The sequence below is a fragment of the Enteroscipio rubneri genome (genome assembly GCF_002899715.1).
Classification (GTDB): Bacteria; Actinomycetota; Coriobacteriia; order Coriobacteriales; family Eggerthellaceae; genus Enteroscipio; species Enteroscipio rubneri.
This window is the reverse complement of the sequence record NZ_PPEK01000010.1, coordinates 56,816-107,450: the sequence shown is the minus strand read 5'-3', so window position 1 is coordinate 107,450 and position 50,635 is coordinate 56,816. Positions and strand designations below refer to the sequence as shown.

The 50,635-nt window shown below is 64.9% G+C and carries 39 protein-coding genes, 1 tRNA gene and 2 pseudogenes; 28 read left to right on the top strand and 14 right to left on the bottom strand.

From position 1 onward, the window contains the following. The 7 genes from C2L71_RS08865 to C2L71_RS08835 form a co-directional block, all read left to right on the top strand. On the top strand, window positions 1-2,230 hold a 2,230-nt coding region (locus tag C2L71_RS08865; protein ID WP_147585039.1), incomplete at its 5' end, for an InlB B-repeat-containing protein. 107 nt (window positions 2,231-2,337) lie between these two features. After that, window positions 2,338-2,940, top strand: coding sequence for a hypothetical protein (locus C2L71_RS08860; RefSeq protein ID WP_103265411.1), 603 nt, complete (start codon window positions 2,338-2,340; stop codon window positions 2,938-2,940). Window positions 2,941-3,046: 106 nt separating this feature from the next. Beyond that, entirely contained in the window at window positions 3,047-3,664 is a 618-nt protein-coding gene (locus C2L71_RS08855; protein ID WP_103265410.1) for a hypothetical protein, read from the top strand. Window positions 3,665-3,789: 125 nt separating this feature from the next. Continuing rightward, entirely contained in the window at window positions 3,790-4,446 is a 657-nt protein-coding gene (locus tag C2L71_RS08850; RefSeq protein ID WP_103265409.1) for a hypothetical protein, read from the top strand. Window positions 4,447-4,462: 16 nt separating this feature from the next. Next, window positions 4,463-10,501, top strand: a complete 6,039-nt coding sequence (locus C2L71_RS08845; protein ID WP_103265408.1) for an InlB B-repeat-containing protein — start codon at window positions 4,463-4,465, stop codon at window positions 10,499-10,501. Further along, window positions 10,498-11,124, top strand: coding sequence for a hypothetical protein (locus C2L71_RS08840; RefSeq protein ID WP_103265407.1), 627 nt, complete (start codon window positions 10,498-10,500; stop codon window positions 11,122-11,124). The genes C2L71_RS08845 and C2L71_RS08840 overlap by 4 nt, the downstream gene beginning before the upstream one ends. A 29-nt stretch (window positions 11,125-11,153) precedes the next feature. Further along, on the top strand, window positions 11,154-12,923 hold the full coding sequence (locus tag C2L71_RS08835) for a hypothetical protein (RefSeq protein ID WP_103265406.1): 1,770 nt from the start codon (window positions 11,154-11,156) through the stop codon (window positions 12,921-12,923). Between the two features lie 288 nt (window positions 12,924-13,211). Here the strand turns inward: C2L71_RS08835 and C2L71_RS08830 are convergent, their stop codons facing one another. Further along, on the bottom strand, window positions 13,212-13,442 hold the full coding sequence (locus C2L71_RS08830) for a hypothetical protein (RefSeq protein ID WP_103265405.1): 231 nt from the start codon (window positions 13,440-13,442) through the stop codon (window positions 13,212-13,214). A 208-nt stretch (window positions 13,443-13,650) separates the two neighbouring features. On the opposite strand from C2L71_RS08830, the gene C2L71_RS08825 reads away from it, so the two are divergent. Further along, a complete protein-coding gene (locus tag C2L71_RS08825; protein ID WP_103265404.1) occupies window positions 13,651-13,935 on the top strand; it encodes a MarR family winged helix-turn-helix transcriptional regulator in 285 nt (94 codons plus the stop codon). Here C2L71_RS08825 and C2L71_RS12035 read toward each other — a convergent pair. After that, window positions 13,932-14,150, bottom strand: coding sequence for a helix-turn-helix domain-containing protein (locus C2L71_RS12035; protein WP_157938957.1), 219 nt, complete (start codon window positions 14,148-14,150; stop codon window positions 13,932-13,934). The two genes, C2L71_RS08825 and C2L71_RS12035, sit on opposite strands and share 4 nt — an antisense overlap. A 547-nt stretch (window positions 14,151-14,697) precedes the next feature. Here C2L71_RS12035 and C2L71_RS08815 point away from each other — a divergent pair. Together C2L71_RS08815 and crcB are read left to right on the top strand one after the other, a co-directional pair. Continuing rightward, window positions 14,698-15,111: a hypothetical protein gene (locus tag C2L71_RS08815; protein WP_103265402.1), complete on the top strand. Its 414-nt coding sequence runs from the start codon at window positions 14,698-14,700 to the stop codon at window positions 15,109-15,111. A gap of 487 nt (window positions 15,112-15,598) precedes the next feature. After that, window positions 15,599-15,994, top strand: coding sequence for a fluoride efflux transporter CrcB (crcB, locus tag C2L71_RS08810; RefSeq protein WP_103265401.1), 396 nt, complete (start codon window positions 15,599-15,601; stop codon window positions 15,992-15,994). 62 nt (window positions 15,995-16,056) lie between these two features. On the opposite strand, the gene C2L71_RS08805 is transcribed toward crcB, so the two are convergent. Both C2L71_RS08805 and C2L71_RS08800 read right to left on the bottom strand, forming a co-directional pair. Beyond that, window positions 16,057-17,289: a putative ABC transporter permease gene (locus tag C2L71_RS08805; RefSeq protein ID WP_239926550.1), complete on the bottom strand. Its 1,233-nt coding sequence runs from the start codon at window positions 17,287-17,289 to the stop codon at window positions 16,057-16,059. A 363-nt stretch (window positions 17,290-17,652) separates the two neighbouring features. Beyond that, a complete protein-coding gene (locus C2L71_RS08800) occupies window positions 17,653-17,913 on the bottom strand; it encodes a hypothetical protein (protein ID WP_103265400.1) in 261 nt (86 codons plus the stop codon). A gap of 275 nt (window positions 17,914-18,188) precedes the next feature. Here C2L71_RS08800 and C2L71_RS08795 point away from each other — a divergent pair. The 12 genes and pseudogenes from C2L71_RS08795 (at window position 18,189) to C2L71_RS08745 (ending at window position 29,987) form a co-directional block, all read left to right on the top strand. Beyond that, a tRNA-Thr gene (locus tag C2L71_RS08795) sits at window positions 18,189-18,263 on the top strand. A 354-nt stretch (window positions 18,264-18,617) separates the two neighbouring features. Continuing rightward, on the top strand, window positions 18,618-19,550 hold the full coding sequence (locus C2L71_RS08790) for a LysR family transcriptional regulator (protein ID WP_103265399.1): 933 nt from the start codon (window positions 18,618-18,620) through the stop codon (window positions 19,548-19,550). A gap of 438 nt (window positions 19,551-19,988) precedes the next feature. Then, the gene (locus tag C2L71_RS08785) at window positions 19,989-20,783 is read left to right on the top strand and encodes an SDR family NAD(P)-dependent oxidoreductase (RefSeq protein ID WP_103265398.1); all 795 of its coding nucleotides are present in this window, start codon (window positions 19,989-19,991) and stop codon (window positions 20,781-20,783) included. An 85-nt stretch (window positions 20,784-20,868) separates the two neighbouring features. Then, the gene (locus tag C2L71_RS08780) at window positions 20,869-21,924 is read left to right on the top strand and encodes a zinc-dependent alcohol dehydrogenase (protein WP_103265397.1); all 1,056 of its coding nucleotides are present in this window, start codon (window positions 20,869-20,871) and stop codon (window positions 21,922-21,924) included. 126 nt (window positions 21,925-22,050) lie between these two features. Then, window positions 22,051-23,367, top strand: coding sequence for a CaiB/BaiF CoA transferase family protein (locus tag C2L71_RS08775; RefSeq protein WP_103265396.1), 1,317 nt, complete (start codon window positions 22,051-22,053; stop codon window positions 23,365-23,367). Window positions 23,368-23,379: 12 nt separating this feature from the next. After that, complete coding sequence (locus C2L71_RS08770; protein WP_103265415.1) at window positions 23,380-24,603, top strand: CaiB/BaiF CoA transferase family protein; 1,224 nt, start codon at window positions 23,380-23,382, stop codon at window positions 24,601-24,603. A gap of 296 nt (window positions 24,604-24,899) precedes the next feature. Beyond that, window positions 24,900-26,192 (top strand): DNA polymerase Y family protein, encoded by a 1,293-nt coding sequence (locus tag C2L71_RS08765; RefSeq protein WP_103265395.1) that lies wholly within the window; start codon window positions 24,900-24,902, stop codon window positions 26,190-26,192. A gap of 551 nt (window positions 26,193-26,743) precedes the next feature. Further along, entirely contained in the window at window positions 26,744-27,031 is a 288-nt protein-coding gene (locus C2L71_RS08760; RefSeq protein WP_103265394.1) for an outer dense fiber protein 1, read from the top strand. Next, window positions 26,943-27,689: pseudogene (locus tag C2L71_RS12500) on the top strand (GNAT family N-acetyltransferase); the annotation flags it as partial. The gene C2L71_RS08760 and the pseudogene C2L71_RS12500, both read left to right, overlap by 89 nt. Before the next feature lie 258 nt (window positions 27,690-27,947). Continuing rightward, window positions 27,948-28,085 (top strand): annotated as a pseudogene (locus C2L71_RS12495) (sugar O-acetyltransferase); the annotation flags it as partial. Window positions 28,086-28,192: 107 nt separating this feature from the next. Further along, complete coding sequence (locus C2L71_RS08750; protein ID WP_239926548.1) at window positions 28,193-28,918, top strand: pentapeptide repeat-containing protein; 726 nt, start codon at window positions 28,193-28,195, stop codon at window positions 28,916-28,918. Between the two features lie 97 nt (window positions 28,919-29,015). Beyond that, window positions 29,016-29,987 (top strand): DUF3737 family protein, encoded by a 972-nt coding sequence (locus C2L71_RS08745; RefSeq protein WP_103265392.1) that lies wholly within the window; start codon window positions 29,016-29,018, stop codon window positions 29,985-29,987. A gap of 560 nt (window positions 29,988-30,547) precedes the next feature. Here the strand turns inward: C2L71_RS08745 and C2L71_RS08740 are convergent. The 4 genes from C2L71_RS08740 to C2L71_RS08725 are packed head-to-tail and all read right to left on the bottom strand — an operon-like array spanning window position 30,548 to window position 35,249. Further along, window positions 30,548-31,096: a hypothetical protein gene (locus C2L71_RS08740; RefSeq protein WP_103265391.1), complete on the bottom strand. Its 549-nt coding sequence runs from the start codon at window positions 31,094-31,096 to the stop codon at window positions 30,548-30,550. Then, the gene (locus tag C2L71_RS08735) at window positions 31,093-31,917 is read right to left on the bottom strand and encodes a TorD/DmsD family molecular chaperone (RefSeq protein ID WP_103265390.1); all 825 of its coding nucleotides are present in this window, start codon (window positions 31,915-31,917) and stop codon (window positions 31,093-31,095) included. Before C2L71_RS08735 ends, C2L71_RS08740 begins: the two co-directional genes overlap by 4 nt. Window positions 31,918-31,931: 14 nt before the next feature. Continuing rightward, the gene (locus C2L71_RS08730) at window positions 31,932-32,507 is read right to left on the bottom strand and encodes a 4Fe-4S dicluster domain-containing protein (protein WP_103265389.1); all 576 of its coding nucleotides are present in this window, start codon (window positions 32,505-32,507) and stop codon (window positions 31,932-31,934) included. A 12-nt stretch (window positions 32,508-32,519) separates the two neighbouring features. Next, complete coding sequence (locus C2L71_RS08725) at window positions 32,520-35,249, bottom strand: molybdopterin-dependent oxidoreductase (RefSeq protein ID WP_103265388.1); 2,730 nt, start codon at window positions 35,247-35,249, stop codon at window positions 32,520-32,522. Between the two features lie 265 nt (window positions 35,250-35,514). On the opposite strand from C2L71_RS08725, the gene C2L71_RS08720 reads away from it, so the two are divergent. Both C2L71_RS08720 and C2L71_RS08715 read left to right on the top strand, forming a co-directional pair. After that, the gene (locus C2L71_RS08720; protein ID WP_103265387.1) at window positions 35,515-36,459 is read left to right on the top strand and encodes a LysR family transcriptional regulator; all 945 of its coding nucleotides are present in this window, start codon (window positions 35,515-35,517) and stop codon (window positions 36,457-36,459) included. Window positions 36,460-36,637: 178 nt separating this feature from the next. Continuing rightward, window positions 36,638-38,491 carry a YgiQ family radical SAM protein gene (locus tag C2L71_RS08715; protein WP_103265386.1) on the top strand — a complete coding sequence of 618 codons (1,854 nt, stop codon included), beginning with the start codon at window positions 36,638-36,640 and terminating at the stop codon, window positions 38,489-38,491. A gap of 197 nt (window positions 38,492-38,688) precedes the next feature. Here the strand turns inward: C2L71_RS08715 and C2L71_RS08710 are convergent, their stop codons facing one another. The 4 genes from C2L71_RS08710 to C2L71_RS08695 form a co-directional block, all read right to left on the bottom strand. Further along, window positions 38,689-40,050, bottom strand: coding sequence for a UDP-glucose--hexose-1-phosphate uridylyltransferase (locus C2L71_RS08710; RefSeq protein WP_103265385.1), 1,362 nt, complete (start codon window positions 40,048-40,050; stop codon window positions 38,689-38,691). Then, the gene (locus tag C2L71_RS08705; protein WP_103265384.1) at window positions 40,047-41,285 is read right to left on the bottom strand and encodes a galactokinase; all 1,239 of its coding nucleotides are present in this window, start codon (window positions 41,283-41,285) and stop codon (window positions 40,047-40,049) included. Before C2L71_RS08705 ends, C2L71_RS08710 begins: the two co-directional genes overlap by 4 nt. Then, window positions 41,282-43,111 carry a glycoside hydrolase family 2 protein gene (locus C2L71_RS08700; RefSeq protein ID WP_103265383.1) on the bottom strand — a complete coding sequence of 610 codons (1,830 nt, stop codon included), beginning with the start codon at window positions 43,109-43,111 and terminating at the stop codon, window positions 41,282-41,284. Before C2L71_RS08700 ends, C2L71_RS08705 begins: the two co-directional genes overlap by 4 nt. Window positions 43,112-43,286: 175 nt before the next feature. Next, window positions 43,287-44,546, bottom strand: coding sequence for an MFS transporter (locus C2L71_RS08695; protein WP_103265382.1), 1,260 nt, complete (start codon window positions 44,544-44,546; stop codon window positions 43,287-43,289). A gap of 122 nt (window positions 44,547-44,668) precedes the next feature. On the opposite strand from C2L71_RS08695, the gene C2L71_RS08690 reads away from it, so the two are divergent. Then, complete coding sequence (locus tag C2L71_RS08690; RefSeq protein WP_103265381.1) at window positions 44,669-45,547, top strand: LysR family transcriptional regulator; 879 nt, start codon at window positions 44,669-44,671, stop codon at window positions 45,545-45,547. Between the two features lie 270 nt (window positions 45,548-45,817). Here C2L71_RS08690 and C2L71_RS12335 read toward each other — a convergent pair whose 3' ends face one another. Next, window positions 45,818-46,054, bottom strand: coding sequence for a MerR family transcriptional regulator (locus C2L71_RS12335; RefSeq protein ID WP_239926546.1), 237 nt, complete (start codon window positions 46,052-46,054; stop codon window positions 45,818-45,820). Window positions 46,055-46,372: 318 nt separating this feature from the next. Between C2L71_RS12335 and C2L71_RS08680 the strand changes: the two genes are divergently transcribed. The 3 genes from C2L71_RS08680 (at window position 46,373) to rsgA (ending at window position 49,367) form a co-directional block, all read left to right on the top strand. Further along, window positions 46,373-46,864: a flavodoxin gene (locus tag C2L71_RS08680; protein WP_103265380.1), complete on the top strand. Its 492-nt coding sequence runs from the start codon at window positions 46,373-46,375 to the stop codon at window positions 46,862-46,864. A gap of 1,016 nt (window positions 46,865-47,880) precedes the next feature. Beyond that, on the top strand, window positions 47,881-48,297 hold the full coding sequence (locus C2L71_RS08675) for an RNHCP domain-containing protein (RefSeq protein ID WP_204600472.1): 417 nt from the start codon (window positions 47,881-47,883) through the stop codon (window positions 48,295-48,297). Next, window positions 48,297-49,367, top strand: a complete 1,071-nt coding sequence (rsgA, locus tag C2L71_RS08670; protein ID WP_103265379.1) for a ribosome small subunit-dependent GTPase A — start codon at window positions 48,297-48,299, stop codon at window positions 49,365-49,367. The genes C2L71_RS08675 and rsgA overlap by 1 nt, the downstream gene beginning before the upstream one ends. Window positions 49,368-49,448: 81 nt before the next feature. Here the strand turns inward: rsgA and C2L71_RS08665 are convergent, their stop codons facing one another. Continuing rightward, complete coding sequence (locus C2L71_RS08665) at window positions 49,449-50,615, bottom strand: iron-containing alcohol dehydrogenase (protein ID WP_103265378.1); 1,167 nt, start codon at window positions 50,613-50,615, stop codon at window positions 49,449-49,451. Window positions 50,616-50,635 lie beyond the last annotated feature (20 nt).

Below are 50,635 nucleotides of genomic sequence, written 5' to 3'. Positions count from 1 at the left end.
GAACCTCACCTCGAACGGCTTCACCAAGACCGGCCACACGTTCGCCGGCTGGGCCGAATCCGCCACGGGCGCCGTCAAGTACGCCAACGGCGCCTCCGTGAAGGACCTCACGTCGACGCCGAACGGCACGGTCACCCTCTACGCCAAGTGGACCCCCAACCCCTACTCCATCATCTTCAACGGCAACGGGAACACGGGCGGCTCCATGTCGAACCAGTCCATGACCTACGGGACGGCCAAGAACCTCACCTCGAACGGCTTCACCAAGACCGGCCATACGTTCGCCGGCTGGGCCGAATCCGCCACGGGCGCCGTCAAGTACGCCAACGGCGCCTCCGTGAAGGACCTCACGTCGACGCCGAACGGCACGGTCACCCTCTACGCCAAGTGGACCCCCATAACTTATCAGGTCACGTTCAATGCAAACAACGGCGATGGCACCATGCAGGCGCAGACCATAACCTACGGCACGTCCACGCCACTTTCGCACTTCACGTTTACGCGGCTGGGCTACACGTTCGCCGGCTGGGCCGAGTCGGCAACGGCGACGAAGGCCCAGTACACAGACCAGCAGTCCGTCCTCAACCTGCGGGATACGCAAGGTGCCACGGTGGCCCTCTATGCCGTATGGGAGCCGAATTCCTACCAGGTGGTGTTCCACGCCAACTATCCCGGCAACGCCAACACGACGACCCAGGACTTCAAATACAACGAGACAAACAGGAAGCTGAACATGAACCCGTTCGCGCACACGGGCTGGACGTTCGAGAAGTGGACGACGAACGAGGACGGCTCCGGCACGAGCTACGCGAATCAGGCAGCCGTCACCACGCCACTCGCCACGCAGGGCTCGTACCACCTCTATGCTCAGTGGACGCGCAACAACTATGACGTCACCTTCAACTCGAACGGAGGTTCGTACGTCGACAGCCAATCGGTCGGTTACGGCAATCCCATCCCCGAGCCCCAGGCGCCCAAGCTCGAAGGCTACACGTTCGACGGCTGGTACGCCGATGCCGCGTTCGGCGGAAGCCCGTGGAACTTCACGACCGGCATCATGCCCGAAGGCGGCCTGACGCTCTATGCCAAGTGGACGGCCAACACGTTTACGGTAACGCTCCATCCGGGCACGGGCGCAGGCGTCCAGAAGGACTACCCCTTCACCTACGCAGGCCGAAATCAGAACCTGCCTGCGTTCGATACGCTCCAGTTCTCGAAGACCGGATATGTATTCAAGGGCTGGACGCAGAATCAGAACGGGTCGGGCACGGTGTACGCCGATAAGGCCGACGTGGCAACAGGGTTGTCGACGGGTACCCCCGTCACGCTCTACGCGCAATGGGAAGCGATCTCCTATTCCGTTGTCTTCGACGGCAAAGACGCCGACGCCGGAACCATGCAGGCGCAGAACCTCACCTTCGACCACCAGCTTACCCCGCTTTCGCCCAACGAGTTCTCCAAGACTGGCTACGCCTTCGCCGGTTGGGACACCGATCCTGCAGGCGCGACGGTTGTCTATAAGGACCAAGCGGAGGTTCGGAACCTGCGCGACACGGCGGGGCAGGTAAAGCTGTATGCGGTGTGGGATCCCATCGCCTACACGCTCTCCTTCGATTCGCAGGGAGGCTCCCAGGTGGCGCCTCAACAGGTGGACTTCGGCGCGTTGGCAACCGCCGTGGAAAACCCCAAGTATGAAGGCTACACGTTCCATGGTTGGTATACCGAGAAGGATGGCGCTGGTGCGAAGTGGGATTTCACCTCATCTACCATGCCTGCGGCCGATACGACGCTGTATGCCAAGTGGGCGCTCGTCATCGATGCTTCGGTGCCGGTGGAGGTGGGTTTCGACCTCAAAACCACCGGCGCGTTGGAAGAGGTGGCCGCTTCCATTGAGTCACGCACGGTCGAGGATTTGGCCATGACGTCGCTCTCGACGGAGGAGGAAGCGGGCGCGGTTGCCGTGTTCCCGAAAGATGAGGAACGCAAGCAGGTGGCAGTGACGCTTACTCTCACGGGTGCGGCCACGAAGCCGGTGTTCTCGATGCCGCTTGGCGGCGAGCTCGTTACCGGTCAGCTGGAAGGCTTCGTCATTCCGGCTAAGAGCTCTTTGCGGGTCACCTACGGCCTGAGCATACCCAAAGGAGCGACCATCACGGCCAACGAACAGGCTGCGAACAAAGGCCTTGCGAAGCTGAAATACGTCGTAGGACGCGTTCCAAAAACATCGTAATTCTCACGCGTGTAAGACCGGGCATATCGTTCCTGCGGTCGCGGATGAAGGTGGCCGCAGAACAGGCCGCACCATTCTACGAGCGATACAAGGATAAGGATCAAACCATGCACAACGACAAGCACTCTTTTAACGACGACGGAGCTCCCCGTACTGCATCCAGGGCTGCTGCGTCCGTGCGGCGGGGCGGCGGGGTGGCTGGCTTCCTGCAAACAAGGCGCAACCGCGTTCTTGCGGGTGCGGCCGTTCTGGTGGTGGTGGCCGTCCTTGTGGGCGTCGGCGTCTGGTGGTTCATCTCGTCGCAGGACGATTTCTACGACGGCAACTCCATTCTGGGGCAGGCGCCCTACAAGACGCCCGAGGAGGTGCAGGCCGAGCTCGACCGCATCGTGGAGGAGGGGATGCTCAACATCTCCATCGCCAGCGTCATCGAGTTCGCCGACGGCACCGCCCCCGGCACCGCCTACATCGAGAACGTCCCCGGCAATCACTACGCCATGAAGGTGCGGATCGTTCTCGACGACACGGGCGACGTCGTGTACGAGTCGGGCGGCCTCAAGCCCGGCACCTACATTGAAACCATCACGCTCTCTCAGGATTTGGAGCCCGGCTCCTATCCCGCCACCGCTACGTTCACGGCGTACAACATGGATACGCTCGAAGAAGTGGGCCAGGCTGGAGCAAATATCAACCTCGAAGTACTGGGGTGATAGGCCGTGTCGATATCTAGAGGAAGGGATCGAGGTGGTTGATGACAAGACGACGATCCTGAATGTACGAACGCACGATAGAACAACAGAAAAAGGAGGAACTACCATGAAGAAGACGAAGAAGATGGCCGCCGCTTTGGCTCTTTCGGCTGCTCTCGCGATGGGCGCCGTACCGGCGTTCGCCGCGGACGCAAGCGTGGGCAAGACGGGCTCGTTCGCCGATGGCAACGACAATACCGGATCCGCTTCTACGGCGCTGAACGTGTACGCCACCGCTTCGCAGATCCAGGCCACCATCCCGGTCGACATCACCATCGTCACGCCTATCGAGGGCGGCACCATCACGGCGCCTTCCGCCGATGCCTATAAGATCGTCAACAACAACGCCACGAAGGCCCTGAAGGTGACGAAGGTCCAGGGCGTCGACAATGCGGGCTGGAAGGCTGTGACTGAGCTGACGAACCCGAAGAACAACATGTCCGCCACGACGGGCGAGATGAAGCTGACGGTGAAGGCGGGCTCGTCTGCTGCTATGTCCATCGAGTCCGAGAACGCCACGAGCATCCCGACTGAGGCGCAGTCGTACTTCACCGCCCCTGCGAACGGCGAGCTCGGCCTGGAGCTGGCCGGCACCACCTCGGTTAAGAGCAACCTCACCGCAAACACCACCTATCCTGCCGTGAAGATCACCTACACGGTGGCCGTGGACACGCCGGCTGCTTAATCGGCTTTCATGCGCTTGTGGGACGTGCGCAGCGCGCATCCAAAGCGCGCGCATCTTATGAAACGAAGGCGGCCTCCCCATCGGCGGGAGGCCGCCCTGAAGGAACGATCCGAGGAAAGAAGACCATGCACGCACCCGACCGCCAACCTAAAAAGCGCTCCGCGCACATCGACGATGCCGCGAACGAGGCCTCCAAAAGGAGCGCCGCCCGTCGCCCCGCGACCGATGACCGCGCCGACGCCGCCTCTGCAGCCAGGGGTTCCGCTTCCACCGCTTCGCGCGCTGCGAAGCCGCCCGCGTTCTACGTGGCGGTGGGCGTCGCCGTCGTGGCCATCGTGGTGGCCTGCGTGCTGGGCTTCATGGCCTTTTCCAACACGAGCCAAGGTCGCGACCCGAACGCCGCGCTCGGCCAGCTGGAGGGCAAGACGCCCGAGGAGATCCAAAAGGAGCTCGACCGCATCGTCGAAGAGGGCATGTTCAACATCTCTATCGCCTCGAGCGTGGAGTTCGCCGACGGAACGTCGGAGGGCGAGCTGCGCATCGAGAACGTCCCGAACAATCCCTACCTCATGAAGGTGGAGATCACCCGCGACGACACGGGCGAGGCGGTGTACACGTCCGGCATGATCGAGCCGAACCACCATATCCAGAAGGCGCGGCTCGACGTGGATCTGGATGCGGGGGACTACCCGTGCACGGCCGTGTTCTACGCCTACGGCAAAGACGATGAGCAGCTGGTGGGGCAGGCCGCCGCGAAGATGACCGTTTCGGTGCTCGGCTAGGAAGAGGGAAGCAGCTATGCAGGCTACGAGAAGGTACGTCCACACGATATTGGCGGCGCTGCTGTGCATGTGCCTGCTCGTATCGTACATGCCGCTTCCCGCTTCAGCCGCGGAGGCCCCCCGGCCCTCGGTGTCCGACGAGGTGGGCCAGGCGCTCCCGACCGGCGACGAACAGGCGCAGCTGGGCACGACGGTGAACGTGCTGGCCGTGGCCAGCCCCGCCATCGTGGAGCACACGGAGAGCTTCGCGGCTTCCGTCGCGCAGATCAGCGGGAACAGCTCGTTCGACCTCAAGGTGGTCGCCACGGGCAAGGGCGAGCTCGCGTACTCCTGGACGCGCACGGCCGACGGGCAGCCGGACGATTCGTTCGCATTCGACGAAGGCCCCGTCTACAAGCTTTCGGAGCACGCCGACACGCTGCAGGACGGCACGGTGTACGTGTACACCGTAGTCGTGCGCGACGAGACGGGCTCCACGGCCACCGCGTCCATCCAGGTGGTGGTGAAGGCGGGCTACGAGTACCGCACCATCGATTCGACCGAGGTGGAGGGCGTGTCAGCGAGCGCGTGGATGCACGTGGGCGCGCTGCTGTACGCCGCGGCCGTCGATTCCGCGCAGCCGACGTTCGGCATGCTGCAGGCTGCCGCCGGCGCGCCGCTGGCCTCGGCGTACCACATCGACCTCGCGGCCGAGGGCGAGACGGCCTACGTGGGCGAGGTGCAGGTGGCCCTGCCGGCGCCCGGCGTGCCCGACGGCGACGCCGCGGTGGTGGGCATCGGCGCAGACGGCAGCTCGATGACGCTTTCGGCGCAGGTCGAGGGCGGCATCGCGCGCTTCTCCACCGAGGTGCTGGGCGCGTTCGCGGTGGTCGCGGACGAAGCGGAGGCCGCCGTGCACACGGTGGAGGCCTCGGCCGGCGAGGGCGGCCAGATACTGCCCGCCGGCACGGTGAAGGTGGCCGAGGGCGCCTCCGTCACGTTCACGGCGCTGCCCGATGCCGGCTTCGCCCTCGATGCGATGCTGGTGGACGGCGTGCCCGTAGACGCGCCGGGCGGCGTGTGCACCATCGCGGACGTGCGGGGCGACCGCACGGTGAAGGCGCTCTTCCGCGCCGTCGAGCCCGATCCCGCCCGGCAGCATGCGGTTTCCGCCGTGGTGGCGGGCGGCAACGGAGCGGTGTCCGTGAACAACGGCGCGGCCGGCGCGAGCGCCCAAGCGCAGGTGGCGCACGGGGAGCGCGCAGTGGCGGCGCTGTTCCCGGAAGAGGGCTGGACGGTGGACGCGGTCACGGCCGACGACGGCTCGGGCGCGGTGGTGGTGCCGGCGCTCAACGGCACGTGCACGATAGCCGCGGTGGAGTCCGACGTGAACGTGCAGGTTACGTTCGTGCGTGGCGTGGCGCCGCCCGTTCCCATGTTCACGGTGACGGCCACGTCCAACGGCGGCGGCAGCATCGCTCCTGCGGAGGCTCAGGTGCCCCTGGGCGGCTCGGCCGAGTTCAAGGTGGAGGCCGATGAAGGCTGCGTCCTGAAATCGCTCACCGTGGACGGCGCGGACGCGATGGGCCGGCTGTCCGGCACGGTGCTCTCGGTGCAGAACGTGGTGTCCGACCGCGCCGTCGAGGCCGTGTTCGAGCGCGAGGCCGTCGAGGAGACGCATACCGTCACCGCAGCGGCGGGCGAGGGCGGCTCCATCTCGCCGTCCGGGGCCGTGGAGGTTCCCGACGGCGGCGCGCGCACGTTCTACCTGTACCCCGACGAGGGCTTCCGCCTGGCCTCGGTCGTGCTCGAGCGCGCGGGCCGGACGGCGGACGTGACCGGCGATGTCGCAGGCGGCGTGTTCGTGCTGGCCGACGTGCGCGAGGACTGTGCGCTTGCGGCCTCGTTCGAGCCGTCGGGCGTGGTGGTGCCGGACGATACGTACTACACGGTGACGGCCACGGCCGGCGAGGGCGGCATCGTGTCGCCGGCGGGCGATGTGCGCGTGAAAGCGGGCGGATCGGCCACGTTCGTCTTCGTGCCCGACGAGGGCCATGCGCGCGAGACGGTCACGGTGAACGGCGAGCCGGTGGAGGTGCGGGGGTCCTCGCTCACGCTTTCGGACGTGGCGGCGAACGCTTCCGTACACGCGACGTTCCGCGCCCTCGGCGGCGGCGAGCCGAAGCCCGAGCAGCCTGTTCTGCATGAGATCCGGGCCGAGGCGGGGCCGGGCGGCGTGGTGTCGCCGGCGGGCGCGGTGCAGGTGCCGGAGGGCGGCTCGATGCCGTTCTCGTTCGTCCCGCTTGCCGGGTACGCGCTCGACCGGGTGCTGGTGGACGGGCAGCCCGTGGACGCGGCGGAGGTCGCCGCCGGCGCGTACCGGTTCGACGACGTGCGGGAGCCCCACAGCCTGCGCGCGGAGTTCGAGCCGGCCTCGGGCGACGCGCCCCGGATCGACCCGGTGATCACCGCCACGGCGGGGGAGCACGGCTCCATATCGCCCGCGGGCGCGGTCTCCGTGGCCTACGACGGCTCGCAGACGTTCTCGTTCGTTCCCGAGGCGGGCTACAAGGTGGCCTCGGTGACGGTGAACGATCAGCCGGTGCCGGAGGACGAGCTGACGGCCGGCGCGTACACGCTGTTCAACGTGCGGCAGGATGCGGCCGTGCACGTGGAGTTCGCTGCGGATGCGGGCGCGGTGCCGCCGACTGTGCATACCGTGCACGCTTCGGCCACGGCGGGCGGCTTCGTCTCGCCCGCGGGCGACGTGGCGGTGGTCGAGGGGCAGAGCCTCACGCTGCGCTTCGGCGCGCTCGCGGGCTACGAGCTGTACCGCGTGACCGTGGACGACGCGGACGTTCCCGAGGCCGCGGCCGCGGGCTTCTACCGCATCGATAGCGTGACCTCCGAGGCGAGCGTGCGCGCCTTCTTCAAGCGGGCGGGCGCGGATCCGGCGGATCCCGACGACCCCGACAAGCCGACGGGCTACGCGGTGATCCAGGCCAGCGCCAGCGACGGCGGCTCCATCGAGCCCTCGGGCAACGTTGAGGTGGGCCTGGGCGCGAGCAAGCGCTTCACGTTCCAGCCGAACGATGGGTACGAGCTGGACCAGGTGCTCGTGGACGGAGCGGCGGTGGATCCTGCGAAGGTGGCCGACGGCTCCTACACATTCGAGAACGTGCGCACGGGCGCGACCATCCACGCCGCCTTCAAGAAGGGCGCCGAGCCGCCGGCCCGCTTTCACGCCGTCACGGCTTCGGCCTCGTCGGGCGGCTCGGTCGCGCCCAGCGGCCGGACGGACGTGAAGGAGGGCGAGAGCGCCACGTTCGAGTTCCGTGCCGATGCGGGCTACAAGCTGGTGCGCGTGCTCCTGGACGGCGCGCCGGTGGACGCCGCGGAGATCGCGGACGGCCGCTATACGGTGAGCGACGTGCGGGCCGACCACGCCGTGCGCGGCGAGTTCGCGCCCGAGGACGCGCCGGAGCCGGCCTATGCGGTGGTGCACGTGTCGGCGGGCGCGGGCGGATCGGCCTCGCCCACGGGCGACGTGCGCGTCGTGCGGGGCGGCTCGTGCTCCGTCCTGCTGCTGCCCGCGGATGGCTACGCGCTCGACGCGGTGCAGGTGAACGGCCGGGACGCGACCCGCCAGGTGGAGGACGGCCGCCTCGTGCTGCCTGCCGTGACGGGCGAGACGTGGGTGGAGGCGACGTTCCGCGCGCTCGATCAGGGCGAGCCGCAGCCCGACGTGCCCGAGGTGCACGAGGTGACCGCCTCTTCCACGAGCGGCGGAACGATATCGCCGCGCGGCCGCGTGCTCGTGGCGCACGGCGACGGCGCGACGTTCGCCGTAACAGCGAACGAGGGCTACCGCTTGGCGTCGGTGCTCGTGGACGGCGTCGAGCTGGGAGCGGCCCAGGTCGAGGAGGCGGCGCGCACCGGCGTGTTGGCGCTTGCCGCGGTAGAAGGCGATCGCAGCGTGCGCGCGGTGTTCGAGCGCATCCCCGACGGGCCGGCGCCCGAGGAACCGCCCACGGTGAACGTGGACGTGGAAGTGAAGGTGAGCGTGACGTCCGTGCGCGGCTCCGAAGGGGGCACGGTGCAGCCCGAGTCGCTCACCGTGCCGCGGGGCGCGCGCGACATCGCGTTCTACATCTACCCCGAAGAGGGCTACGTGCCCCAGAGCGTGGCCGTGAACGGCGAGCCCACGGAGTTCCATCCGGTCGAGGCTGCGGCACCCGCTTCGGTGTTCGGCTTCCGAGCGGCCGTGTTCTCGGCCGCCGGCGGGCAGGCGGGGGCCTACTGGTTCGCCATCGCCGAGGCGCAGGAGGACGCCGTGGTGGACGTCGTGTTCCGCGAGCGCACCGCCGACGACCCCGACCCCGCGCCCGTGACGACGTACCGGGTGGAGACGGAGGCCTCGGCCGGCGGAACCATCACGCCCTCGATGACGGTGCCCGAGGGCCGCGACGCGCAGCTGGCCGTGGTGCCCGATGCGGGCTTCAAGCTGGCTTCGCTCACCGTGGAGGAGAACGGCGCGACGCGCGATGCGCTGGGCGAGGTGGCGGACGGCATGCTCGTGCTTTCCGCGGTGTCCGCCGATGCGAAGGTGACCGCCGCCTTCGCGCCCGACGTGGAGCCGCCGCGCTACGCCACCCTGCATGTGGCGGCGGGCGATCACGGCTCCGTCTCGCCGGACGGGGACGTGCGCGTGCTGCGCGGCGCCGACCAGCTGTTCGCCGTCGTTCCCGACGACGGCTACGCGGTTGATCAGGTCACGGTGGGCGGCGTCCCGGTGGCGGTCGACGGGTTCTCGTTCGCCGTCCCGAACGTGCAGGTCGACGCCGAGGTGGTCGTGACGTTCCGCGAGGCCGCCCCGACCGATCCCCCGAAGCCCGCGTTCCACACGGTCACGCCTTCGGCAACGACCGGCGGGGCGGTGCATCCCGCAGATCCGGTGAAGGTGGCGCACGGGGGCTCGGCGTCGTTCAGCCTCCTGCCCGACGAGGGCTACGAGCTGGCGAACGTCACGTTGGATGGCGCGGACCTGCCCGCCTACCGGTGGCGCGACGGCGTGCTGCGCCTGGACGACGTGCAGGTTGACCATGCGGTGCGGGCCGAGTTCCGAAAGACGGTGCCGCCGGCGCCCGGACAAGTGCGCGTGACCACCGAGGCGGGCGAAGGCGGGCGGATCGATCCCGCAGGTCCTCTCGACGTGGACAAGGGCACCAACCTGATCTTCGGCTTCATTCCCGAAGAGGGCTTTGAGCTGGACACCGCGAAGGTGAACGGAGTGGTCGTGCCGGTGGCGGGCAACCAGTACGAGCTCATGGGCGTGAGCGTTGATACCGTGGTGAGCGCCACGTTCAAGGCGTCTTCCGTGCCTCCCGTGGAGACGCACGTGGTGACGGTGTCGGTGGCTGGCGACGTGGGCGGCGAGATCGTGCCCCAGGGCCCCGTCGAGGTGCCGCACGACGGCGCGCAGCTGTTCACGTTCAAGCCCGCCGAAGGCTACGAGCTGGACGCAGTGCTGGTGGACGGCGAGCGGGTCGAGCCCGTGCGGCCGGAGGGCGCGCTGCCGTACTACCTAATGAAGAACGTGACGGCCGACCGCTCGATCGTCGCCATGTTCCGCGCCGAAGGCGGGGACGAGCCTATCGCGCCGACGGAGTTCATGCTAACGGCGGGTGTCGCGGGGGGCCACGGGAGCATCCGCCCTTCGGGCGAGGTGAAGGTGAGCGCGGGCGGAACGCGGACGTTCCAGTTCGAGGCCGATCCGGGCTACCGGGTGCGTGCGCTCATCATCGACGGGGTGCGGAGCAGCTTCGACGGAACGAGCTATCCGTTCGTGGACGTGCGGGCCGACCACTCCATCCTGGTGGAGTTCGGGCTTGCCGCGCCGGTGGCGCCCAGCGGGCCGATCGATGCGGCGGGGCGCGGGGCGCAGACCGCTCTCGGGTACGTGAAGACAGGCGATGCAACCGGGTCCATCGCCTGCGCGGCTGCGGTGCTGGCGCTGGCGGCCGCGGGCGTCGCCGCGGCGTCGCGGAGGCGGGCTGCGAAGGCCGGCCGCCCATGACGAGGGTCCGCTCCGCCCGCTCGCGGGCATGGGACGTGCCGGCCGCGGCGGCCGGCATGCTGCTGGCGGGCGCGGTGTGGCTCGCGTGCTGGGGCGCGGGGGCGGCCCAGGCCTCGGCGTTCGATGCGGGCGCGGAGGCGGGCGGCGATCCGCCTGCAGCGGCGGACGATGCGGCGGCCGGCGTGGTTGGCAGCGGGGCCGCTGGTGACGCTGCGGCTTCTGGCGATGGCGCTTCTGGGGCCGCCGACGATGCTGCGGCGGGTTCCGATCCGGTTGCTGGAAACGGCGGCGGGGGAGGCGACGCCGTGGACGCGCAATCCGCCGGCGACGGCGCGGGCGTGTCTTCCGCGCACGTCGATGGGGCCGCATCCAATCTGGCCGCGGGTCCGTGGCTCGCCGCGTTCGGGGATGCGGCGCTCGACCGGGCGCGCCAGGCGGCCGACGCCACGCTGGCCGCCCGCGCGCAGATGGCGGCGAGCCTGACGGCGGGCACGTTGGCCGCTCTCGCAGTCGCGCTTGCGGCTGCGGGGGCCGCTTGCTTCGCCGTGGTGAACGTCCGCAGGCCGCGCATTGCGGGAAGCGCCGGACGCGCGCGGGCGGTCCCGCGAAGCCGCGTTAGATAACAGGTCGAGACGAGACGTAAGGAAACTTGATGGCAGAACCCCAACCAACTTCCGATACCCTGTCCTTGGACGAGCTGCTCTCGCTCGTGGAGGATCCGGGCGCAGACGCCCGCGACGACGGCACCAACGAGTACGGCCCGGCGTCCCGCGCGGACGACGACCTGCTGCGGCTGCTCTTGGGTTCGGATGAACCGCAGGTTGTACGCGACGCGGGCGGCGTATCCGCGTCGCGGTCGGCACACGGCGAGTATGCCGCGTTCGCGTTGCGGGTCGCAGGCGATGTAAGCGATAGGCTACCGCCGGGTCCTTCGTATGATGCGGCCGGCGAACGCGCCACGGTGTCGCTTGCGTCCCTGCTTGGCATCCAGGAGGAGCCGGCCCCGGCGCCGGGAGGCTCCGCGCCGAAAGATGAGGAGGCCGCATTCTTCGACCTGTTCGCCGCCTTCGGTGTCGATGGTTCCGTGGAAGCGGACGATGCGCACGACGCCGATGCCGCTGGCGTCGCTGTGGCTGCTGCTATCGACACAGCGTCTGCGAGGCCACCGACCCGGCCGCGCGCGGCCGGGTCGGTGGAGAGCAAGTCCTCCTCCGGCGCTGCGAAGCTGGTAAAACCCGTCGCGCGCAATGTTGTGCCGAAGCCAGGTAAATTCGCATCGCATCCGATAGCGACGGCAGTCGTTGCCGCCCAGGTTGCTGCAGCTACATCGTCTGCTGTGTCGGCCAAGCGCGCTGCAGGAAAGCCCGCGGCATCTGCCGTTCAAGTCGCGGCAATGAGCGGAAAGCCGGAGGAGTCTGCCGGGAAGTCTGCGGCATCTGTCGGGAAGCCTGCGCCTGATGAGAAGCCTGCCGTGAAGTCCGGGTCGCCGACCGAAAAGCCTGCTTCGCTATCTGAGAAGCCCGCAGCATTGACTGGGAAGCCCGTCGCGCCTGTTAAGAATCTTGCGGCGTCCTCTTCGGCAGGTATCAAACCGCAGACAGCGCTCGCAGTCGTCACCAATTCGGCCGGTTCGATCGCTTCTCCTTCGAGCCCATCCAATCCAACGACCGCTCCCGCGAACTCGTCGGATTCGATCGCGACAGCCTCGGTCGTTGCGATCTCCGCACGCGAGTCCGCAGCGCGCGACGATTCAAATGCTGCATACGCCTCGAATCAGCCTGCGGGAAAGCCGGAAATTCCAAGCTCCAACGCCACCGAGGAGTCCTATGCTCCCCTTATTCCTGCGAAGCAGCCTGCGCCCATCGCATCGGACGGTCTGGTCGTCGAGCCGACAATAGCGCATCCTCCTCTCGCATCCGAGGCTGTCGATGCCGGCGGTGCCGCTTCGGGCCGTAAACTCGTTTTCGTCGGCATGACGTTCGTGGCGGCGGCTGCCTTGTTGGGGGCGGCGGCGCTCGCCGTCGCGCTCGACGGGGGGAAGTCCATTGCCCAGGGCGAGCCGTCTCCGCTGGCTGCCCTTGTAGCGGGCTACGACCAACACTGCGCGGCCGAGGCCGAATACGCCTACAAGGTGCGCGCTGCGGATGGCAGTGTCGGCCAGGTTGCCGAGAAAGCCGTGTTTGGCGAAGACGGCTTCCTCATGAAAAGCGAGCTGTCGGTTCGGTTCGACACTGAGGAACAGGCGAACGCCTTCCTCGAAGAGGCGCGCGGCGGGTTCGGTGCATCGTTGCTAGACGGCCGTGTCGACGGGTCTTTGGCCTTCATCGCCGTGGACGCCGAAGGGGAGCCGGTCGATCGAGCGGCCTACACGGAGCTTTTACTGGCGGGCACCATCGACTGCGAGGTGGTTTCAGAGGGGTGACGACGCTCTCGCCCGTACGCGGCTCCTGTCGTGTTCAGCCTTCCGTGCGCCTGTTGTCTGTCGCCTTGTGTTCGCAGCCGTCTGTCCGCGAGGCTCGCTTGTTTTCTCAGCTCACAGCATCCCTCTTGCCTTCCGCTTGCAGAACAAACGACCGCCCTGGCGCTTCAGCCGTGACGGTCGTTTCCGTTTCAGATGGTTGCAGCGGGTTTCGCCCGTGCCGCGCGAAAGGTCGCGCGCAGGCTTCGCATGGGTTGTGCGCAACGTTGCGCAGACTCCGGGAGGTGCTACCTACTGCGCGGCGGCGCTCGCCTTCACCACGCGTTCGGCGGCTTCGCGCAGTGCGTTGTACACTTCTGGCGCGAGCATCACGCAGGAGATCTGGTTGTCGGATACGAGCATTTTCACCTTGTCGCTCCTGATGCTGCGGACGAATTCCGCCTCCTTCACGCTTCCCAGGTCGGCGGAGGTGATCAGCAGGTTAGTAAGGTTGTCTAGGCTTGGCAGGTTGTCGGTTGCCATAAAAGCTCCTTCTCTCGTGCAGAATCGGTAACATTGTTGGGATTATATGCGACCGACCGGTAAGGGCACGGGGGTCTCAAGAAATGATGAATATATTCCACATATCGCAAGTAATCTGCTAGTATACGTGTCAAAAAGGAGAGAATAATCACGTTGAACGAGATTTTGGGGGATGGGCGAAATGCCGAGAACGAGCAGAGAAGTCGCCATGAACGTCCGATGCAACGTGCTCGGGTACATTGTGCAGCGCGTGAAAGGTAAGCCTCATGGCGCTCGGGTGTCATACCGCGAGATGGAGCGGGCGCTGGGGTACTCGCCTTCGCGCGTGCGCAGGGCATGCCGCGTGCTGGAGCAGGAGGGATGCGTGCAGCGCGTCCCGTGCTTCGACGAGGACGGCGGCCAGCGGGCGAACGTGTACATGGTCACCCGAAAAGGGACGAAGCTGATCCGAGAGGGCGAGAGGGCGTCTGTTCAGACAGCCGGAGCGGTCTAGCGAGGCTCGATGACGTCTTCGTCGACCTGCTCGTCGTCGACTTCGGCCAGCAGTTCGGCTAAAGTTATGTCGAATCCGTCGGCTATGGCGCAGAGCTTGTCGAAGGTCGCGTTGTACTTGCCCGATTCGATTCCCGCAAGATAGCCGCGATCCATGCCGATCATGAGTGCGAACTGCTTGCGGTTGATCTGATGCTCGTAGCGAAGCCGCCTCACGCGGCTTCCTAGACGCTTCCTTTTCGTTGTCGTATCCATGGGAGCATCATATGGGAGTCGTTTCGAGACGAGCTGAATATATTCCTCATCTATTAATAATACGTTCAAGACGCGTATAGAGTATGTTGCTCGGGGGGGGGTCGCATCGGCGCACCGTGGGCCTCGTTCGGCGGCTGAAGCGAGGATGCGGCAACGTTCAACGCACTTTTTCGAGTCGCACCGAAGTACTCGCGGAACGCAGCCGGGAATCATTCGAAACCGCCGAAACCATTGGGAACCGCCGGAATCGCCTGAGCTCATTGGAGCCATCGAGACTCGCTGAAAACCGGAAACATCTGAAAATCTTTGATTAAACGCATGGTTGAATCGACGATGGGTCGGGTCATTGACCGCAGGTGCAGGCTATACTCTCTCACGCGCGACGAGGGTTCGCGTGGCGCGCGATAAGCGTGTGCCTGGGGAGGCGGAATCGCGTCGCGTCGCCGCATCGTCACTGCTGCGGGGACGCGTCGGGCTTCGCGCCGTCTACAACGGAAGGGGAAGGCCGATGTCCGGTTCCCAAAGAGCGTTGAAGATTATCTGTATCCTGCTGATCGCATGGGCGGTCATCCTGATCGCCTTCGGCGCGTTCCTCACGTTCGGTTCGGGATTCGCCACGGGTAATATTGTAGATTCCCAGGGCGCGACGGTGGATGCTGCCGCCATGAGCATCGCGCTGGGCATAGGGACCGTCGTGGGCGGGGTTGTAAACCTCATCATCGCGCTGCTCGGCCTGCGCGGTGCGAAGAACCCGCGCAAAATCGGCGCGTTCTTCGTGCTATGCATCATCGGCGTTGTGTTGGGGCTGATCAGCCTGGGCATGAGCATTGCGCAGGGCTCGTTCCAGTGGTCTTCGATTGTGAGCCTTGCGCTCGTCATCGTGTGCACGGTGCTGGCCAGCAGCATCAAGAAGCAGGCGTAGCTGCGAGGTGTCCCGAGGGAAGCGGCGCGCGCACCCTCTGCGCGAGGACGCCCTCCATGCGCAGCAGGGCGTCTCTGAATCCGACGTCAGCCCAGCGGCTCCAAGTTCGAATTCTGCTTGAAAAACGAGGTATGGGAGGCCTCGATGCCGGTCTCGGGGCCTTTCGGAGGGGAAGCGCGTTTTCGCGATCGCGTTTGCGCAGGCCGCGAAAAGGCAGCGCGGGCTCGTGGTTTGCCGATCCCTCCCATACCTCGTTTTTCTTACGGAAAACGGGATTTTTCCCGCACTTGTTCTGTTCAGCGCAGCGCGGCATCCGGATCGCGTGATCAAGGGGGGCAAACGCACCTTGCTTCCCAACGCCAGGCCTCGTTGCGCAGCTCCCCCCAAGCTGATTGGGTCTCGTTGTGCGGCGCTGCGTGTCGAGAGGCGTGCGGCTTCGGCAGGGGTATACTGATGTCTTCCTGATTCTGATGCGAGGGAGGACGTTGTGTTTTCGTTGCTGTGCGTGGGCGCAGGTGGGTTCGTCGGGGCCGTTGCGCGCTATCTGATGGTCGAGTTCATCCCCTATGGAGGGGATTTCCCGCTCATGACGCTGCTCGTGAACTTCCTCGGGGCCGTCGCCATCGGCGCGGTCATGGAAGCCGTTGCCGCATGGCCGGGATTCCCGGCCAATGCAGTGCTGTTCCTGAAAACAGGCGTGTGCGGCGGCTTCACCACGTTCTCGTCGTTCTCTCTCGAGACGGTGAATCTGATCGACCGCGGACGCTACGCCATGGCGGGCGCTTATGCGGGCGGCAGCGTGATCGCGTGCTTGATCGGCGTCGTGTTGGGCCAGATGCTCATGCGTGCGGCGCTGTCAGCGGTGCGGGGCGTTGAAGCCTGATCGCCGCAGGTAGATGCCATGCCTTGGGCGGGCCGATAGGCGGCCCAAGGCTGCGATCGCTCCTAACGCGTGCGAGTCGCGTTCGAGGGGTCGATAGACATGCTCTGGAAGCGGTCCTCCATGAACTGGTTGTCGAAGTGGTCTGCGCAGAACTCCTCGATGGCCGATTCGGGCGCGTTGCCTGCCATGCGCTGGTACCAGCAGTCGAGCGAGACGAGCGTCAGGCCGCCATCGGCGATCATGAGCGCTGCGCATACCGACGTGACCGTGTAGCGCCAGTTCCAAGGGATGATGTTTACCAGCTTGAGCATCCAAGGTAGGAGAAGCTTGATCCATACCACGCCGAGTACGCCCCACATAGCCATGAACATGCCGTTCGTGCGCCCGTCGATGGACAGGAATGTGCCCGTGTAATCCCAGGCGACAATGCCAAAGGCGAACTGCATGAACCAGCTTGTAAGGTACTCGAACGCGCCTCCGATGACGGCGCTGACCAGGAAAATGAGGACGACGTTCTTATCGTGGAAGCGGTTGAGCGCCACGGTCATGAGCACCGCGCCGAATCCGTAAATTGGCGAGAATGGCCCGAAGAGGAGCCCGGCTCGATTCTCGTAGTGGCCCGGGACCACGACAGCGAAGTGGTAGACGGTCTCGATGACGAGGCCCAGCACGCAACAGACGACGAAGATCCAAAAGAGGTTGAAGAAGTTGAGCGCGATGAAACCCTTGCCCGTCTCGTCGCGACCGAGCGTGCCGTCCTCGGCGTCTTCGCGCAGCTCCATGTCGCGCAGCTTGCGCTGCAGCTCGCGCTCTTCGGCGAGGGTCGGATCCACGTAGGAGGCCAGGGCGATGAGCAATACGAGCGTGATGCCCAGCTGGACGAGATCAGGCGACAGGCCGTTCAGCATCATGTCGCAGAGTGCAATGAGGATGACCAGGACGATCATGACCTCGGCTAGATGGGCCGCGTGGCGACGCTTGTCGCGCAAAAGACGCACGCCAAGCACTGCGAACATGCCTGCCAGTACTGCCGTGAGCGTTGCTTCTATGACGAAGAACACGAGAGCGGTCGTTGAAAGCCCCTCCGTCAGCTGGCCCTGCTGGACGAGGAGCGCGGTCCCCACGAGCACGAGGAGCAGAAGCGGCACGAAGGCGGCGCTGCTGACGATGCAGATCACGCCGAACAGTTTCAACGGAAGTGGCAGCTTTTTCTTGATGGGATCCGTTTCGATGGAGCCAGGGACGACTTCCTCAACGGCATCTTCATCGTGCGCGGTGCTGTTGTGCATGGACATGCTGGAATTCTCCTGATCGCCTTCGCTCGTAAGCGCCTTTCCCCACGTATGCGCACCGATCACATTGCCTTGCGGCTTAGCGGCTGGCTATCGCGCGCACCTTTTTCGGCTTTACGGCTTCGCTGGCAAAACGCCATCCAGTATAGCGCTTGCCATGGGACTCGGCCGCGTGCCGGTTCGAAAGCTCCGCCAAAAGCCAGAAACATCCGCCCAAGCCCTCTGCCCCCCGATGCTCGCATACGGCTCAAGTCGGTGCCGCGCGACTCGGGCTCTGCCAGAGGGGGGGAAGGGAAGTGGTGCGAAGTCTTCGCACCACTGAGCGAATGTGGCAGCGGGGCGGCTCTTCAAGGTTCGAACAGGCCGCTATCGATTCCGATTGTCAGACACGATCTCCTCGACGAACCAACGGGGGTTTTCGAAGAACAAGTACTTCTCGCGACCGTTCATTGAGACAAGGTAGCGAATGCCCGTTCCGCCAACGCGCGTGGACGTTCTCCGGATAGCCTCATGGACGCGGTCGATCTCGAACCGACGGCCGTCGCGCCAGAAAACTTCGAGCGGGGTGATGCTTCCATCGGCGTCGATGCGTGCGGTTACGTCTACATATGTCTTCCGGTATGCCATACTGAGCAGAAAACCACGGGGCTGGTGGATCGTTCAAGCTCTGTACCAAGCGGTAGGTGCGCGGATGCCGGACCGCCAAATGCGCGCGCCACGGTCTGGACCGCTGTCTGCGGCCAGAGCGGGCGCCGGTCTCGAATTCCATCCGCATAGCGCGTCCCTCGCTTCACGAATCGCCGGGGATGTCGTACAATACGCTAGCGCGCTTCTCGCTTTCGATAACGATTCGACTTCGCCTCGGACGTCGGGTAGATGGTCGAGAGGCGCATGGCGCGTTTGCCAGCGTGGCGCAACGGTAGCGCAGCAGTTTTGTAAACTGCGGGTTGCAGGTTCGAATCCTGTCGCTGGCTCCACGAAAGACGAGGCCGGACGCGAGTGAGCGCCCGGCCTTTTCCGTAGCGCGTAAAGGTTGCCCTCGGGCGGGAGATCGGGTGTGGTTCGGGTCCCGAGTCCCGCATGCCGCCGCCGGCCTTGGGCTTGCCGATCGCGGTAGCTTCGCTCCGGCCGACGCCGTGCTCGAGGTCCGGGACGACAACCCGGTCGCACGCGTTTCGAAAGCCGCCCTGTCGAACATGGACGTCGCGATCACTGGCATGCATCGATCCGGACGCTTCTCGTTGCGGTTTTCATGCGTATCGTCGGGGCCGTGTGATAAGATTGAGTTGCGAGGGTCGAAGTGTCTTCTGGAATAGTTGGGGGTCGGGTGCATGAATCTTTCTCAACTGTATTATTTCCGCAAGCTTGCAGAGGTGGAGCACTACGGTAAGGCGTCAGAAGAACTGTTCATCACGCAGCCGTCGCTGTCTAACTCGATCGGCAACCTGGAAAAGGAACTGGGCGTGCGCCTGTTCGAACGCGTCGGTCGCAACGTGCGGATCACGTCCTACGGTGCCGAGTTTAACGAGCACATCTGCCTCGCTTTGAATGAGGTCGACAAGGCGGTCAACCTCATGAAACTCTATAGCAGCGGATTGAGCGGCCAGATTCGCATCGGGACCGTCATTTCCATCCAGCGCAATTTTCTGCCGCGTCTTTTGAATGCGTTTCGCGAAGAGTTCGGCGACGGCATAGTGTTCGATATCCATCAGGATACTACCTACGGGTGTATCAAGGGCCTGCGCGATGGCAAGTTCGATGTCGCGTTTTGCGGCAAACTGCGCGACGAGCAGGGCATAACCTATACGCCGATGGTCTCTCAGAACCTGGTAATCGGAGTCGACGCCTCCCACGAACTCGCCAAGCGCGATGTGGTGTCTTTGGAAGATCTGCGCGGCTACTCGCTCGTCTCGTATCGCAACGAGTCCTACGTGCGGGCCATACTTGACGGCTTGTTCCACCGCGTTGGGCTGACGGTAAAGCAGGGCTTCAATGATGAAATCAGCGCTGCATCGCTGGTTGTTGCAGAGAAATCGGTTGTGGCCATCATGCTCAATACGCTGGACGACGGCTTCAGCGAGGGTTTCGTGAGCATTCCCATCGAAGAGGTGCTCGAGCCTTTCCACATCATCTATCTGGCGCACAAGGACAGCGTATCCAGTAGCTCCGCAGCCGACCAGCTCATCGATTTTGCGGCGCGGTTCACCGAGTATCCTGACGGCATCGTCGGGCTTGAAGACACCATGGAGGACTCCGAGCACTGACGGTTCGACCGTTGCATCGGCACTCCGTCCGACAGAGCGGCCGAGCGGACGGTCGGGCCGGTTGAAAACCGCGTCGAAACCCTCCGAGATCGAACGGGGCAGGTGCGGTGCGGAACTTCCGAGAACGACGGCGAAGACCCTCCACCGCCTCGCAGCTCCATCGTAATCGGCCGAGTCAACGTCATCTATTTCCCGAATCGACCGAATGCGGAAATTTATTTGCAAAACGAATGTCTCCATCAATTATTCATGCTGGTAAACGTGCATTATTTCTTATGTCTATGATTCGTTTATCGAACGTCAATTAGACGGAGCGACTCCGGCGTTCCATAATAAAGGCCAGAAACTTGTGAGAGTTTTGAGATTTGACCTGCGGATTCCTTCGGGGGTCTACGGGTTGGATGCAATCAACGGGAGTAGTCGAAGGAAGGTCGCATTATGGGAAAGAATTGGTTTTCTAAGGACCCCAAGGAACAGCTCGCCGGCAAGACCGCAATCATCATGGGCGGCGGCTCCGGCATCGGCAAGGCCACGGCCGAGCAGTTCGCAGCTGCAGGCGCGAACCTCATGATCTGTGGCGTGCCTGAGCAGATCTGCCTTGACACCGCCGAAGAGCTGCGCGCCGAGGGTGCGAACGCCATCGGCATGCTGTGCGACGGCACCAAGGCCGACATGGTTCAGGCCATGATCGACAAGACCCTCGAGGAGTTCGGCAGCATCGACATTCTCGTTTCCACTGCCGGTATTTCTCTGCCGCGCATGAACTCCATCGACGTCACCGAGGCTGATTGGGACAAGATCTTCGCTGTCAACCTGAAGGCCAACTTCTTCCTGGCTACGGCTGTTGCTCGCGTTATGAAGGACAACCCCGACGGCGGCAAGATGGTCATCATCTCCTCGCAGCGCGGCATCTCCGCCATGGAGAACATCGCTCCGTACAGCATCACGAAGGCTGCGGTCATGGGCATGGTTCGCTCGCTGGCTGTCGACTTCGCGAAGTTCGGCATCCAGGTCAACGGCATCGCTCCCGGCTACGTCATGACCCCGATGGTCGAGAAGGTCTTCGCCGACAATCCGGCGCAGCAGGAGTACGTGTACAGCCGTACGCCCTCCAAGGTGAAGATGGGCTCGCTGCAGGAAATGGCCGAGGCCATCTACTTCCTCTGCTCGCCTGTGACCAACTACACCACCGGCCAGACCCTCATCCTCGACGGCGGCTGGTCCATCCAGTAGCGATCCAACGGCGCGTCCCGGGTCCGACGGCCGCGGGACGCGCTCCGGCTTTCATTTCAGCAGACTCTTTTCGAAAGGGGCACCAATGGAAGGCAAGATGAACGCGGTTTACATGACCAAGCCCGAGGCCGGCGCGTGGGAGTACGTCGAAGATGCGCCGATCCCCCAGATCAAGGACGACGAAGTCCTGATGGAGATCAAGGCGTGCGGCATCTGCGGCACCGACCACTCCCTGCACGGCTGGAACGAGGCTATCGCCAACTCGTACAACATCCAGTTCCCGGCCATCTTCGGCCATGAGTTCTCCGGCGTCATCGCCGAGGTGGGCCCCAATGCCCCCGCCGACCTCAAGGTGGGCATGCGCGTGACGGCCAACCCCGTGCTGTTCGACAACACCTGCGCCTACTGCGATAAGGGCCAGGTCAACATCTGCGACAACCGTCCCTTCTACGGCACCGACCTGCCCGGCGCGTTCGCCAAGTACATGGCCATCCGTGGCAGCAACGTCATCCCGATGCCGGACGAGGTGTCCTTCGTGCAGGGCGCTCTGCTCGAGCCGCTGTGCGTGGCCCTCAACGCCGTCGAGCGCATCCATCCCGAGGCCGGCGAGACCGCGCTGGTCATGGGCCCTGGCCCCATCGGCCTGCTTATGGTGGCCGTGCTGCGTCAGGCCTACGGCATCAAGAAGGTCCTCTGCTCCGGTCTGGCCAACGACGTCAAGCGTCTTGAGGTTGCCGAGAAGCTGGGCGCCATCACCATCAACGGCTCTGAGTGCGACGTCGTCGAGAAGGTCAAGGAGCTCACGGGCGGCAAGGGCCCCGAGATGATCCTCGACGCGGCCGGCCACTTCACCGTGGTGCAGCAGGCCGTCGAGATGGTTGCCAAGGGCGGCCGCATCGGCATCACCGGTCTGCCGGCGAAGCCCTCGACCATCCCGATGACCCCCATCGCGATGCGTCAGATCAGCATTATCGGCTCGCGCGCCTACGAGCGCAAGCACTGGCGCCAGGCGCTCAACCTCATGGCCAACGGCCTGGACATCAGCCTGGTCTCCAACTTCGTCCTTCCGCTGAGCGACTGGAAGAAGGGTATGGAGCTCATCGACGCCGGCGAAGGCCTGCGCGTCATCCTCGAGCCGTAAGGCGACGTTTCTCAGAGGAGTCCCATTGGGGATAAGCAAGGCCCCGGTTCGTGAAAACCGGGGCCTTCTTTCTAAAGCCGCGCCTCCGGGGAAGCCCCGGAGGGCAATCGGGAAAGGATTTGCTACATGAGTGGTTTGGAAGGGACTATCGTAGTCGACCTCACGCAGTACGCTGCAGGCCCCGCCGCGAGCCGCCTTCTGGGTGAGCTGGGTGCGACCGTTATCAAAGTCGAGCCGTTCTCAGGCGACGAGCAGCGCACCCAGGGCATGGCCTGGGGCATGAACTATAAGAGCGAGTTCGACGACGTGGCCTACGACTGCGGCTCGTTCAACAAGGAATGGACCGCTATTGACTGCAAGAACCCCGAGGGCAACGAGGTTATGATGAACCTCCTGTCCAAGGCTGATATCTTCGTCACGTCTCTGCGCGACGGCGCGCTGAAGCGCCTGGGCCTGGACTACGAGACGCTGCATGAGAAGTTTCCGAAGCTCGTATGGGCCCAGAACCGCGGCTACGGCGAGCACGGCCCGATGAAGGACGCGAAGGGCTTCGACGCCACGTCGTTCGCCGCGCGTTCCGGCTTCGTGAGCGCCATCCCGCAGGCCAACGAGCACTACGAGCCGGGCAACTCGCCCATCGCCTTCGGCGACTGGAACACTGGCTGCGCGCTGACCGCCGGCATCCTTGGCGCGTATGCGGGCGCTCTGCGCACCGGCGTGGGCGACAAGGTGACCACGAGCCTCTACCATGTGGGCACCTGGGGCATGACCTGCGCGCTCATCGCCGAGCAGCAGGGCTGCAAGCACCCCAAGGACCGCATGGAGGCCAAGTGCCCCACGAACAACTCCTACGTGTCCGCCGACGGCGTGTGGTTCCTCATGTGCTTCGGCAACTACAACAAGTACTGCCAGCTCGTGTTCGACACCATCGAGATGGACCCGAAGTACTACACCGATCCCGAGTACAACACGCTCGAGGCGCTGGCCGAGAACGGCAAGTACACCGAGGTCGACGCCGCCATCCATCAGGCGTGCAAGCAGTTCCCGTTCGAGGAGCTCGAGAAGCGCTTCCGCGCCAACGATATCCCCTTCGAGAAGATCCAGACCGTCGCCGACGTGCTGGCCGACGAAGAGGCGTTCGCGAACGACCAGCTGCGCCGCGTGAAGTACGAGAAGCAGGGCCCCACGAGCGAGTTCACCGAGAACGACGAGTACATCGTCACCACGCCGCCGTTCCGCCTGGCCTCCATCGGCGACCCGGTGCTGCATCGCTCCCGCCCGGTGGGCTACGACACCCGTAAGATCCTGAAGGAGATCGGCGGCTACAGCGACGCCGACGTCGACAAGCTGGCAGCCGACGGCGCCGTGCTCGAGTACACGGGCGATCCGCTGCCCGAGTCCGTCCTCGAGCCGAGCTACGGCCCGAACTCCAAGAAGAACTAGGTGAGGTGCACGATGGCGAAGAACACCCCGTTTTCCAAGCTGACCGTCCTCGATTTCTCCCGCTACCTGCCCGGCGGCTACGCGACGCAGGTGCTGGCGGATCTCGGCGCGACGGTGATCAAGGTCGAGGACACCGGTCTGGGCGACTTCATGCGCCACGACTATCCCACGATGGGCGGCGGCATTTCCTACTACGTGACCGCGCTCGGCCGCAACAAGAAGTCCGTGTCGCTGAACCTGAAAGACTCCGAGGTCGTCGACTGGTTCCTGAAGATGGCCGCTGAAGCCGACGTGATCGTCGAGAGCTTCCGCCCCGGCGTCACGAAGAAGCTGGGCATCGACTACGAGTCGGTCAAGGCCATCAACCCGGGCATCATCTACTGCTCCATCTCGGGCTACGGCGCCGAGGACCCGCGCTCGAAGAAGGCGCAGCACGACTTGAACATGCAGGCGACGAGCGGCTACCTGTCGGTCAACCACGGCTCCATGTCACCGCTGCACCTGTGCGACCTGTCGTCGGGCATGGTGGCCGGCCAGGCGATGCTCGCGGCGCTGTACGCCCGCGAGGTGACGGGCGAGGGCTCCTACATCGACACGTCGATGTTCGACTGCTTCGTGTGGTGGAACTCGCTGCTCGATTCCCGCTGGTGCTTCAACGGCGGCGAGTGCAAGCGCGAGGACCTGGAGTACCCCTCGACGGCCTACAACGTCTACGAGACCGCCGACGGCGGCAAGCTGGCCCTCGGCATGGTCGAGGCCAAGTTCTGGGAGCCGTTCTGCGACGCCATCGGGCATCCCGAGATCAAGCCGACGGGTCTCATGCGCGAGTGGGAGGCGCCCGAGGCGTTCGAGGTCGTGCGCGAGGCCATCAAGTCCAAGACGACCGCCGAGTGGATGGAATGGCTCGAGGACAAGGACTTCTGCATCGCCAAGGTGAATTCCAAGACCGAGGCTGTCGAGCAGATTACGCGCGAGAACCCCGAGGCGTTGGCCTGGGTTGAGTTCCCGCGTGTGGGCCGCGTGCTTCAGACGGGTCTGCCGCATCACATCTCCACCATTCCGGTTGAGATTTCCGAGTTCGAGGAAGTGTCGCCGCTCGGCGCTGACACGGCCGAGTATCTCAAGAAGGTTGGAGCCGACGATGCCACGATCGCGCGCCTGAAGGAGAGCGGTTCCATCCGTCTGGGCGACGACATCGAACCCGAAGAGGATCGCGCACCCATCGCGCCTCGCTAAAACATGCCGTAAGGCGTTCGGTCCGATCGGCGCGAAGGGAGTCGCGGCGCGGGCCGGGCCTTGCAACTGGGGGAGGGGCACTTGATGGCGACCGCAAGGTCGCCATCGCCCATTTCCTGGCTGAACCGCCGGGTTCTGCAATCATATATAACCTGGCCAACACCCTTTTCTCGTTGCCGAAACTCCATGGTCTGTTCGCTTGCGCATGCGATGGCATTGTGCGAACATACGTTCTTGCAGTGATGTGAAGCGTGAGCCGGCGGTGCTTGCGCGGATGAGCGGAGGGGCGAAAACCTATGACGGAGAGGCGGCGGCCAGCAGGCGCGCATCGCGTGGTCTTCCATTCGGACATGAACGCGTTCTACGCGAGCGTCGAGCAGGCCGATCGGCCGGAGCTGCGCGGACGCCCCCTGGTCGTCGGCGGGCACGAGGAGCTTCGGCACGGCATCGTGCTGGCGAAGAGCGCCGAGGCGAAGGCGGCTGGCGTGAAGACCGGCGAGGCGCTGTGGGAGGCGCGCGCGAAGTGCCCCGGGCTCGTGGTGGTAACGCCGCGCTACGGGCTGTACCAGAAGTATTCGCTGCTCGCACGGCGCATCTACTACCAGTATACCGACCTCGTGGAGCCGTTCGGGCTCGACGAAGCCTGGCTCGATCTCACCGGCTCGCTGCGCCTGGTCGGCGCCGGCGCACTCGAGACAGCCGCCGAGATCAGCGAGCGCATGAAGGCCGAACTGGGCTGTACAGTGTCCATCGGCATCTCATGGAACAAGATTTTCGCGAAGTTCGGCAGCGACTACCGCAAGCCCGACGCCATCACGGCCATCACGCCAGAGAACTATCGCGATCTCGTGTGGAGCGCTCCGGCCGGCGAGCTATTGTATGTGGGGCGCGCCACTCGGAAGAAGCTGCATTCGTCGGGCATCGACACGATCGGCGACATAGCCCGTGCGTCCCCGGAGCTGCTGCAGCGCAGGCTGGGAAAGATGGGTGGCGTGCTGCGCGCGTTCGCCCGCGGCGAGGACGAGACGCCGGTGAAGCCCTACGACGCGGCTCGCAACGAGGTGGACCACACGATCAAGAGCTACGGCAATGGTTTGACAGCGCCTCACGACATCGCGACTCCCGAGGATGCGAAGGCGCTCATCTACCTTCTGTCGGAATCGGTGGCGCAGCGCCTGCGCGAGGGGCGCGTCCGTGCCTCTACCATCGCTATCGGCGTGCGCAGCGCGGACGACCTGGTCAGCTACTCGCGGCAGACGACGCTCGCCCGCGCGACGAACGTGACGGGCCGCATCGCGCGCACGGCCTGGGAGCTGCTCGAGGCGAACGAGCCGCTCGACGAGACGCGTCCGCTGCGCGGTCTGCACGTGCGCGCCTCGGGCCTGGAGCCCATGGACGCGCCCCAGCAGCTAGAACTTGCTCTCGATCCGCGTCTTCACATGCTGGAGGACCTCGACGAGACGATCGACGATCTGCGCCGCCGGTTCGGGAACACGTGCGTCCAGCGCGGAGCCGAGCTGCTCGACGAGAGCTTGCTCGACCTCGACATCAAGCGCGATAACGTGATCCATCCGGTCGGATACTTCTAGCGCGAGGCGGGTTGGACGGAGGCGACGCAGGCCGCCGAAGCCGAAGGACGCCACACGGCACTGGTGCTGTCGGAGTTGTGCGGTTTTGGCGCCATCAGAGCGAAGGGTTCTCCGCAGCGTCGGGATGGTGAAGCGTTCGGCCGCGACCCGTTCATCCTGACATGCAGCTAAAAAGCCGAATTCTGTCAAAAAAACGAGGTATGGGAAGCCCGAAGCCGGTTTTCGGGCTTCGTGCGAGGGACGTGCGGGAGGCCTCGGCTGTGTTCGCCCAGGTTGCGCGACGGCGGCTAAGATCCGATGGCTCGCCAGCCTTCCCCTACCTCATTTTTCTCGCAGAATTCGCGAATTTTGCTGCCGAACCAAGATTAGCGGGTCGCAGGCTCGCTCGCCTTGCGCACGGAGCGGAAGGGGGAGTCCGTGCTCGCGTTGTACGCGGGAAGCGAAAAAAGGTCCGGCTCATTTTGCGCGCGGGACGCGGAGGAGTGGTCCAGGCTCGCGTTGTGTGCGGTGCTCGCGGTGCGTGCAGGAAGCGAAGAAGGGAGGGTCGAACGATGGTGCAGGGCATCGCCAGCAGGCGCAAGCGATACGTGGAGGTGGAGGCGATGTTTCTGGCTGACGGCTGCATCGTACCGCGCGCCGTGGTGTGGGACGACGGGCGTCGGTTTCCCGTGCGTGCCGTGCTGGGCACGAGGCGTTGCGCCTCCCTCAAGGTGGGCGGCGAGGGTGTGCGCTACGACGTGGTGGTCGGACATGCACATACGTTCCTCTTCCACGAGGACCCGCGTTGGTTCGTGGAGGAGATCGTGCCCGAAGCGCCTTCGGACGCGCCCATCGGCTAGAATGGTCGGAACGAGACGAAGGGCCGCACGGCGGCCTGGCGAGGAGGAACGAATGGACCGGATCGTTGTCGAGGACGTGCGCGAGCGTTCAGCGGAATTGGTGGAGAAGCTCGCGGGCGTCTGGGAGGCGTCGGTGCGGGCGACGCATCACTTTTTGACCGAGGCGGACGTCGTTGCGTTACGGCCCGAGGTCTACGAGGTGCTCGAGAGCGTCGCGCAACTGGCCGTGGTGCGCGAAGGCGGCGCACCCGTCGCGTTTGCCGGTGCGGAGGGTGGCGTGCTGGAGATGCTGTTCGCAGCGCCGGCCGCGCGCGGATGCGGCGTGGGGAAGGCGCTGCTCGCGCATGCTGTCGAAGATTGGGGTGTGCACCGGCTCGATGTGAACGAGCAGAACCCGGCCGCGCTCGGATTCTACGAGCACGAGGGATTCTTCGTGGCGGCGCGATCGTCGGCCGACGGGGCGGGCAGGCCCTTCCCGACGCTGCACCTTGCGCTCGCAACGGGCATCCGCGCGCAAATGGCGTCCGGAGAGTGGTTCGAGGCGGCCGACCTGCTGCTTGAACAGGATCGTATTCGCGCGCGGCGCATCATGCAGCGTTTCAACGCGGATGCGACGCTTGACGACGAGGGGCGCGCCGCGCTGCTGGGCGGGCTGCTCGGCGCCTTGGGAGCGGGCTCGTCAATGTCGGCGGGCGCGCAGGTGGACTACGGATACCACGTGTACGTCGGCTGCAACTGCTTCTTCAACTTCAATTGCACGTTTCTCGACGGTGCGCCCATCGTGTTCGGCGACGACGTGTGGGTGGGGCCGAACTGCACGTTCGCTACGGCGCTGCATCCGATGGTCGGGCGCGAGCGCGCCGTTTGGTTCGATGCCCAGGACGCGCCCCATCTGCGGGAGCGCAACCTGCCCATCGTCGTGGGAAACGACGTGTGGATAGCCGCGGGCGTGACGGTGAACCCGGGCGTGACCATCGGTGACGGGGCGGTCATTGGGTCGGGCAGCGTGGTGACGAAGGATGTGCCGCCGCGCACGCTCGCCTTCGGCAACCCCTGCCGTCCGGTGCGCGAGATAACGGCCGAGGATGCTATCGGGAATGCTGGTGTCGTCGAGGCTGCGGCCGATGCTGCCCACGCGGAGGCCGAAGCGGGTGCGGCTCTATGACGGCGGCAATGCGCGGCGCAAACGACGGCCCTGCATCTGCGGCATCGGCATCCGTATCGGCATCTGCACCTGCGCCCGCGCGACCGAACATTCCCGGCTTACTCGTGGACGTCTCGTCACTCTCGCGGTGGATCGTCGACGAGAACGACGGCGATCTGGTGGCCGCCCATCTGCGCCTAACGGGCTGCGTGGAAGCCGATGCCGACTTTGCGCTGCTTGAGCTGGCCGAATCGTGTGTCGAGGGTTGCGCGTTCTCCGCGTGCGATTTCTCGCGGGCGACGTTCGCCGACGTGGCGTTCTCCGGCTGCGACTTCTCCAACTGTGACTTCTCCGAAGCCGGTTTCACGCGCTGCACGTTCTCGTCGTGTAAGTTCACCGGTGCGAACCTCACCGAATCTATGCTGCGGCTTGTCGAGATGTGTGATTCGACGTGCGCGTACGCGTTCTTCACGAAGGCGAAGCTGGAAGATGCCGCCTTCCGCGCGACCGATTTCGTCCATGCCGACATCTCGGAGGCGCGCCTGCGCCGCGCCGCGTTCGACGATGTGCGCTTCGCCGGTACGAGCTTCTTCCGCACAAGCCTGGCCGGCGTCGACCTTTCCACCTGCCAGATGTCCGACATCGTGCTCTCCGACACCATGAGTGAACTGCGCGGATGCTCGATGGACCTGTTCCAGGCCGCCGGCATCGCGCGCAGGTTGGGCGTGATCGTCAAGGATTGAACAACGCTCGACCACTCTCCACGCAAGCTCCATTTGACTTGGAGCGGGCTCCAGGTTCTATGATCGTATCGATTCGAGATGGAGCCGAGGGGCGCGCATGCGGGAAAACGCTGCGATCGCCCAGAAGAGGGAAGTGGAAGCATTGACGATATCGAAAAGCGGCAACGCCGCTGCGGCATGTGAGATCACGGATCCGACGGCGCGGCCTTTCGTGGCCTCAGGTGGCCCGGCGGTCGTGGAGAACCAGGCCTTTGACGGCGAACGGGCCCTGTACGGCGCGCGCCGCCTGCGCGTCGAGAACTGCCGTTTCGACGGCCCAGCCGACGGCGAGAGCGCGCTCAAGGAGGTGTCCGACGTGGAGGTTGAAGACACGTTCTTCAACCTGCGCTATCCGCTTTGGCACGCGAGCCGCGTGCGTTTGAGGCGCTGCCGGATGACCGATCTGGCGCGCGCGGCGCTGTGGTACTGCGACCATGCGGTCATCGAGGATTGCAGCCTGCACGGCATCAAGGCGCTGCGCGAATGCCGCGACGTGCGCCTGTCCGGCTGCAACGTGCGTTCGGCGGAATTCGGGTGGTCGGTCGATCAGCTTGAGGTGGCGGACTGTTCGGTCGAGGGAGAGTACCCTTTCATGCGCGCCGAGAATCTGCGGTTTCGCGATGTCTCGCTGAAGGGGAAGTACTCGTTTCAGTACATCCGCAACGCGGAATTCGACGACTGCTCGTTCGACACGAAGGACGCGTTCTGGCACGCCCGCAACGTGACCGTGCGCAACAGCGTGGTGCGCGGCGAGTACCTGGGATGGTATTCCGATCATCTGACGTTCGAGAACTGTCGCATCGTCGGCACGCAGCCGCTGTGCTACTGCACCAATTTGAAGCTCGTGGACTGCGAAATGATCGATTGCGACTTGGCGTTCGAGAAATCGGACGTCGAAGCGCGCATCCTGACGCCCATCGACAGCGTGAAGAACCCGTATCGGGGCTTCATTGAAGCGCCGTCGGCCGAGGTCGTCCTGGATGATCCGCGGGCAGAAGGACTCTGCGACCTCCGCGTGGGTGCGTTCTAGCAGGTTCCGACCCGTGAACGGGGCGCCGCAGACTCCTTCTTCGGCGCTACTTCGGCCGCCACGGCGACTGGCGATGCAATGCGGCTTCTTGCACGGCGATTCCGCATTTTTGGACAAAATTTTCGGTTTTCGCAGCCTAAGTGGGACATAGGTGCCGCGCGCGAAGGAATGTCCGCTTCACAAGAAAAGTCGACCTGGGGCTATGCAGGCAATCTTCGCTTACCTTGGCACTGATCAGTAAAACTATCGAAATTTTTGTCCAGAAATGCGGAATCGCCGTGCAAAGCTGAAGGCGAAGGGCGATGGTGTGGTGGGTGGTATCCGTGCGATAGCGTCCAGATACGATCTCGGACAATGGTTGCGCCGAAGTGTCCGACAATCGCTCGAATATCGAAGTGTTGGAATCGCTCAAGCGCCGAAGTGCCCGGAAGTACTCAAGCGCCGGTATTGCACGTCCTCGTTCTGGGCGCGATGCTGTGCGAAGGCGTGAAAGCAAGGGCGGAGGCGACGGCGCGTATGGTGTCGCCGCCTCCATCGAAGAGGTCGCAACTGCTGCCGCGCTAGGCCTCGGGCCAGGCGGCGTGGTTCAGGTGCATCACGTGGCAACTGGCGCATCCTTCGACGTTTTCCAAAGGCATCGAATCATGACGATCGTGCCATGCGCCTTGCGTGTGGCAGCCGCTGCGTAAGCAGAAGCCCTCGGTATTGGCTAAGTTGCTCGGGCCCAGAGGATCTTCGAAATCACCTGCGACCCACTTCAGCCCTTCGCTGATTTGCTGGTCGATGCGCGGTTCGTGGCACGACAGGCATCCAACGCCGGCTTCGAGGTGCCTGTCTGACATGAGTGTGTCCGCCTCGTAATAGCCCTCCACATAGGAGTCCATAGGGCTGTGGCAGACGGCGCTGCAGAAGCTCGGCTGTTCGTGCCATACCCACAGACCGGCGCCCGCCGCCACGACCACGACGGCGACGACACCGATGGCGACACCCGCTTTGTGGGAAAGCCGCCGCGGTCGCTTCGGAGATTCGGCGGGCGTGCTGCGCTTTGCTCGCCGCCGACCTCTGTTTCGGGTTTCGGCCGAGGTGAGGCCGTTATCCCATTCGTTCATGCTCGTTCCCCTTTCAATGTGGACGGCAGCGCGTCCAAGAAGGCCGCGTCCAGCCGCACGAGCCTTTCCAGCAACCGTGCGGCTGTGGCGTACGGGCCTTGGCAGGCGTTCGCGAGATCCGCGGCATGCGAATCCGAGCTCGCGTTGGCGAGATCCGCAGAAAAAGGCCCGATCCATGCTCCCAGGTGCTCTTCGAGAAACGAAGCGCTGGTCTGCCGCGCCCGTTCGAGCGCATCACTGTCACCTTCTTCCCATGCCTTCTGCATGCCCTGGGCCAGCCGGGCGAGAAAGTCCAGCTCAAGCGCCAGGTGGTCGTCGGATACCTGGGGGTAGCGCTCGGGTATGAAGCCCTGCGCGCGATAGGCGGCGCGCACCTCCAGCGTGATGCGGGTGAACAGCGAGCCGTCCTTGAACTTCCAGACCGACTCCCAGGGTGGCGCGGGAAGCGCGCCCGGTCCTACGAACAGGCGGGCGTAGTCGATGCGGCGGGCTGGCACGTCCTCAAGGCCGGCGAGCGCTTTGCCGAACGCCTCGGCATCGCAGGCCGTGCCGCCCATGAGCACGAACGCCTCCCGGGCGAGTTCGGCATCCACGGCCTGCACAAAGCTTTCATTGGGCTCTTCGGCGAACAGATGCTGGAACAGGGCGTACAGATACGCTCGCGCCGCTAGTCGCTCCGGCACGCCCGCGTCGTCTGCCGCCTGCTCCCGCACGCCCTTGCCGGTTGCCAACCGCTCCACCACGCCCACACCCGCCGCCGGCCACTCCGCCAACCCGCGCCGGCCGGCGGCCGGCGTCCGCTCCAAAGTCCTCTCTTCCATGACTCGCCCCCTCCCTACACGATCGCGCGGCGACAAGGTTGCACGTAGGCTTGCTCCTTCGCGCGGATGAGCAGGTTGGGAGACGTCTCGTCGGCCGAGGGCAGCACGGGCAGCTCGCTCACCAGGCCCTCTCCATGGGCCGCGCGCAGCTCGTCCACGTCGCCGAACTCGATGGCGCGCATCGGGCAGGCGTCGACGCACACAGGGTTCTTCCCGTTGTCGCGGAAGGTCTTGCACCCGTCGCATTTGCCCGACACACGCCGATCCTCGTCGTAGGAAGGATGGCTGTAAGGGCACACGGCTGTGCAGGTGCGGCAGCCGATGCAGACGTCTTGGTCGATGAACACCGTGCCGTCCTCGGCTTTTTGGCAGGCGCCGGTTGGGCAGTTCTCCACGCAGGCGGGTCGCTCGCAGTGGTTGCAGGTGGCTGCAAGGTTGAAGCGGCTGGCGGTTGGGTAGACGCCCACCTGGTAGGTCTGGACTTCCCGGAAGATCACGTGGTCGGGTAGCTCGTTGCGGTCCTTGCAGGCCACCTGGCACGCGCGACATCCCGTGCAGCGGGACAGATCGAAGTAGAATCCCAAAGACATGACGTACCCCTTCTATTCGTTGACGACGATCGGTTGCGGAAGCGGCTTGTCCAAGTCGAGCGGCACGGCGCGTCCCTCGAACTTCTCCACCTGCACGACCACCGAGTTAAATCCCATAACCAGCGACTCGGCGAAGTACGAGCCGTTGAGCGTGCTGTCAGACGAGCCGAAATCGATGCCGGTTTCCTCGTCCATCTCCACCCAGCCGCCATGGGGGATGGCACACACGCCCTCCATGAAGCAGTCGTCGATGGCCAGGTGGCGCACCACCTTGCCGTAGGGGCTCGACACCAGTACGGCATCGCCGTCCGTCAGCCCGCGTTCGGCGGCGTCCTTACTGTTCATGAAGAACGGGTTCACGTACGCCTCGCGCAGCCACGGCGTGTTCTCCAGGATGGTGTGCGCGCGGCGCAGGTAGTGCGGCTGGAAGCACTGCAGCGGGTAGTCGCCCTTCGTCTTGCTCTCCCAATCGGCGAACGTCGCCTCGTAGTTGTCCTTGGACTGGAAGAACACGGGATAGGGCTTGAACTCGTGCTCGGACACGCCCATGAGGTTGAGGATGTCGGCGCGCGACTGGCAGTAGATCTCGAACTTACCGCTCTTGGAAGGCAGAGGGTGCGCCTCGGGGTCGGCGACGAAGTCCTGGTAGGCGATCCACGTCCAGTTGTCGTTCTCGCGCCGCGGCGCCTGGTAGCTGCCGGTTTTCACGAACTCATCGTAGTCGATGACGCCCTGCTGCGGCTTGCCTTCCAAGCCCAGCTCGTCGATCTTCTCCTGCGTCACGGTGACGAGCGGCATCACGCCGGTGCCGTCCTCGGTGCGGATGGTGGAGGTGAGCACGGCGTCGAAGCGGCGCTGCGTGTCGGAGCGCGTGTAGAACTCGCGCGGGTCCAGGCCGCACTTCTCGGCCAGAAGCTCCACGAACTGCCGGTCGCTCTTCGCCTCGTACAGAGGCTCGCATACAGTTCCGGGGATGAGCATGAAGTCGCGGTTGATCTGCGTGTTGATCATGCCGGTTTCGTATTCGGCGTTCTCCCAGCGCGTCGTGCAGGGCAGCACGATATCGGAGTACTGGGCGGTGGGGCGGAACTGCCAGGTGTGGCAGACCACGAGGTCGAGCCCGCGGAACACCTCGATGGCCTTGTTGATGTCCATGTTGGTGGAGAAGCCCTCGTTGTTCTGGGCGAAGTAGGCGCGGATGTTGATGTCGCGCTCTTCGGGCTCCACGATGGACGACGATCCGTCGGCGTAGCTGATGGTGCCCATGTAGTGGTAGCTGCCCTTGAGCACGGCCGACCACATCTCGGGGCCGGTGATGGCGTCGTCGTTGGGGTTGGCGATGGTCAGCGTGCCGATGGCGCTGTTGCCGGTGGTCATGGCATCCAGGTCGGGCAAGGGCGCGCCGCACTGCACGATGGGCTCGCCGGAATTGCCTGCCGAAAAGCTGAAGATGCCGCCGGTGGCGTTGCCCGGCCTGCCCAGGTGCCCGCCCATGCAGCCGATGGTCAAAAACAGCTGCGGGAAGTACTCGGAGCCGTTGTAGCGGGCGGCCGCGTAGCTGTGCAGGTTCATGACGTTGTTGCCCCGCGCCTGCAGATGTGCGTACCAGCGGATGTCCTCCACCGGCGTGCCGCAGTATTCGGTCGCCCACTCGGGGGTCTTGGGGATGCCGTCGTAGGCGCCCAGCACGTAGTCGTGGAGGTTCTCGTCCACTGTGGCATCATCGGGCATGGTCTCGGCGTCGAAGCCCACGCAGCAGCGATGCAAAAAGTCCCAGTCCAGGATGGATCCGTTCTCGTCCTCGATGATCATGACGTAGGCCACGGCCAACAAGAATGCCGTGTCGCTGCCGGGCAGCACGCGTATCCAGCGCGCATCGAGTGTGGAGGCGGAGAAGTTATAGTCGGGTCCCACGTAGACAAACGCGGTGCCGTTCTCCTTCGCGCGCATGAAGTGGTACATGGGGTTGCCCGCCGAGCACCAGGCGGGATTCGCCGAATACAACACAATGGTGTCGGCGTTCAGCAGGTCCAGCCGGTCGTTCGAGCCGTTGATGTCGGGGTTGATGGCGTAGGTGATCCCCAGGTTCGGCGTGCCTACGAAGTAGGAGCCGTAGGAGTTGGAGTTGAGGAACGGAATGTGGCCGCCCAGCTGGTCGAGCACATTCTCCAGCTGCGCGCCGGCGTAGCCGCCGATCATGATGGAGCGGTTGCCGTACTCGGCGTAGATGCGGTCGATCTCCTGCGCGATCATCTCGCAGGCCTCGTCCCAGGTGATGCGCTCCCATTCGTCCTTGCCGCGCAGTTCGCCGTGGATGTTATCGCCGCCGCCGGGCTGCCAGTGCACGCGCTTCAGGGGGTACTTGATGCGGTCGGCGCCGAACAGGTGCTGGCGCTGAGAGCGGCCGCGCGGACAGGCGCGCTGCTGCGGCAGCTCGAAGGTGTCGTCGTGGGTATCGTCGGTTTTCACGCGCATCACCACGCCATCCACCGTGTAGGCGCGCAACATGCAGCGGCTGCCGCCGCAGTTGTGCCAGCAGGGCACGGTTACCCACTCGCCGTGCAGGTTCGGATCGAACTCCGCGTCTAGGCGGTGTCCGTCCGGGGTTGTGGCTTGGGTGGCTTCGGCGGCATCCGCCTCGCGCAGCGTGTTGTCCGGGCTGCACCCGGTCGCGGCCAATGCGGCGGTTGCCGCCGCCGCTGCTCCGATGAAGCTTCGCCTTGAGATAGGAATGCGGTCCATGCGTCCCCTCCTTGTCTTCGGGCCGGGCGTTCGGCCCCTGTGCGGTCGAGCCCGGCACCTTGCAGCAGGTGCCGGCCCTTCTCGTCCTTGCCGGGCCGGTTCTTCTTTCGTGCGGAGACCGGCCCCTTCATGAAGCCTTTCGGCTCCGATTCGATTATTCGCGCGTACGGGGTAGGAAAGCAAATACCTATATTGATTTGTATTATATAGAGGAAAGGCATACTATAGGTTTGACGAGGAAAGGCCTGCGACAGGAGGAAGGCTCATGCAATCGCCCGAAGCCATGCGGCCGCATCTCGAGATACACGCCCTGCGCTACTTCCGCGCGTTCGTGCAGGAGGGCACCGTGCTCGGCGCGGCCAAGGCGCTGCACATCACGCAGCCTACGCTTTCGCGACAGCTCATCAATCTGGAGAAGCAGATGGGTTGTCCCCTGTACGTGCGGGAGGGCCGCCACGTGAAGCTGACGGAGAAGGGGCGGGTGCTCTACCAGTACGCCGAATCGGTGGTTGACCTCGTCGAGAAGGCTGAGCGCGAGCTGGCGTCGGAAGACCGGCAGGTGGCGGGCAATGTGTTTCTGGGCCATGGCGAGCCGTTGGCCATGCGGCTGGTGACCATGGCGATGAAGCGCACGCGAGAGCTCTTCCCCTTCATCCAATTCCACCTGTTCACCGGATCGACGGGCGACTTGTTTGACAAGCTCGATACGGGGTTTCTCGATTTCATCGTGGAAAGCGAGGTGGTGGGACGCCCGGGCTACCGCCAGCTCATGATACCCTTGGCCGACAGATGGGGCGTGGTCATGCGCAAGGACGACCCGCTTGCCGAGCGCGCCTCCATCCGCCCGGCGGATCTGGAGTGCAAAGACATCCTCTGCTCCCGGCAGGTACTGAAGGCGGGCGTGCTGCGCGATTGGGCGGGCGACTCGTTCGACAAGATGCGCCAGGCAGCGACATTCAACGCGGGATCGTTCATGATCAGCATGATGCCCCTGTACGGCATGGCCTATGCGTTCACCTACGAGAACGTGTTCGAGGTGAACGGCTCGCGCGATCTGTGCTTTCGCCGCCTAGAGCCGGCGACCGAATCGGAATGCGGCCTGATCTGGAAGAAGAGTCGCATGCTATCGGCTCCGGCCAAGGTTTTTCTCGAGCAGATGGAGAAGCTGTGCGAGGATCCGGGCGCGGCGCTTGCGCTCGATCTGCCTTGACGTCGATCCACGTTCGCGCAGCACGTCGTGCCGCTGAAGCGGCGCGGCAGCGCTTCAGCGCGTCCGTGCTATACTCGGCTTCGGTGCGTCGTCTCGAGGCGTTGAAAAGACGCCGGGAGCGCCGCACGTCGAACCGCCGCTGAGAGCCTCATATCAAACCGCGCGTTGAGGGAGCTGCATGGAACACGGGTTTTTGCCGGTCAATCGCCGGGACATGCTCGATCGGGGATGGGACCGGGTCGATTTCGCGTACGTGTCAGGCGATGCTTACGTCGACCATCCTTCGTTCGGCATGGCCATCATCACGCGGCTTCTGGAAGCGAAGGGCTACAAGGTGGGCGTCATCGCACAGCCCGATTGGAACGACGAGCGCAGCATCGCCGTGTTCGGCGAACCGCGGTTGGGCTTTCTCGTGTCTGCGGGGAACATGGACTCGATGGTGAACCACTACACGGTGGCCAAAAAACGTCGCAAATCCGACGCTTATTCGCCAGGAAGCGCGGCGGGCCGGCGGCCGAACCGCGCAGCGACGGTCTATGCCAACCTGATCCGACGTACGTACAAAAAGACGCCTATCATTCTGGGGGGCATCGAGGCGAGTCTGCGCCGTCTTGCGCACTATGACTACTGGTCGGACAAGATCAGGCGCTCGATCCTTCTCGACTCAGGTGCCGACCTTGTTTCCTACGGCATGGGGGAGCACTCCATCGTAGAGATAGCCGACGCGCTGGACAGCGGCCTGTCCATCCAAGATCTCACGTTCATCGACGGGACGGCGTACAAGGCAGCCTCGCTCGAGCACGTTTACGACGCCGAGGTGCTGCCTTCTTTCGACGAGCTCAAGGCCGATAGGCTAAACTATGCGAAAAGCTTTGCCGTACAGTATGCCAATAGCGATCCCCTCACGGGCAAGCGCCTGGTTGAGCCGTACTCCGATCGCGAGTTCGTTGTGCAGAACCCGCCTGCGGCTCCGCTTTCACAAGAGGAGTTGGATGCGGTGTACGCGCTGCCCTACATGCGTGCTTGCCACCCGATGTACGAGCGCGAAGGCGGCGTGCCGGCTATTGCGGAGGTGAAGTTCAGCCTGACCAGCAACCGCGGCTGCTTCGGCGAATGCTCGTTCTGCGCGCTCACGTTCCATCAGGGGCGTATTGTGCAGGCGCGCAGCCACGAATCGCTTCTGCGCGAAGCTCGGCTCATCGTCGACGATCCGGGTTTCAAGGGATACCTGCACGACGTGGGCGGCCCCACGGCGAATTTCCGCGCTCCGGCCTGCGAAAAGCAGCTCAAGCGCGGCGCGTGCCCGAACAAGCGCTGCCTCTTTCCCGAGCCGTGTCGGCAGCTGGATGCCGACCACGGAGACTATCTGGAGCTGTTGCGCGCGCTGCGCGGCCTGCCCGGCGTGAAGAAGGTGTTCGTGCGCTCGGGCGTCCGTTTCGACTTCGTGCTGGCTGATCGGGTGTACGGAGACGCGTTCATCCGCGAGCTGTGCGAGCACCATGTGAGCGGGCAGCTGAGAGTTGCTCCTGAGCACGTGTCCGACGCGGTGCTCTCGGTTATGGGCAAGCCTGAAAACCGCGTGTACCAGCGCTTTGCGCGCGCCTTCGAGCAGGCCAACGAGGAACTCGGCAAAAAGCAGTACCTGGTACCCTATCTTATGTCATCACACCCCGGATCGACGTTGGACGAGGCGGTGGAGCTGGCCGAGTATTGCCGCGATTTGGGTTTCAACCCCGAGCAGGTGCAGGATTTCTACCCTACGCCGGGCAGCATGTCCACGGTCATGTACGCGACAGGCGTCGATCCGCGCACCTTGCAGCCGATCTACGTGCCGAAAAACCCGCATGAAAAGGCGCTTCAGCGCGCGCTCATCCAGTACCGCGATCCGAGGAACCGCGATCTGGTGCGGGAGGCGCTGCGCAAGGCCGGCCGCATGGACCTGATCGGATACGGGCCGAAGTGTCTTGTGCGTCCGAAGAAGGATGCAGGTGTTCGAACGGGCAAGGGTGCCGGTTCTCGACATCGAAAATGAAAGCTACGATCTTGCGTAGCTGCGGCATGCGTCCCGTAGGCGATGCGAGCATGCTTCTGGTGGGCGACGGTGCTCCGAAGGCGATCGGCCGATGAGACGGTGCGAACGCGCCCTACCGGGAAGACGCCGTTGACGCGCTGCCGTGCTGACGCGGGTTCGTCATGTACTGCGGCGAGTGTTTCGACCGAGTTGAAAGCTCATGCGAATTCCGAGAAGAAGGCATTCCAGCCGGAGGCTCCTGTCGCATTGCGCTTGAAGACGCCGGTCGTCTCGAGGATGGCGGTGAAGGCGCGGGCGACCTCGTCGCGCAGGACAGGGTGGATCGGATCGTATTCACCGGCGGTGGGAGCGGCGAGCTCGGCTCTGCGCCTGGCGAGGATGTCGGCGGCCCAGGCGGCGTGCGAGGCGGTTCCTTCGCACGCGCGCAGGCGACTCTCAATTTCGTCGGGGGCCCGTTCTGCCCGAGCGGCTTCAACGAGCTCGCATCCCGTCCGGGGGAGCTCGCGTGCGAGGCGCGGCGGCAGGACAGCGAGCCCCATGATCTCGATGAGGCCGATGTTCTCCTTCTTGATGTGGTGCAGCTTTTCATGAGCGTGAAAAACGCCCCAAGGATGAGTTTTGTCTGTACGATTGTTGCGCAGCACGAGGTCCATCACGTAAAGAGCACCCCTTCGACGCACGATAGGGTTGAGCGTATTGTGGGGGCCGTCCGCATCCTGCGCGACGATGCCGCACGGCTCGAAGGAGAAGCCCTGCCATGTCTTCAGGACGCGAGCGGCGACGCGGGCGAGAGCGACTCGGTCCTCCGAGACAAGCCGCAGCGTCGATGCCGGCCAGCGCACGATGCCGCAGCGCACCTGGGGCGTCCCCGGCAGCGCTACGTTGCGCTCGATGGGCGCCTTCATAAGCGGGAGCACGTGCCGCCCGCCCTGGAAGTGGTCGTGCGAGAGGATGGATCCGCCCACAATGGGCAGGTCGGCGTTCGACCCAATGAAGTAGAACGGAAACAGGTCGACGAAATCGAGCAACCGCACGAAGCAGGCCGCGTCGATCTTCATGGGCCGGTGCTCGGCCGAAAGCGCGACGCAATGTTCGTGGAAGTACGCATAGGGCGAGAACTGAAGGCCCCAGCGCTCGCCGGAAAGCTCGATGCGGGCGATGCGCAGACCGGGCTTTGCCGTGCGTCCGGGCGCACGGCAAATGCTCTCGTTCTCCCAGCAGAGCTCGCATTGGGGGAATGACGGCGATGGCGGGGTGCTGTGAGAGGCTGCAGGTTGCGCGGCGTCCGCCGTGGCATTGGAAATCGAGGCGGCTCCCGCTTGTGCCGCGGCGATGGCGCGCGGGTCCTTTTCGGGCTTGGACAAGTTGATGGTCATCTCCAGAGTGCCGTAAGGGCTCGCTGCGGTCCAGCAGATGTTCCGCGCAACGGCCCTTTCGTCGATGTAGCCGCTCGAGGTTCCGAGGCGATGCAGGTATGCCACCGCGGCCTCTGCATCCAGCGCGAGCAGGCGGTCGAACTCCGCGCGCACCTCAGCTGGCGCGGGCAGCGGCGCGCTCATCGGATGAGCCTCCTTGCACGCACGCCGGGTGCGCCGATGGTCACCGGCATGCAGGCCTCGTAGCCCAAAAGCTCGTCCATCCTCGCGCGGAACATCTCAGTCTCGCCCTCGGGCACGAAGGCGAGCACGCTGCCGCCGAATCCGCCGCCGTGGATGCGGAACGCCCCGCGATTGCCCAGAAGATGCGCGCACAGCGCAAGCGCAACCATGGCGCTCTGCTCGGAGCCCGTGTGGTCGGCGCGCGGCGACACGTTCTGGAGATACTGCGCCGACGAGGCGCCCGACAGTCGAACGAGCTCGAGGAACGTCGCAAAGTCGCCGGCTTCGAGCGCATGCTTCTGCGCGGCGACGCGATGCGTCTCCTCGAAGAAGTGGAGCGCGCGCAGGGCCGCCCGATCGCCCAGGTCGGCGCGTACGCCCGCGAGTTCGGAGAGGAACGCTTCAAAGGGAACGTCTTGGAGCCGCCTGCGCCCGAAGCGCCGCGCGACGGCGAACATGTCGGCGGGGACGGCTACGAACTCGTCGGTGTGCCGCGTGTGGTCGCAGCGGCTGTCCACCAGCAGCAGCGAGTGCCCGCACGCGCTCATGTCGAAGGCGACCGGAGAGACGCGTGGCATCTCGCCCGCGAAGTCGAGCTCCGCGATGCCGCCGAAGGCGCTCGCCAACTGATCCTGCGCGCCCGAGGGCTTGCCGAAGTAAACGGCTTCGGCCCATGAGCCGTCGAGCGCGAGCTGGACGACGCTGCGGCGCGGATCCAAGCTGTCCGGGCCGCACACCGTGCGGATCAGCATCGCCAGCAGCATCTCGAAGGCGGCCGACGACGAGACGCCGCAGCCGGAGGGGATGTCCGAGCACGTGACGGCGTCGAAGCCTCGCAGCTTCCCGCCTCCGCGCGCGGAGGCGGCGGCCATGCCGCGCACGAGCGATAGAGGCGTGCCGCGCTCATCTGCACGCGGCGCAAGGTCTTGCACGTAGACGCTCGCCTCGCCGAAGCCCTCCATGCTCACGCGGATCTCATCCGTGCCGTTTGGTGCCGCCAGGGCGAACATGCGCCGGTCGATGGCTGTGGAGATGGTGCGTCCGCCCTGGTGATCGGTGTGATTCCCAGCCAACTCCACGCGTCCCGGTGCGGATGCGAATGCGAACGCGCTGCGGCTTGCGTCGCCCGTGCCGCCGAATCGTTCCGCGAATCGCCAACGCAGCAGGTCCAGAGCTTCGCCTTCGGTCCGCGTCATAAGCACTCGCCCTCCTCGAGCTTGTTCACGCGTCGGTCGTAGGTAATGAGACCGTTCGTCTCCTCTTCCACGTCGGAAAGTTGGGTGTACACGTAGCCGGCTAGTCCTTTGGCCTCGAGCGCGTTGGCCTGGGCGAGCACCGAGCGCACGCCGGCCCGAAACGACGTGAGGTTACCGAATGAGCCGTATCCGTACGACGTGGGAAGCGCGCTGTGCCCCGGCACGCGAAGCGACAGCCCACCGAATTCCGAGATCACGAACGCACGGTGCGGCCGAGCTGCATCGGCGTACACCTCGAGTGGACGGAAGTAGTTGTGCACGCTCAGAAAGTCGCCGCAACGTTGGTCGTACCAACCGCTCACGGCGTCGATGGGGCGCGTCGGATCGAGACGGCGCACAAGTCCGACCGCCCGACGGGCTTCGAACTGCCCCCACGCCTCGTTGAACAGCACCCAGGCGCAGATGCAGGGGTGGTTGCGCAGGTGCTCCACCGTGCCTTCGCACGCAGCGATCCATTCTGTGCGAAACATCGGATCGTCGGCGGCCAGACCGGGGAAGTGGTGCGGGTCGTCGTCGGCGTAGCGGCTCCACGATCTGCGGAAGAACGTGGGCTTGTAGCTGGAATGCCAAGGGCTTGGAGTTGCGCCGCCGCTCACCATGTCCTGCCATACGAGCATGCCCAGCTTGTCGCACCAATAATAGTACCGATCGGACTCCACTTTGATATGCTTGCGCAAAAGGTTGAAGCCCAACTCTCGCATCGTGCGTACATCGAAGGCGAGCGCCTCGTCGACGGGCGCGGTCATGAGGCCGTCGGGCCAGTAGCCTTGGTCGAGCACGCCTCGCAGGAAGAGCGGCTTGTGGTTGAGGTGGAAGCGCGGTACGCCCTGCGCGTCCGGCTCGACGCTCACGGTGCGGAAGGCGCAGTAGCTTCTCGTGCGATCGTGTCCGAAGGAGAGCTCGAGGTCGTAAAGGTGCGGATCGTCCGGGCTCCAAAGATGCGGTTCGGGCACATCCAGCGCGAGCTCGCAGCGCCCATCCTCTGCAGGCGCTTCGGCGCACGCTATCGTGGCGCCGTTGTCGAGGAGGCGCACGGCCAGCGTCGCGTCTCCGTGCACAGTCGCAGCGATCGCGAGTTTTTCCTCGTCGGGACGCGGGTCGATCGTAAGTGCGACGATATGTTCCTCGGGTATCGTCTCTACCCACACGCTTTGCCACATGCCGCTCTGCGCGGTGTACCAGATGCCGCCTCGTGCACGTCGCTGCTTGCCGCGCAGCTGAGTGCCCGCGTCGCTTGGGTCATGCACGCACACGACCAGCTCGTTCCCCGTGTCTTCCAAGAGGTCCGTGACGTCGAAGGAAAACGGCAGATAGCCGCCCACGTGCTCGCCCGCGCACGAACCGTTCACGTAGCAGGCGCACGCGTGATCCACCGCCTCGAAATGAAGGATGACGCGCCTGTCGTCGGTAAGATCGGGCGTGGCAAACGTCCGTCGGTACCACAGAAGCTCGTTTGGCTGCACCTGCCGGTTCACGCCCGAGAGTGGTGCTTCCGGCGAGTAGGGCACGCGTATGTGCCCGTCCCACGTCTCCGGTCCATCCGCTCGCCGCCATGCGTCGGCCGCTTCGTCGGCTGTTTTGATCGCGTAGTCCCACCAACCGTCGAGCAGCTCGAAGTTCTCGCGTGCAAGCTGAGGCTGGGGATGGACCGCCTGGCGTTCGTCTCCCGCTGCCAGTGCCTCGCCCCATGGCGTGAAGAGCTCCTGCAGCTCAACGTCCTCCGGCTTGTGCGGTGCGCTCGCCAGCATGCGCTTGATATCCAGCATTGCTACGGCCTCCTGTTCGCACGTGCCACGCGCCGAACTTGTCCTGGATGCATCCTACCGGATTCCACCTTCCCGCGCACGTCCTTCTGCGATGCCTGATCATCTCGACCCAAGAGCCATGATCGAAGAGCGGAGCACGCGCAGCGCCCGAACAACGCATCCTCGGTCCAGCTGATTACTCCAGCTCGTTTGCGGCCGCTTCGGAGACGCGGGAGGCATCGACGGGGCCTTCGGCGTTGCGATGCGCAGTCATGCGGACGAGCATCAACGCCAGCGCGGCTGCTGCGAGGGCCAGCACGGCACCTGTCGGCCCGGTGGCCAGCAGGCCTCCCGCGTTCACCACGAGGCCTCCCGCGAACGATCCCAGCGCGATGCCCGCGTTGAACGCCATGGGGTGCAGTGAGGCGGAGAACGTGAGGGCGCTCGGGTAGTCGGCGCGGGCGACGTCCTGGAACAGCATCTGCACGGTGGAGTTCATCACGTACATGAGCAGGCCCACCGCGAGGATGTTCGCGATGCCGACTACCCCGGCGGGAAGGCTCGCGGCCAAAAGCGCCAGCAAGGCCGCGTGCACCGCGAAGACGACGGGCAGCGCGCGCAGCCCGAAGCGGCCCGCCACCCAGCCCGACAGCAGGTTCGAGCCCACGCACGCAGCGCCGAACAGCAGCAGCACGAGGCTCGCGCCGGGCGCGTCGAGGCCGACGACGTCGGCGAGGACGGGCGCGAGATAGGTGTAGAACACGTAGGTGGATGCCGCGCCTACGAGGATCATGGCGGCGGCGCCCAGCACGCGCGCGTCGCCGAGCAAGCGCAGTTGCGATCGCAGGGTGGGAGCAGCGCCTGCAGCATGCGCGGAGGAGCCGCGGGGGAGCGCCGGCAGCAGGGCGGCGCTCACGGCCAGGCCGAGCGCGAACACGCAGGCGTAGGCCGCCTTCCATCCGAGCATGTCGGCCAGCGCAGTGCCGATGGGCACGCCGACGACGCTCGACACCGAGAACCCGGCCAGCACGAGGCCCAGCACGGCGGCCACGCGCTCCTTCGCCACGATGTCGGGCACGTAGGTGAGCGCGAGGGCCAAAAGCGTGCCTGATGTGGCGGCGGGCAGCATGCGCGAGACGAGCAGCAGCGCGTAATCGTCGGCGAACAGCGTGAGCAGGTTGCCGACGCAGAACACCGCCAGCAGCGCTGCCATCACCTTGAAGCGGTCGGCGCGCGCCGTGGCGAGCGCAACGACGGGCGTGGCGACGGCGCAGGCGAGCGCGTAATAACCCACGAGGTCGCCGACGAGCGTGAGCGGCTCGCCCAGCCCCTCGGCCACGGCGGGTGTGATGCCGATCAGCACGAACTCGGCGAAGCCGAGCGCGAACGCGAGCGCGACCAGCAGCGCCGCCGCGAACGCGGTGCGCCGGGGGCTCGCGAGGTTTCCGGTGCTCATAGAGGCCTCCAACGAATGGTCCCTGTCTTCCTTATCCACCGTACCGCCCTCGTGGTAAAATAGCCAATGCTTATAATGAAAGTCTTTATATGCCTATCGGGTATAGAGAATCGGAGGACGACATGGAGCTTCGGACGCTCAGGTACTTCCTCGCCCTCGCGCAGGAGGGCACCGTCTCGAACGCGGCGAAGGCGCTGCATGTGACGCAGCCCACGCTGTCGCGCCAGCTGGCCGACTTGGAGCGGGGCTTCGGCAAGCAGCTGTTCGAGCGCGGGGCCAAGCGCATCGTGCTCACCGACGAGGGAGTGCGCCTGCGCGAGTACGCCGAGGCCATCGTGGAGCTGGCCGACAAGGCCGAGGCCGAGCTGGCCCAGCCCGAGCGCGCCGTGGCCGGCGACGTGTACGTCGGGTGCGGCGAGTCGGACGCCATGCGCATCATCCTGCGTGCGGCGAAACGGGCGCGCGACGAGCATCCCGGCGTGCATTTCCATCTGTTCAGCGGCACAAGCGCCGATTTGATGAACCGCTTCAACGAGGGGCTGTTCGACTTCATGGTGGAATTCGAGGCCGTGAGCCGTCCCGACTGCCTGTCGTGCCCGCTGCCGACGCTCGACACCTGGGGCGTGCTCATGCGCGCGGATTCCCCCTTGGCGGATCTTCCCGCCGTGCGCGCCGACGACCTGGCCGCGCATCCCGTCATCTGCTCGCGCCAGGCGCTCAAGGCGGGCGTCATGCAGGCGTGGGCGGGCGAGGCGTTCGATTCCTGGGACGTGGTGGCCACGTACAACCTCGTGTTCAACGGGGCGCTCATGGTGGAGGAGGGCCTCGGGTCGGCCATCTGCTACGACGGGCTGGTGAAGACGGTCCCTGGCGGCCCGCTGTGCTTCCGGCCGCTCGACCCGCCGCTCTCCTCGAACATTGACGTGGTTTGGAAGAAGCATCGCCGCCTCTCGAAGGCCGCCGAGACGTTTCTAGGCTGCTTGCAGGAGGAATGCGGCTAAGACGAAGCGGCGGCGCGCGCGAGCCCGTTCCGGCGATTGCGAAGAAGAGACGACGCATAGCCGACTGGCGGCCGTTTTCGACGGAAATTCGTCGTCGATCGGGTCCTCGGGGATCCACGCTGTTTAACGCTCAACACTGAGCTGGTAAAACGTAGACGCGAGGCAATCCGCTCGCGGTTTCGACTGCATCGCGCTGCCCAAGGCGGTGAATTTCCGTCGAAAACGGCCACGATTCTCTAAATCGGTGGCGCGGACGGAGCGCGCAAGCGGTTATTCCCGACGTAGCCATTCGTCGCCGGTTTCGACGTATTTTCCATCGGTCCGGTAGCTGGCGATCTTACCGTCGAGGCGCTGTACGGTGACCTTCATCTCCTCGAGCTTCGCGTTCAGTATGTCGCGTTGCTCGACGAGTATCTCAAGACGTGCGGTGGTGATGCGCTCGCCTATCTGGAAGAGCCCACGTATTCGACAAGGGCTTTTATCTGCACATCCGATTCGCGCATGCAACGGATGAACTCCACCTAGCCGCAATCGTATTCGGTGAAGTTGCGGGTGTTGTTCGGCAGGTGCGTGACATGAGGGATGAGTCCTATGCGCTCGTAGTAACAGATGGTTTAAAAAAAATCAAGCGCAAATCTTCGGGCAGCGAACGAACGCAGGCAAGCCCGGGAAATCTTGGCGACCTTCGTTCGGCCGCGCCGTTTCGGATGAGGAAGCGCGCGCCGGCTGGGCCTTTCTGCGCTTCCGTGAAATTACCCGTTGACTTCGAGTTCGCTCCAGGTACTACGATGGGATCGCAACCGATTCGAGCAAAAGGAGACCCTCATGGCGAACGACAAGAAGATCCTCGTGGCGTACTTTTCCGCAAGCGGCGAGACGGAGCGGCTCGCGCGGACGATCGCGCAGACGACGGGCGGCGACCTGCACGAGATCGAGCCCGCCGTGCGCTACACGGCGGCCGACCTCGATTGGAACGACAAGCGAAGCCGCAGCAGCGTCGAGATGAACGACCCCTCCTCGCGCCCGGCTGTCGCGAGTCGCGTAGGCAACATGGACGCCTACGACATCGTGTTCGTCGGCTTCCCCATCTGGTGGTACGTGGCGCCGACGATCATCAGCACGTTTCTGGAAGCCTACGATTTCTCGGGCAAGACGGTCGTGCCCTTCGCCACGTCGGGCGGCAGCGGCCTGGGCGGCACCGAGTCCATCCTGCACGCTTGCTGCTCGCCGGCGACGACGTGGAAGCCCGGCAAACGCCTCTCGAGCCACGCAAGCGAGGCCGAGGTGGGCCGCTGGGTGGAGAGCCTCGGGCTGTAACGCGTGGGTCGGACGCCTCCCGGGGCGATCTTCTGCCTGCGGTCGCCGGGGCGGCCGCCGAGCCGAGGGGTCCGGACGGCGTGCGCGAGCCTGCAGTTCGATGGAAGTGATTCGGGGGGGGGGGAGCGTCCGAGCCTCCGCAGCCCCTACCGGCGCCCGCCTTCCCCCGTGAGTCTCTGACTTCTCGTTGGACGATGGGCGAATCGAGTTGAGAACCGCTCCAAGAATGCTTCAAGTTGCAGAGGGACGTTTGGTTGGAGTACGCATCCTGCGCGTGTCGTCCTTCAGCTCATACGGCAATTCCCTCGAGGTCAGCGCCCTGCCGTTCTGATCGTGCGAAACGGGTAGAAAAAATCTCGCGATAACGGCAGGTATGTGCGATAACGGCAGCTATGCATGCGGACGGCACCGTGAGGAGTGCTTTTTGGCAGAGATTACGAGGTATGTGATTTTTGTCCCAGTGAGGAATCACCGAAAAATGGGAATGCGCATGCAAAAAGCCAGGTCATGCTTTGCCATCCGATCATTTCTGCTTGGACAGTCTGAACAGAAAATCACACTCCTCGAAATCTCTGCCATTTTCGCAATCTTTGCCGCGGATGTCGCCTGCGGCCGCGAGGAAGAGCGGCTCGCATGCGTCTGGGGCGTGCGCCGTCGGGGAGAGGGCGATCTGCATGCGTCTGGCGCGCGCATTCTTGAAACGGTTACGTACCGTATGCGTCTGAGGCTTGCGCCCTTGCGGAGATTACGGTCCGCATCGAGGCCACGTGGCTGCACATGTTGAAGCGCTACGAGGGCTGAGGGCGCGCCGGCCGTTCGACGTGCGCGGCGGCCCCCCTTGTGGCCCTTCGCCCTCCTGTGGTATAAACGACGGCGTCAACACTACTTGAGGAGCATGACTTTTGTCACAAGGATGTAGCGTGGAGATTGTCGCAAGCCGGGAGGTTTGCGAGCGCTAGTCTCCGCTGGAACCTCCCAAACAGGGCAACGACCATCAACGTTTTGGGAGAACCACCGTGGAAAAAATCAAGAGAGGCACCGCCTTCTACCAGGCGCATGCCTGCATGGACAGCTTCATCTGCAAACAGTGCGGCCAGCTCGTCACGCCCGACGAGGCGGGGAGCCGTCATCGCAACCACTGTCCTCAATGCCTGCACAGCCTGCACGTCGACGAGCGGCCCGGCGACCGGGCGTCCGTGTGCGAAAGCATCATGGAGCCCATCAGCGTGTGGGTGCGCAAAGGCGGGGAATGGGCCATCGTGCACCGCTGCAAGCGCTGCGGTCACCTGAGCTCGAACCGCATCGCCGCCGACGACAACCCCGTCAAGCTCATGTCCATCGCCGTGAAGCCGCTGGCAGAGCCGCCGTTTCCCCTCGAGGGCCTACAAGCGGACGCGCCCGGCTCGCAGGCGCGCGAGGGAGGCGAGGCGTGATGGCGGCCGTCGACCTGCGCGCCTACGGCATGACCGACGCGATCATGCAGCGGGCGCGCGAGGCGTCCGGCTTGGAGGACCCCGTCGTGGGGCGCGTCCTGTCCCAGGCCCACGAGCTGTACCGCGTCGTCGGCGAGCAGGGCGAGCTCTTCGCCGAAGCGGCGGGCAAGCTGCGCCATGCCGCCCGTTCGGCCGCCGACTTTCCGGCGGTTGGCGATTTCGTCCTCTTGGACCGTGCGGACGACGCGGGCGGGCGCGCCATCGTCTCGCAGGTGCTTCCGCGCACGAGCGCCTTCGTGCGCAAGGCGGCCGGCGCGTCGTTCGAGCAGCAGGTGGTGGCGGCCAATATCGACACCGCGTTTCTGTGCATGTCGCTCGTCGGGGACTTCAACCTGCGACGGCTCGAGCGCTACCTCGCGCTCGCGTGGGAGGGCGGGGCGGTGCCCGTCGTGGTGCTGACGAAGGCCGATGCGTGCGAAAGCCTGGGGCGACGGCTGCGCGCCGTGCAGTCGGTGGCCTTCGGCATCGACGTGCTGGCCGTGTCGTCGATGGAGGAGGGCGGCTGCGAGGCCGTGCGCCCCTACCTGCAGCCCGGCAGGACCGTCGCGCTTCTGGGTTCGTCGGGCGTGGGCAAGTCGACGCTGGTCAACCGCTTGCTGGGGGAGGACGTCCTCGAAACGCGCGACGTGCGCGCCGACGGCCGCGGCCGTCATGCCACCACGCGTCGCCAGCTCGTGCTGCTGCCGGGAGGCGGCCTCGTGATGGACACGCCCGGCATGCGGGAGCTGGGGCTGGGGGACGTTACCGAGGGCCTCGAGCAGGGGTTCGCCGACGTGGAGCGCCTGTTCGCCTCGTGCCGGTTCTCGAACTGCACCCACACCTCCGAGCCGGGGTGCGCCGTCTACGAGGCCATCGCGGACGGCGAGCTGTCCGAGCGCCGCTGGCAGGCGTACCGCAAGCTGAAGGCCGAGGCCGCGTTCGCCGAGGACAAAGCGGGCTACCTGGCCCAGAAGGAACGGAAGTACAAGGAAATCTCGAAAGCCGTGAGGCGCCTGCCTGTGAAGCGCTGACGTGCGGGCAGCGCCGCCGCCCCGTCCGAACACGGGTGAGGCGCAGCTGCTGCGTCGTCGTCCCGTTCCGCGCCGTCCTTGTTACTTGCTGGCTTCGAGCACGGCCACGATCTCGTCGCGGTCGAGCACGTGGTAGCCGCCGTCCATGACGAAGGAGCCGTCGGCGATGCCATCGATCATGTCGTCGGTCACGCCCAGCTCGGAGATGTTCATCACGAGCCCCAGCTCGCGCATCCAGTCCTCCATGTGCTCGAGGCCCTCGGCGGCCGTCTCTTCGTCGGTCTTGCCGGAGGCGTCCACGTCCCACACCGCGGTGGCGAATCGAGCGAACTTCGGCAGGCCATAGGGCATGACGAGTCGGTAGTACGCCGGCGAGATCGCCGACAGCGTCATGCCGTGCGTGGTGTCGGTGTACGCGCCTATTGCCTGGCCGATCATATGCACCATCCAGTCGGTGGACTTGCCCTTCGCGATGAGCGTGTTCAGCGCCCAGGCGGACGTCCACATGATGTTGCTGCGCGCCTCGTAGTCCTCCGGGTCGACCGCGGCGATGCGCGACGAGTGCACGAGCGAGCGCATGAGGCCCTCGGCAAGGTAATCCGACGTGTTGTCGTCGTCGCCTGAGAAGTACTGCTCCAGGATGTGCGACATCACGTCGAAGATGCCGGCGACCATCTGGTAGCGCGGCACGGTGAACGTGAGGCGCGGGTTCAGGATGGCGAACTTCGGGAACACCTCCTCGCCGAACACGTGGCCGATCTTCTGCTTCGTCGCGCGGTTCGTGATCACCGAGCCGCCGTTCATCTCGGAGCCGGTGCCCGTCATGGTCAGCACGCTGCCCACGGGGATGATGCGGTTGTCCGGCTCCTCGAGGCGCGCGTAGTACTTCTCCCATGGATCCTCGTCGCACCAGGCCGACACGCTCACGGCCTTCGCGTAGTCCACCACCGAACCGCCGCCCACGGCCAGGATCAGATCGACGTCGTTGTCGCGCGCGACCGTGCATCCGGCGTAGAGCTTCTCCACGGTGGGGTTCGGCATGACGCCCGGCACCTCGAACACCTCCTTGCCGGCGGCTTCGAGGATGCCGCGCACCTCGTCGTAGAGGCCGGTCTTCTTGATGGAGCCGCCGCCGTACGCCAGCAGCACGCGGTCGCCGTAGCGCGCCAACTCCCTGGGCAGGGAGTCGAGCGCGTCCTCCCCGAAGTACAGCTTGGTGGGGTTCGTATAACTGAACGTTCCTAACATGTGCATCTCCTATCGTGAAT

Bases quoted from the DNA above. Each gene is read 5' to 3' on its own strand.
- C2L71_RS08800 (WP_103265400.1), bottom strand. From the start codon at position 17,913: ATGGCATACCGGAAGACATATGTAGACGTAACCGCACGCATCGACGCC.
- C2L71_RS08710 (WP_103265385.1), bottom strand. From the start codon at position 40,050: ATGAGCGCGCCGCTGCCCGCGCCAGCTGAGGTGCGCGCGGAGTTCGAC.
- C2L71_RS08765 (WP_103265395.1), top strand. From the start codon at position 24,900: ATGACGGAGAGGCGGCGGCCAGCAGGCGCGCATCGCGTGGTCTTCCAT.
- C2L71_RS08775 (WP_103265396.1), top strand. From the start codon at position 22,051: ATGAGTGGTTTGGAAGGGACTATCGTAGTCGACCTCACGCAGTACGCT.
- C2L71_RS08690 (WP_103265381.1), top strand. From the start codon at position 44,669: ATGGAGCTTCGGACGCTCAGGTACTTCCTCGCCCTCGCGCAGGAGGGC.
- C2L71_RS08705 (WP_103265384.1), bottom strand. From the start codon at position 41,285: ATGACGCGGACCGAAGGCGAAGCTCTGGACCTGCTGCGTTGGCGATTC.
- C2L71_RS08680 (WP_103265380.1), top strand. From the start codon at position 46,373: ATGGCGAACGACAAGAAGATCCTCGTGGCGTACTTTTCCGCAAGCGGC.
- C2L71_RS08835 (WP_103265406.1), top strand. From the start codon at position 11,154: ATGGCAGAACCCCAACCAACTTCCGATACCCTGTCCTTGGACGAGCTG.
- C2L71_RS08840 (WP_103265407.1), top strand. From the start codon at position 10,498: ATGACGAGGGTCCGCTCCGCCCGCTCGCGGGCATGGGACGTGCCGGCC.
- C2L71_RS08665 (WP_103265378.1), bottom strand. From the start codon at position 50,615: ATGTTAGGAACGTTCAGTTATACGAACCCCACCAAGCTGTACTTCGGG.
- C2L71_RS08750 (WP_239926548.1), top strand. From the start codon at position 28,193: ATGACGGCGGCAATGCGCGGCGCAAACGACGGCCCTGCATCTGCGGCA.
- C2L71_RS08745 (WP_103265392.1), top strand. From the start codon at position 29,016: ATGCGGGAAAACGCTGCGATCGCCCAGAAGAGGGAAGTGGAAGCATTG.
- C2L71_RS08730 (WP_103265389.1), bottom strand. From the start codon at position 32,507: ATGTCTTTGGGATTCTACTTCGATCTGTCCCGCTGCACGGGATGTCGC.
- rsgA (WP_103265379.1), top strand. From the start codon at position 48,297: ATGGCGGCCGTCGACCTGCGCGCCTACGGCATGACCGACGCGATCATG.
- C2L71_RS08830 (WP_103265405.1), bottom strand. From the start codon at position 13,442: ATGGCAACCGACAACCTGCCAAGCCTAGACAACCTTACTAACCTGCTG.
- C2L71_RS08850 (WP_103265409.1), top strand. From the start codon at position 3,790: ATGCACGCACCCGACCGCCAACCTAAAAAGCGCTCCGCGCACATCGAC.
- C2L71_RS08695 (WP_103265382.1), bottom strand. From the start codon at position 44,546: ATGAGCACCGGAAACCTCGCGAGCCCCCGGCGCACCGCGTTCGCGGCG.
- C2L71_RS08760 (WP_103265394.1), top strand. From the start codon at position 26,744: ATGGTGCAGGGCATCGCCAGCAGGCGCAAGCGATACGTGGAGGTGGAG.
- C2L71_RS08845 (WP_103265408.1), top strand. From the start codon at position 4,463: ATGCAGGCTACGAGAAGGTACGTCCACACGATATTGGCGGCGCTGCTG.
- C2L71_RS08720 (WP_103265387.1), top strand. From the start codon at position 35,515: ATGCAATCGCCCGAAGCCATGCGGCCGCATCTCGAGATACACGCCCTG.
- C2L71_RS08815 (WP_103265402.1), top strand. From the start codon at position 14,698: ATGTCCGGTTCCCAAAGAGCGTTGAAGATTATCTGTATCCTGCTGATC.
- C2L71_RS08770 (WP_103265415.1), top strand. From the start codon at position 23,380: ATGGCGAAGAACACCCCGTTTTCCAAGCTGACCGTCCTCGATTTCTCC.
- C2L71_RS08805 (WP_239926550.1), bottom strand. From the start codon at position 17,289: ATGTCCATGCACAACAGCACCGCGCACGATGAAGATGCCGTTGAGGAA.
- C2L71_RS08785 (WP_103265398.1), top strand. From the start codon at position 19,989: ATGGGAAAGAATTGGTTTTCTAAGGACCCCAAGGAACAGCTCGCCGGC.
- C2L71_RS08700 (WP_103265383.1), bottom strand. From the start codon at position 43,111: ATGCTGGATATCAAGCGCATGCTGGCGAGCGCACCGCACAAGCCGGAG.
- C2L71_RS08725 (WP_103265388.1), bottom strand. From the start codon at position 35,249: ATGGACCGCATTCCTATCTCAAGGCGAAGCTTCATCGGAGCAGCGGCG.
- C2L71_RS08780 (WP_103265397.1), top strand. From the start codon at position 20,869: ATGGAAGGCAAGATGAACGCGGTTTACATGACCAAGCCCGAGGCCGGC.
- C2L71_RS08790 (WP_103265399.1), top strand. From the start codon at position 18,618: ATGAATCTTTCTCAACTGTATTATTTCCGCAAGCTTGCAGAGGTGGAG.
- C2L71_RS08740 (WP_103265391.1), bottom strand. From the start codon at position 31,096: ATGAACGAATGGGATAACGGCCTCACCTCGGCCGAAACCCGAAACAGA.
- C2L71_RS08860 (WP_103265411.1), top strand. From the start codon at position 2,338: ATGCACAACGACAAGCACTCTTTTAACGACGACGGAGCTCCCCGTACT.
- C2L71_RS08855 (WP_103265410.1), top strand. From the start codon at position 3,047: ATGAAGAAGACGAAGAAGATGGCCGCCGCTTTGGCTCTTTCGGCTGCT.
- C2L71_RS08735 (WP_103265390.1), bottom strand. From the start codon at position 31,917: ATGGAAGAGAGGACTTTGGAGCGGACGCCGGCCGCCGGCCGGCGCGGG.
- C2L71_RS08715 (WP_103265386.1), top strand. From the start codon at position 36,638: ATGGAACACGGGTTTTTGCCGGTCAATCGCCGGGACATGCTCGATCGG.
- C2L71_RS08825 (WP_103265404.1), top strand. From the start codon at position 13,651: ATGAACGTCCGATGCAACGTGCTCGGGTACATTGTGCAGCGCGTGAAA.